51 protein-coding genes (2 of these 51 running past the window's edge) are annotated in these 56945 nt (G+C 66.6%); 30 read left to right on the plus strand and 21 right to left on the minus strand.

Annotation, left to right across the window (positions count from 1 at the left end; genetic code table 11):
- The 3 genes from AC2FAN_RS17050 to AC2FAN_RS17060 all read left to right on the plus strand — a co-directional run.
- A protein-coding gene (locus AC2FAN_RS17050) for a leucyl aminopeptidase (protein ID WP_485175553.1) crosses the window boundary here: on the plus strand, positions 1–707 show its 3' end. It extends 787 nt beyond the left edge of the window; the window shows 707 of its 1494 coding nt (coding positions 788–1494); the start codon falls outside the window, past its left edge; the stop codon is at positions 705–707.
- A 197-nt stretch (positions 708–904) separates the two neighbouring features.
- On the plus strand, positions 905–1357 hold the full coding sequence (locus AC2FAN_RS17055) for a DNA polymerase III subunit chi (protein WP_265053574.1): 453 nt from the start codon (positions 905–907) through the stop codon (positions 1355–1357).
- A complete protein-coding gene (locus tag AC2FAN_RS17060; RefSeq protein ID WP_265053573.1) occupies positions 1354–1764 on the plus strand; it encodes a hypothetical protein in 411 nt (136 codons plus the stop codon). Before AC2FAN_RS17055 ends, AC2FAN_RS17060 begins: the two co-directional genes overlap by 4 nt.
- Before the next feature lie 280 nt (positions 1765–2044).
- Here the strand turns inward: AC2FAN_RS17060 and AC2FAN_RS17065 are convergent, their stop codons facing one another.
- The 3 genes from AC2FAN_RS17065 to AC2FAN_RS17075 form a co-directional block, all read right to left on the minus strand.
- Entirely contained in the window at positions 2045–5143 is a 3099-nt protein-coding gene (locus tag AC2FAN_RS17065) for an efflux RND transporter permease subunit (RefSeq protein ID WP_485175555.1), read from the minus strand.
- Positions 5140–6246 carry an efflux RND transporter periplasmic adaptor subunit gene (locus AC2FAN_RS17070; RefSeq protein WP_485175557.1) on the minus strand — a complete coding sequence of 369 codons (1107 nt, stop codon included), beginning with the start codon at positions 6244–6246 and terminating at the stop codon, positions 5140–5142. The genes AC2FAN_RS17065 and AC2FAN_RS17070 overlap by 4 nt, the downstream gene beginning before the upstream one ends.
- A 329-nt stretch (positions 6247–6575) precedes the next feature.
- Complete coding sequence (locus AC2FAN_RS17075) at positions 6576–7652, minus strand: calcium:cation antiporter (RefSeq protein ID WP_485175559.1); 1077 nt, start codon at positions 7650–7652, stop codon at positions 6576–6578.
- A 411-nt stretch (positions 7653–8063) separates the two neighbouring features.
- Between AC2FAN_RS17075 and AC2FAN_RS17080 the strand changes: the two genes are divergently transcribed.
- Positions 8064–8366, plus strand: coding sequence for a YciI family protein (locus AC2FAN_RS17080; protein WP_485175561.1), 303 nt, complete (start codon positions 8064–8066; stop codon positions 8364–8366).
- Between the two features lie 448 nt (positions 8367–8814).
- Here AC2FAN_RS17080 and AC2FAN_RS17085 read toward each other — a convergent pair whose 3' ends face one another.
- Complete coding sequence (locus AC2FAN_RS17085) at positions 8815–10689, minus strand: ABC-F family ATP-binding cassette domain-containing protein (protein ID WP_485175562.1); 1875 nt, start codon at positions 10687–10689, stop codon at positions 8815–8817.
- A gap of 159 nt (positions 10690–10848) precedes the next feature.
- On the opposite strand from AC2FAN_RS17085, the gene AC2FAN_RS17090 reads away from it, so the two are divergent.
- The 9 genes from AC2FAN_RS17090 (at position 10849) to AC2FAN_RS17130 (ending at position 21227) form a co-directional block, all read left to right on the plus strand.
- Positions 10849–10971 carry a hypothetical protein gene (locus AC2FAN_RS17090; RefSeq protein WP_265053569.1) on the plus strand — a complete coding sequence of 41 codons (123 nt, stop codon included), beginning with the start codon at positions 10849–10851 and terminating at the stop codon, positions 10969–10971.
- A 108-nt stretch (positions 10972–11079) separates the two neighbouring features.
- Complete coding sequence (coaD, locus tag AC2FAN_RS17095) at positions 11080–11580, plus strand: pantetheine-phosphate adenylyltransferase (protein ID WP_485175565.1); 501 nt, start codon at positions 11080–11082, stop codon at positions 11578–11580.
- A gap of 172 nt (positions 11581–11752) precedes the next feature.
- Positions 11753–13084 (plus strand): proline--tRNA ligase, encoded by a 1332-nt coding sequence (gene proS, locus AC2FAN_RS17100; RefSeq protein ID WP_485175567.1) that lies wholly within the window; start codon positions 11753–11755, stop codon positions 13082–13084.
- A gap of 43 nt (positions 13085–13127) precedes the next feature.
- Positions 13128–14417, plus strand: a complete 1290-nt coding sequence (locus AC2FAN_RS17105; protein ID WP_265053566.1) for a lipoprotein-releasing ABC transporter permease subunit — start codon at positions 13128–13130, stop codon at positions 14415–14417.
- Positions 14417–15106, plus strand: coding sequence for an ABC transporter ATP-binding protein (locus AC2FAN_RS17110; RefSeq protein ID WP_265053565.1), 690 nt, complete (start codon positions 14417–14419; stop codon positions 15104–15106). Before AC2FAN_RS17105 ends, AC2FAN_RS17110 begins: the two co-directional genes overlap by 1 nt.
- 679 nt (positions 15107–15785) lie before the next feature.
- A complete protein-coding gene (gene dnaE, locus AC2FAN_RS17115) occupies positions 15786–19259 on the plus strand; it encodes a DNA polymerase III subunit alpha (protein WP_485175570.1) in 3474 nt (1157 codons plus the stop codon).
- Between the two features lie 83 nt (positions 19260–19342).
- Positions 19343–20071, plus strand: coding sequence for a bifunctional nicotinamidase/pyrazinamidase (gene pncA, locus AC2FAN_RS17120; protein WP_265053563.1), 729 nt, complete (start codon positions 19343–19345; stop codon positions 20069–20071).
- A gap of 11 nt (positions 20072–20082) precedes the next feature.
- On the plus strand, positions 20083–20778 hold the full coding sequence (locus AC2FAN_RS17125; RefSeq protein ID WP_485175572.1) for a helix-turn-helix transcriptional regulator: 696 nt from the start codon (positions 20083–20085) through the stop codon (positions 20776–20778).
- 71 nt (positions 20779–20849) lie between these two features.
- Complete coding sequence (locus tag AC2FAN_RS17130; RefSeq protein ID WP_485175574.1) at positions 20850–21227, plus strand: VOC family protein; 378 nt, start codon at positions 20850–20852, stop codon at positions 21225–21227.
- A 22-nt stretch (positions 21228–21249) separates the two neighbouring features.
- Here AC2FAN_RS17130 and AC2FAN_RS17135 read toward each other — a convergent pair whose 3' ends face one another.
- The gene (locus tag AC2FAN_RS17135; protein ID WP_485175576.1) at positions 21250–22425 is read right to left on the minus strand and encodes a GGDEF domain-containing protein; all 1176 of its coding nucleotides are present in this window, start codon (positions 22423–22425) and stop codon (positions 21250–21252) included.
- Positions 22426–22651: 226 nt separating this feature from the next.
- Between AC2FAN_RS17135 and AC2FAN_RS17140 the strand changes: the two genes are divergently transcribed.
- The 4 genes from AC2FAN_RS17140 (at position 22652) to pyrH (ending at position 26236) form a co-directional block, all read left to right on the plus strand.
- Positions 22652–22999, plus strand: a complete 348-nt coding sequence (locus AC2FAN_RS17140) for a pore-forming ESAT-6 family protein (RefSeq protein ID WP_485175578.1) — start codon at positions 22652–22654, stop codon at positions 22997–22999.
- Positions 23000–23293: 294 nt separating this feature from the next.
- Entirely contained in the window at positions 23294–24301 is a 1008-nt protein-coding gene (locus AC2FAN_RS17145) for a 30S ribosomal protein S2 (RefSeq protein ID WP_485175580.1), read from the plus strand.
- 194 nt (positions 24302–24495) lie between these two features.
- Positions 24496–25419, plus strand: coding sequence for a translation elongation factor Ts (tsf, locus tag AC2FAN_RS17150; RefSeq protein ID WP_265053557.1), 924 nt, complete (start codon positions 24496–24498; stop codon positions 25417–25419).
- 109 nt (positions 25420–25528) lie between these two features.
- The gene (gene pyrH, locus AC2FAN_RS17155; RefSeq protein WP_476805019.1) at positions 25529–26236 is read left to right on the plus strand and encodes a UMP kinase; all 708 of its coding nucleotides are present in this window, start codon (positions 25529–25531) and stop codon (positions 26234–26236) included.
- A 9-nt stretch (positions 26237–26245) separates the two neighbouring features.
- Here the strand turns inward: pyrH and AC2FAN_RS17160 are convergent, their stop codons facing one another.
- Positions 26246–26659: a VOC family protein gene (locus tag AC2FAN_RS17160; RefSeq protein ID WP_265053555.1), complete on the minus strand. Its 414-nt coding sequence runs from the start codon at positions 26657–26659 to the stop codon at positions 26246–26248.
- A 249-nt stretch (positions 26660–26908) separates the two neighbouring features.
- Between AC2FAN_RS17160 and frr the strand changes: the two genes are divergently transcribed.
- The 11 genes from frr (at position 26909) to lpxB (ending at position 38826) form a co-directional block, all read left to right on the plus strand.
- Positions 26909–27472, plus strand: coding sequence for a ribosome recycling factor (gene frr, locus AC2FAN_RS17165; protein WP_265053554.1), 564 nt, complete (start codon positions 26909–26911; stop codon positions 27470–27472).
- A 60-nt stretch (positions 27473–27532) separates the two neighbouring features.
- Positions 27533–28291 carry an isoprenyl transferase gene (locus AC2FAN_RS17170; protein WP_485175583.1) on the plus strand — a complete coding sequence of 253 codons (759 nt, stop codon included), beginning with the start codon at positions 27533–27535 and terminating at the stop codon, positions 28289–28291.
- Positions 28288–29118, plus strand: a complete 831-nt coding sequence (locus tag AC2FAN_RS17175; RefSeq protein WP_485175585.1) for a phosphatidate cytidylyltransferase — start codon at positions 28288–28290, stop codon at positions 29116–29118. Before AC2FAN_RS17170 ends, AC2FAN_RS17175 begins: the two co-directional genes overlap by 4 nt.
- Before the next feature lie 4 nt (positions 29119–29122).
- A complete protein-coding gene (gene dxr, locus AC2FAN_RS17180; RefSeq protein WP_485175587.1) occupies positions 29123–30304 on the plus strand; it encodes a 1-deoxy-D-xylulose-5-phosphate reductoisomerase in 1182 nt (393 codons plus the stop codon).
- 22 nt (positions 30305–30326) lie between these two features.
- On the plus strand, positions 30327–31475 hold the full coding sequence (gene rseP / locus AC2FAN_RS17185; protein WP_265053550.1) for an RIP metalloprotease RseP: 1149 nt from the start codon (positions 30327–30329) through the stop codon (positions 31473–31475).
- A gap of 218 nt (positions 31476–31693) precedes the next feature.
- A complete protein-coding gene (gene bamA / locus AC2FAN_RS17190; protein ID WP_442864982.1) occupies positions 31694–34192 on the plus strand; it encodes an outer membrane protein assembly factor BamA in 2499 nt (832 codons plus the stop codon).
- Positions 34193–34228: 36 nt separating this feature from the next.
- Positions 34229–35290 carry a UDP-3-O-(3-hydroxymyristoyl)glucosamine N-acyltransferase gene (gene lpxD / locus AC2FAN_RS17195; protein ID WP_485175590.1) on the plus strand — a complete coding sequence of 354 codons (1062 nt, stop codon included), beginning with the start codon at positions 34229–34231 and terminating at the stop codon, positions 35288–35290.
- A 207-nt stretch (positions 35291–35497) separates the two neighbouring features.
- Complete coding sequence (gene fabZ, locus AC2FAN_RS17200) at positions 35498–35956, plus strand: 3-hydroxyacyl-ACP dehydratase FabZ (protein WP_265053548.1); 459 nt, start codon at positions 35498–35500, stop codon at positions 35954–35956.
- A gap of 34 nt (positions 35957–35990) precedes the next feature.
- Entirely contained in the window at positions 35991–36800 is an 810-nt protein-coding gene (gene lpxA, locus AC2FAN_RS17205; protein ID WP_265053547.1) for an acyl-ACP--UDP-N-acetylglucosamine O-acyltransferase, read from the plus strand.
- A 14-nt stretch (positions 36801–36814) separates the two neighbouring features.
- Positions 36815–37648, plus strand: a complete 834-nt coding sequence (locus tag AC2FAN_RS17210; RefSeq protein ID WP_485175592.1) for an LpxI family protein — start codon at positions 36815–36817, stop codon at positions 37646–37648.
- Complete coding sequence (gene lpxB, locus AC2FAN_RS17215) at positions 37648–38826, plus strand: lipid-A-disaccharide synthase (RefSeq protein WP_485175594.1); 1179 nt, start codon at positions 37648–37650, stop codon at positions 38824–38826. The genes AC2FAN_RS17210 and lpxB overlap by 1 nt, the downstream gene beginning before the upstream one ends.
- A 16-nt stretch (positions 38827–38842) precedes the next feature.
- Here the strand turns inward: lpxB and AC2FAN_RS17220 are convergent, their stop codons facing one another.
- The 3 genes from AC2FAN_RS17220 to gltX all read right to left on the minus strand — a co-directional run bounded on the left by AC2FAN_RS17220 (position 38843) and on the right by gltX (position 43050).
- Complete coding sequence (locus AC2FAN_RS17220; protein ID WP_485175596.1) at positions 38843–39832, minus strand: Bug family tripartite tricarboxylate transporter substrate binding protein; 990 nt, start codon at positions 39830–39832, stop codon at positions 38843–38845.
- Between the two features lie 139 nt (positions 39833–39971).
- Positions 39972–41261 (minus strand): citrate synthase, encoded by a 1290-nt coding sequence (gene gltA, locus AC2FAN_RS17225; RefSeq protein ID WP_265053543.1) that lies wholly within the window; start codon positions 41259–41261, stop codon positions 39972–39974.
- 370 nt (positions 41262–41631) lie between these two features.
- The gene (gltX, locus tag AC2FAN_RS17230) at positions 41632–43050 is read right to left on the minus strand and encodes a glutamate--tRNA ligase (RefSeq protein ID WP_485175598.1); all 1419 of its coding nucleotides are present in this window, start codon (positions 43048–43050) and stop codon (positions 41632–41634) included.
- A 208-nt stretch (positions 43051–43258) separates the two neighbouring features.
- Here gltX and AC2FAN_RS17235 point away from each other — a divergent pair, with 208 nt between their 5' ends.
- Positions 43259–45475, plus strand: coding sequence for a ComEC/Rec2 family competence protein (locus AC2FAN_RS17235; protein WP_485175600.1), 2217 nt, complete (start codon positions 43259–43261; stop codon positions 45473–45475).
- Here AC2FAN_RS17235 and lexA read toward each other — a convergent pair.
- The 9 genes from lexA to AC2FAN_RS17280 form a co-directional block, all read right to left on the minus strand.
- Entirely contained in the window at positions 45469–46185 is a 717-nt protein-coding gene (lexA, locus tag AC2FAN_RS17240) for a transcriptional repressor LexA (RefSeq protein WP_265053540.1), read from the minus strand. The two genes, AC2FAN_RS17235 and lexA, sit on opposite strands and share 7 nt — an antisense overlap.
- Before the next feature lie 81 nt (positions 46186–46266).
- On the minus strand, positions 46267–47478 hold the full coding sequence (locus AC2FAN_RS17245; protein ID WP_485175603.1) for a molybdopterin molybdotransferase MoeA: 1212 nt from the start codon (positions 47476–47478) through the stop codon (positions 46267–46269).
- 57 nt (positions 47479–47535) lie between these two features.
- Complete coding sequence (gene moaC, locus AC2FAN_RS17250; RefSeq protein ID WP_485175605.1) at positions 47536–48018, minus strand: cyclic pyranopterin monophosphate synthase MoaC; 483 nt, start codon at positions 48016–48018, stop codon at positions 47536–47538.
- Complete coding sequence (gene trpC, locus AC2FAN_RS17255; protein WP_485175607.1) at positions 48015–48827, minus strand: indole-3-glycerol phosphate synthase TrpC; 813 nt, start codon at positions 48825–48827, stop codon at positions 48015–48017. The genes moaC and trpC overlap by 4 nt, the downstream gene beginning before the upstream one ends.
- A 7-nt stretch (positions 48828–48834) precedes the next feature.
- Positions 48835–49848 (minus strand): anthranilate phosphoribosyltransferase, encoded by a 1014-nt coding sequence (gene trpD / locus AC2FAN_RS17260; protein WP_442864981.1) that lies wholly within the window; start codon positions 49846–49848, stop codon positions 48835–48837.
- Between the two features lie 15 nt (positions 49849–49863).
- On the minus strand, positions 49864–50481 hold the full coding sequence (locus AC2FAN_RS17265; RefSeq protein ID WP_485175609.1) for an anthranilate synthase component II: 618 nt from the start codon (positions 50479–50481) through the stop codon (positions 49864–49866).
- A gap of 77 nt (positions 50482–50558) precedes the next feature.
- On the minus strand, positions 50559–51593 hold the full coding sequence (locus tag AC2FAN_RS17270) for an aldo/keto reductase (protein ID WP_485175611.1): 1035 nt from the start codon (positions 51591–51593) through the stop codon (positions 50559–50561).
- 109 nt (positions 51594–51702) lie between these two features.
- A complete protein-coding gene (locus AC2FAN_RS17275) occupies positions 51703–53214 on the minus strand; it encodes a helicase HerA domain-containing protein (protein ID WP_485175613.1) in 1512 nt (503 codons plus the stop codon).
- 112 nt (positions 53215–53326) lie between these two features.
- On the minus strand, positions 53327–53608 hold the full coding sequence (locus tag AC2FAN_RS17280; RefSeq protein WP_485175615.1) for a YARHG domain-containing protein: 282 nt from the start codon (positions 53606–53608) through the stop codon (positions 53327–53329).
- A 131-nt stretch (positions 53609–53739) separates the two neighbouring features.
- On the opposite strand from AC2FAN_RS17280, the gene AC2FAN_RS17285 reads away from it, so the two are divergent.
- Positions 53740–54417, plus strand: coding sequence for a ceramidase domain-containing protein (locus AC2FAN_RS17285; RefSeq protein ID WP_485175617.1), 678 nt, complete (start codon positions 53740–53742; stop codon positions 54415–54417).
- On the opposite strand, the gene AC2FAN_RS17290 is transcribed toward AC2FAN_RS17285, so the two are convergent.
- The 3 genes in view from AC2FAN_RS17290 to AC2FAN_RS17300 are tightly spaced (at most 45 nt apart) and all read right to left on the minus strand, a layout consistent with a single transcriptional unit that may run on beyond the window.
- Positions 54389–54688 carry a hypothetical protein gene (locus AC2FAN_RS17290; RefSeq protein ID WP_485175619.1) on the minus strand — a complete coding sequence of 100 codons (300 nt, stop codon included), beginning with the start codon at positions 54686–54688 and terminating at the stop codon, positions 54389–54391. The two genes, AC2FAN_RS17285 and AC2FAN_RS17290, sit on opposite strands and share 29 nt — an antisense overlap.
- A gap of 45 nt (positions 54689–54733) precedes the next feature.
- A complete protein-coding gene (locus AC2FAN_RS17295; RefSeq protein WP_485175621.1) occupies positions 54734–55765 on the minus strand; it encodes an AMP-binding protein in 1032 nt (343 codons plus the stop codon).
- Positions 55766–55775: 10 nt separating this feature from the next.
- Positions 55776–56945, minus strand: the 3' portion of a protein-coding gene (locus AC2FAN_RS17300; protein WP_485175623.1) for an extracellular solute-binding protein. It continues 633 nt past the right edge of the window; the window shows 1170 of its 1803 coding nt (coding positions 634–1803); its start codon lies beyond the right edge, outside the window; it ends in the stop codon at positions 55776–55778.

The following is a 56945-nucleotide window of genomic DNA, read 5'->3' on the forward strand; positions in this document are numbered from 1 at the left end:
AGGGCGTGACCTTCGACACCGGCGGCATCTCGCTGAAGCCCGGTGCCGGCATGGAGGATATGAAGGGCGACATGGCCGGCGCGGCCTGCGTCGTCGGCCTCATGCATGCGCTCGCCGCCCGAAAGGCCAAGGTCAACGCGATCGGCGTGATCGGCCTCGTCGAGAACATGCCTGATGGTAACGCCCAGCGCCCGGGCGACATCGTCACCTCGCTCTCGGGCCAGACCATCGAGATTATCAATACCGACGCCGAGGGCCGGCTCGTCCTCGCCGACGTGCTCTGGTACACGCAGGAGCGCTTCAAGCCCCGCTTCATGATCAACCTCGCGACGCTGACGGGCGCGATCCTCGTTGCGCTGGCGCAGGAGAATGCCGGCCTGTTCACCAACAGCGACGAGCTTTCCGAGCGTCTGACGGCGGCCGGAATCGCCACCGGCGAGACGGTCTGGCGCATGCCGCTCGGCAAGGCCTACGACAAGATGATCGATTCGAAGTTCGCCGACATGAAGAACTCGGCCGGGCGCTATGCTGGCTCGATCACCGCGGCGCAGTTCCTGCAGCGTCATGTCAACGATACGCCCTGGGCGCATCTCGACATCGCCGGCACAGGGATGGCCGCGAAGGACAGCGAGATCAACCGGTCCTGGGGTCCGGGCTGGGGCGTGCGCCTGCTCGACCGGCTCGTGGCCGACCACTACGAAGGCTGACGTGGTTGCCTCGTCGTTCTCAGATCGAACCGCTGCCGTCATCCCGGACGGAGCGAAGCGGAGATCCGGGATCCATCGACGGGCTCCGGAGTCCTACGATGGATCCCGGGGCAAGCCCGGGATGACGGCGAGGGTTTCACATAAGGGCAGAGCATTCCACGGAGGACCGTCTCTGGCTTTGATGGAGAACGGTTTCGATGGCTGAGATCCTGTTCTTCCATCTGCAGTCCCGCCCGCTTGAGCAGGTCCTGCCGACGATTCTCGACCGGGCGTTGTCGCGTGGCCAGAAGGTCGTCGTCGAGGTCTCCAGCCAGGAGCGGCTGAGCGTGGTCGACGATCACCTGTGGAGCTACGCGGATGACAGCTTCCTGCCGCATGTCACGGCGATGGAGGCGGATGCGGCGCAGAATCCGGTGGTCGTCACCACGCAGCCGCATAACCCCAACGCCGCGCAGGTGCGGGTCTGCGCCGATGGTGTTCGCATTCCCGACGCAATGCAGGAATACGAGCGCGTCGTTCTGATATTCGACGGAGACGATCCCGAGGCGCTCACCGCTGCCCGCGAGGATTGGAAGAAGGCCAAAGCCTCGGGCCATGCCGCCAGCTACTGGCAGCAGGACGACGCCGGCCGCTGGGAGAAGAAAGCGTGAGACTGCCTGTTCTGTTTGTCTGCGCCGCGACGCTCGCGGGCTGCTCGGTCGATATGGGCGGTTTCGCCTTCCAGTCTGAAACCAAGGGTGGCGTCACCACCACGACGACCAGCAGCGCCAGCGCCGGCATCTCGACGCAGGAGCCCGTTCTGACTCCGGAAGGCGAATGCAGCGTTGGCGCTTCGCTCGACCCCTCGACGCGCCCGTTGCCGAAGGAGATCGCGCCCGGCATCACCGAATGCGAGCTGGTCAAGCTCAAGGGCACGCGCCCGACCGACGTGCTGGTCGGCGAGAGCGGCAAGGGCCAGCGCGAGGTCCAGGTGCTCTATTCCGAGCCCGGCGGGCGCGAGATCTACATGTTCACCGACAACCGCCTGAGCCGGATCGTCAAGCCGGGGCAGGGGTGAGGCGAAGGGGCGATGGGTGCTCCGTTGGAATTGGCGATGTCTTTCGACCCAAGTGAGACTTTCAAGCCTGTACCACCTGGGGGCCGAAGTTGATCTAAAGCCGGCATTCAGAAGGTCCGCTTGCCGGCGGCGGCGCGACAAGGCCGGTCCGGAACCTTGACCGTGTGAAGACGCCCCAGGCAGACACGATACCTGCTCGGCGAGGAGACCGGATCGTGCGTTCGCGTCAGGCGTGGACCGCGCCTTCCTTTGTCAAGCCGGTGCTGCGTCGTACCTGCCGTCATTTGGCAGTCGCGCCCTCCAGGGCAGGTGCCGCCTCGGGCGGCGGCTCGGACGCCTCTATCACGACCGGCGAGCTTATCCGGAACCATGCGACGTACAGCGCCGGCAGGAATATCAGCGTCAGCCCTGTCGCGACCGCAAGCCCGCCCATGATAGCGTAGGCCATCGGGCCCCAAAACACCGTTGGGGCAATAGGAATCATGCCCAGGATCGCCGCCGCCGCTGTCAGCAGGATGGGACGGAAGCGGTGCACCGTCGCCTCTACGACGGCATCCCACGGATGCAGCCCATGGGCTCTCTCCGTCTCGATCTGGTCGATCAGGATCACCGAGTTGCGCGCGATCATGCCGACAAGCGCGAGGACACCCAGGATGGCGACGAACCCTAGCGGCTTGTTCACCAGCAGAAGCGCCAGAACGACCCCGATCAGACCCAGGGGCGCCACGCTCAGCACCAGAAACAGGCGCTGGAAGCTTTGGAGCTGCACCATGAGCAGAATGAGCATCAGCCCAAACATGAGGGGAACGACCGCGATCACCGACGCCTGCGACTTGGCGCTCTCCTCCGCCGTGCCGCCGACGGCCACGTTGTAGCCGCCGGGCAGGCTCGCAATCAGCTTGCCCATCCTGGGGGCCAGCTCCTTGACGATCGATGCCGACTGGGCGCCGGGAGCGACATCCGCCTGCACGACGAGGCTCGGCACCCGATCCCGCCGCCAGACGAGCGGAAATTCCAGACCGTAATCCACGGATGCGAGCTGGGTGATCGGCACCGTCCGGCCGTTCGGCAGCGGAAGCTGAAGATCGCGCAGGGCCGCCAGCGAGGTGCGCTGCTCGCTGCCGGCGCGGACGACGACGTCGATGAGGTAGATGCCGTCCCGCACCTGGGTTACCGACGCGCCGGTCACGACGCCGTTGAGGGCCTGAGCCGCATCCTGGGAGTTTAGGCCCAGCAGCCGGGCCTCGTCCTGGTTGACACGGATCTGAAAGGTTCGTGCCGGCTCGATCCACTCGAAGTTGATCTTCTGGACATACGAATCCGAGCCCATCACGTCGGCGACCTTGAATGCGGTCTCACGGACGGTGTTCACGTCGGGTCCGGTGACGCGATACTGCAACGGCCAACCCACAGGCGGCCCCAGCTCAAGCGGATACACCCGGGCGACGACGCTCGGGAACTCAGTCTCCAGCACCGTCTCCAGGCGGGCCCTGACCCGCTCCCGGGCCTCAAGGCTCTTCGTGACGATCACCGCCTGCGAGAAGAAGTCATTCGGGAGCTGGACATTCAGCGGTAGATAGAACCGGACGGCGCCACGACCCACATAGGTGCTCCAGTGATCGATCTCGCCGTCACCCTTCAGGATACCGTCGAGCCGGCTGGCCACGGTCTCGCTCGCTTGGATCGAGGCATTCTGGGGAAGCTTGAGATCGACGAGCAGTTCGGGCCGGTCCGAGGCTGGGAAGAACTGCTGCGGGACGAAGCGCATTCCGTAGAGCGCGAGCCCAAAGAGGACAAGCGTCGCCAGGATGGTGGCCCAGCGCGCCCGCATGGCGACGATGAGTAAGCGTCGGAACGCGCGCATCAGTCGCCCCGGCTCGGCATGAGCATGCTTCGCTTGCTTTGGCAGGAGCCAGACCCCGAGCAGAGGTGAGAAGAGCACGGCGACGAACCATGACGCGACGAGCGCGATGCCGACCACGGCGAAGATCGAGAAGGTGTATTCCCCAGCGGAGCTGCGGGCGAAGCCGATGGGGACGAAGCCCGCCACGGTGACCAGGGTGCCGGTTAGCATGGGAAACGCGACCGACGTGTAGGCAAAGGTGGCGGCGTCCTCCTTGCTGGCGCCCTGTTCGAGCCGCGTGATCATCGTCTCGACCGTGATCATGGCGTCGTCCACCAGGAGGCCGAGAGAGATGATGAGCGCGCCGAGTGAGATACGCTGCAGGTCGATGCCGGCATACGCCATCGTCATGAACACCATGGCGAGAACCAGCGGGATCGACAGTGCGACGACTGCGCCCGCCCGCAGACCGAGGCTGAGGAAGCTGATCACCAGAACGATGGCGACGGCCTCCCATAGTGTCTTCATGAACTCCTTGATCGAGTGCTCGACCGTCACCGGCTGGTCAGCCACGAGCACGGGCTCGATCCCAATGGGCAGGTCCGCCCGGATCGCTGCCATGGCATTTGCGATGTTCCGGCCGAGCGCCAGCACGTCGCCGCCGTCCCGCATAGAAATTGCAATCCCGATGGCAGGCTGTCCGTTGGCCCTGAACATCGGTTGAGGCGGATCGCCGTAGGCGCGCCTAACCGTGGCAATGTCGCTCAGGCGGATGATGCGTCCGTTGGCAACGAAATTTACCGCCAGCAGGTCCTGCTCGGAGCGGAACTCTCCCGATACCCGGATCAGGAGCTTCTCGTTGGCGGTCTCGACCACCCCCGCGGGGGCGACGGCATTCTGCTTCTGAAGGGTCGCCACGAGGGCGGCATTGTCGAGCCCGAGGCCGGCGAGTTGTTCGGTCGAGAACTCGATATAGATTTTCTCGTCCTGCGCCCCGACGACGTCGATCTTGGACACGTCGGGCACCTGGAGAAGCCGCGAGCGGGTATCCTCGACGTAGTCGCGCAGCTCGCGGTGGGTGAACCCACTGGCAGTGAAGCCGTAGACGATCCCATAGGTGTCGCCGAACTCGTCGTTGAAGCCCGGGCCGGTCACTCCCTGGGGCAAGCTGTTCCGGATGTCGCCGATCTTCTTGCGGACCTGGTACCAGATGTCAGGGACGTTCCGGGCCGCAACCTCGCCCTTCAGGTTGACGAAGATCGTCGTCTGGCCGGGCGTCGTGTAACTGCTGATGTAGTCGAGATGCGGGGTCTCCTGGAGCTTCCGTTCGAGGCGCTCAGTGACCTGCTGGAGCGTGTTGTTGAGGGTCGCGCCGGGCCATCCAGCGCTGACAATCATGGTCTTGACGGAGAATACCGGATCCTCGGCCCGCCCCAGGGCAAAGTAGGAGGCGCTCCCCGCAGTCATGACGATGAGCATCAGGAAAACGATGAAGGAACGATGGTGAATTGCCCACTCGGACAGATTGAGCCTCATGACGTAGCTCCGAGCAGGCGGACCTTTTGCCCTGGTCGCAGGGCCTGGACGCCAGCGGTGACGACCACGTCGCCGGCTTCGATGCCCTGGGAGATAGTCACACTGGCCGGGTCGTAGCGGATCACGTCGACATTGCGCAGTGACACGGTTTGCGCGGCGGGATCGACCACCCAGACGGCCGGACGTCCATTCGCTTCAGTCAGCGCCGTCGCCGGGACCTCAATCACCTCGCCGGAGGTCTCGGAGACCCGCCCGACCACGGTCGAGCCAAGCCGCATGGCGGCGGGCGGGTCCGTCAGACCGACCTTCACCTGGTAGGTACGGGTAACCGGGTCGGCTTGCGGTGCGATCTCCCGCACCCTGCCGATGGCCTTCACGGTGGCGTCGTCCGCCAACGCGATGGTGATGGTCGCCTGACGCGGCCTCATGCGGACGAGTTGGGCCGGCACGTCGAACACGGCGTCCCGCCCGCCCTGACGAGCGACCTGGACGATCATCTGCCCGGCCCGCACCACCTCGCCAGGCTCCGCCCCTTTGGCGGTCACGGTACCAGGTGCGTCAGCCTGGAGTTCGGTGTAGCCGAGCTGGTCCTGGGCGTTGCGCAACTGCGCCTGTGAGGAATCCACCTGCGCCTCGGTGGTCTGCAACGACTGCTGGGCGTCATCAAACTGGGCGCGGGTCGTGTAACCCTTCTGGAGCAAGCTTTGTTGCCTCCCGAAGGTGTTCCTCGCCTGGGTAAGCTGACCCTGCGCGGCCGACAGGCTGGCCTGAGCCGAGCGGAGCGCATTCTGCGGCTTCTGTGGGTCAAGCCGCGCCACGACCTGACCGGGCTTGACCCGATCGCCGACATTGACCGGCCGCTCCAGCATGCGACCGTCGATACGGAAGGCGAGGCTGACCTCGTTCTGGGCCCGAATCTGTCCGGTCAGCGACACGGACTGCTCATCGGCGCGGCGCTCAACCGTGATGGTTTTGACGGGCCGGATCTCCGGTGCCGGGGCTTTGGCCTGCTGGCACGCACCCAGGAGCCCGAGGAGGATCAGTGCGGGCCAAGGGGGTGTGCACCCCGGAGTACCTGAGACGGCGCTGACAGATATGCGCATGGCATCCTCCCGAGAGCGCAATCGGCAGCCTCACGATCGCGTCCCGATCAGGATGCGACCGTCGACATGCCATGCCCCTTGTCACCAGCGAGAGGCAGCGCCGCAAAGGTCAGCCAGGAAGTGGAGATACAAAATACGCCTCTTGGCGGGGGCCGCAAGCCGCGCTCGCGGTCGTGGGGCTGCCCTCGCAAAACATGTCCTGCTAAACCCGATGCGAAGGTCATTAATGCACGCCCGGAACCTGGCCAGTCCCGGCCGAGATAGTGCACCGAGGTCGATGTCAAAGCTGGGTCCGGAAGCGGCTGTCTCGGATACGCTATGCGCCGCGCCTACGGCACCACCGCAAAGAACAAGAAAACGCCGAATAGGACCAGATGCACGACTCCCTGAAGCACCGTGGTCCGGCCGGTCCCCAAGGTGATCACGCTGATAAGCAGCGTCAGCGCCAGCAGGACTTGATCTTTTGCATCCAGGCCGAGTGCGAGCGGTTGCCGAAGCATGATCGAAACAGCGGCAACGGCCGGTATGGTCAAGCCGATTGTCGCGAGCGCGGAACCCAGGGCCAGGTTCAAACTGGTCTGCATTCGATTGCCCGAGGCCGCGCTGACAGCCGCCAGACCTTCAGGCAGTAGCACCAGCGCAGCGATGATAATTCCCACGACGGCTTTCGGCACCCCAAGGCGCGTTACTCCAAGTTCCACCATGGGCGTCAGAAATTTGGCAAGCCCGACGACGGCGACCAGGGAAACGAAAAGGAGGCCGGCGCTCAGGACAGCGATTCTGTTGGTGGGAGGAGGCGCATGCACTTCCTCGTCATCGGTTTGGAGCGGGAGGAAATAATCGCGGTGCCGTACGGTCTGGACGAAAACGAAGGAGCTATAGAGCACCAGAGACACAAGCCCAGCGAAGACGAGTTGCGATATGCTGTATTGCGGACCGAGTTCGCTGGCCGCAAAATTTGGAAGGATCAGGGTGAGGCCGGTCAGCGCGGCTAACACCGCCAAGGCCGCGCTTGCTCCCTGGAGTTGAAATCCCTGTTCATGGTAGCGGGCGCCGCCCAAGAGTAGACAGGCGCCCACGATGCCATTGCACACAATCATGACAGCGGCGAATACCGCGTCGCGTGCCAATCCCGTGTTTTCGGCTGGAGCTGAAATCGTGATCGAGATGATCAGTGCCGTCTCAATCACCGCGACCGCCACGGCGAGAACGAGCGTTCCAAACGGCTCGCCGACGCGGTGCGCCACCACCTCCGCGTGGTGAACGGCTGCGAACACCGTGCCCAGCAGGGCTATTCCCGCAGCCGCGGTAACGCCCCTGCCGCCGACGGAAAACGCCAACAGGAGGATCACCCAGCCCAGTACAGGCCACGTCCAAGTCCACCAAGGCGTCCGGGCTTCGACCATGCCGATGCCCTCCGAGCTTGAAGCACCAAGCGGCTAGATTGCACCAATGTAGCGCTAAATCTCTGCGGCGTATCCGCCGATCAGAAGCGGCAATGAGCTGGCCGAACGTGATCCGTCGGCAATAGGCCTTCTTCGGCTACTGGACACTGCCTGCTCAAATGTCTCACTTGGGGCCGAACCGGGCCTGACCTGTTTACACGTTGGAGTTCGGCTTTTGGGTGGCGACCCGACTTCTGCTCTTGGCGCGCTATCCGGACCGATGCGGCGACACATGCGAAGGTCAACAATCCACCCCGTTGCGGACATTCCCGCAAGGAGAGCCGCCAAGCAGCCTGCCCGCTTGTTTCTGCGGAAACCGTCACGCATCATCGCGTCATGACCAAATACCTCATTTCCTTTCCGAGCGAGGCCATGGTGCTCACGGACGAGCAGCTGGCCGCCGCCGCTGTCGACTCTCGTGCGGTGATCGAGGAGGCCAAGGCGGCGGGCGTCTATGTCTTCGGCGGAGGGATCGCCGAACAGGTCGGCCCTGTGCTTGTCTCCAAGGATGGGTCGGCATCCGACGGGACCTATCCGGGCAGCCGCCTCAATGGCGGGTTCACGGTGCTGGAACTGCCGACGCGCGAAGAGGCGGTGAAGTGGGCGGCGAAGCTCGCGCAGGCCTGCCGTTGTTCGCAGGAGCTCCGCGAATTCATGTACGATCCGGCCTGCTAGAACGACGCAACGCGCTCCGGTCGCAGACGCCATTCGCCGGCAATCGCCCGAATCGCATCCTCGAGCCGGGGCACGGATAAGCTGGGAGAAGCGGCCGGAAGCCCTCCGCCGCCATCGGAGATCGTCGCCCATGGTCAGATGCGCTACCTTTGCTGCGCTGTTTGCAGCTGCCGCGCTGGGCAACGCCCATGACGCCCTCGCGGCCGGTTCGTGTCGTCCGACGCGAGACGGCAAGGACCGGATGGAAATCTCCGGCGGCTGCCAGAGCGGCTATGTCGTCCGCGGTTCCTGCTGCGAATCTGTCCGGCCCATCTCACAGCCCACTGGCGCCAATGCCTGTCCGGCCGGCACCATGCTGAGGCTTGGCGCTTGCGTCCCGCGCCAGTAGGGCCGCCGGCCGCGGCAGTGCCACATCCCGTACATCGGGCTGTCCGGCAGACCTGATGCCTCAGGCGCTCTCCAGCTCCTCGCCGAGCATCAGCCACTCCTCCTCGGCAGCCGTCAGGGCCTCCGCCAGCTCCGCCCGCTGGCGCGAAAGCTGAAGAGCCTTGTCGGGCTCGCGGGAGAAGGCGCCGTTGGCGAGCGCGGCGTCGACCTTCTCGATCAGCCCGGTCAGCTTGGCGATGCGCGCCTCGGCCAGGTTGAGTTTCTGGCGCAGCGGCCCCTGGGCGGCCCGTTTCGTCGCGGCTTCCTTGCGCTCGTCGACCTTGGGCTTGGCCGCGCCTGACTCGGGCGCGGGCTTGCCGCGCCGCTCGGCCTTGGCGCTGTCGAGCACGAAGGAGCGGTAGTCCTCCATGTCGCCGTCGAAGTTCTTCACCGTGCCGCCCGCCACCAGCCAGAGCCGGTCGGCGCAGGATTCGATCAGGAAACGGTCGTGGCTGACGAGGATGACCGCGCCGGGATAGTCGTTGATCGCGTTGACCAGCGCCGTGCGGCTGTCGATGTCGAGATGGTTGGTCGGCTCGTCGAGGATCAGGAGATGCGGGCCGTGGAAGGTGGCGAGCCCGAGCATCAGCCGCGCCTTCTCGCCGCCGGAGAGCAGCTTGACCGGCGTATCGGCCTTGGAGGCGGGGAAGCCGATCTGGGCCGCCTTGGAGCGCACCCGGGCTTCCGGTGCATCCGGCATCAGGTCGCGCACATGCCCGACCGGCGTATCCTCGGGTCGCAGTTCATCGAGCTGGTGCTGGGCGAAATAGGCCGTCTCCAGCTTGCTCGACTTCTTCATCTCGCCGGAGAGCGGATCGAGCCTGCCGCCGATCAGCTTGCAGAAGGTCGACTTGCCGTTGCCGTTGGAGCCGAGCAGCGCGATCCGGTCGTCTGGCGCCAGCGAGAGGTTGAGCCGGGAGAGCACCTTGCGCTCGCCATAGCCGGCGGCGGCATCCTCCAGCACGATCATCGGCGGCGAGAGCGACTTCTCCGGCCCGGGGAAGACGAAGGGCTGGACATCGCGGTCGATGATCGCCGCGATCGTCTCCATCTTCTCCAGCCGCTTGACGCGTGATTGCGCCTGGCGCGCCTTGGTGGCCTTGGCCTTGAAGCGGTCGACGAAGGCCTGCAGGTGCTTGCGCTCGGCGTCCTGCTTCTCCTTCGCACGGACGAGCTGCATCTGCTTTTCGGCGCGCTGTTTCTCGAAGGAGGAGTAGCCGCCGCGATAGAGCGTCAGCTTGCCTTGGTCGAGATGCAGGATGTGGTCGACGCTGGTGTCGAGCAGCTCGCGGTCGTGGCTGACCACCAGCACGGTGTGCGGGTAGCGCTCGAGATAATCGTAGAGCCAGAGCGTGCCTTCGAGGTCGAGATAGTTGGTCGGCTCGTCGAGCAGCAGCAGGTCGGGCTCGGAGAACAGCACCGCCGCCAGCGCGACGCGCATGCGCCAGCCGCCCGAGAAGTCCGAGCAGGGGCGCTGCTGCGCCTCCTCGTTGAAGCCGAGGCCGTGCAGCACCATCGCGGCACGGGCCGGTGCGGAATGCGCGCCGATATCGGCGAGCCGCGTCTCGATTTCGGCGATGCGGTGCGGATCGGTCGCGGTCTCGCTCTCCTTCATCAGCGTCATGCGCTCGGTATCGGCGGCGAGCACGACCTCGATCAGCGATTCCGGCCCGCCCGGCGCTTCCTGCGCCACGCCGCCGATGCGGCGGCCCTTCGGCAGGCTGACCGAGCCGCCCTCGGTGCCGAGCTCGCCTGTGATGATGCGGAACAGCGTCGTCTTGCCGGTGCCGTTGCGACCGACGAGCCCGACGCGCGCTCCGTCGGGGATCGCGGCGCTGGCATGGTCGAGCAGCAGGCGCTCGCCGAGGCGGTAGGTGATGTCGTTGATCGTCAGCATGGCCGGGTCGTTTAGGCGCGAGACGCACCAAAAGGCAATGCAAAGCCGGAACAACCGGCCCGGCGTCACTGTTTGGTCACGATCTCGCCTTGGGACGGCCCGCACCGGCCATCACCCAAAGGAAACCGGATATGTCGCGATTCGCTGAAGGTCGTTTCCATGTATGTCCGCCTGTCCTATGCCCATCCTCGCCGTGTATCTTTCATGGCTTCCCTGCTGGTCTTCTCTTCGATCATCATCGGCAGTGCTGCTGCCCTCGCCACGATCGTGCCGTTCTCCTGACGTTGCATCTCTTGCCTTGGGGCAGGCCCCCGACGGGCGCCGCAGCGTAGGGCCGCAAGGCCTTGATGCCGCTTGTCGTCTGCCGGGTCAGCAGCTAACGCTGGCGTCATGGCACGCACCGCTTTCTACACCGGCTCGTTCGACCCCGTGACCAATGGCCACGCCGACGTGATCGCAGCCGCCGCCAGCCTCTGCGACAGGCTCGTCCTGGCTATCGGCGTCCATCCCGGCAAGACGCCGCTTCTTTCCGTCGAGCAGCGCGCCGCGTTGCTGCGCGCGGTCGCGACGCCGCTTCTGGCTGCGAAAGGCTCTTCGCTGGAGGTCGTGACCTTCGACGATCTTGCCGTCGACGCGGCGCGCCGGGCAGGTGCTTCGATCATCATCCGCGGCCTGCGCGACGGCAGCGATCTCGACTACGAGATGCAGATGGCGGGCATGAACGGCACGATGGCGCCGGACGTCCAGACCGTCTTCCTGCCGGCCTCGCCGGGCGTGCGCTACATCACCGCGACGCTGGTGCGCCAGATCGCCGCGATGGGCGGGGATGTCTCGCCTTTCGTGCCGGCACCCGTGCTGAAGGCGCTCAAGGCGCGCTTCGCGAAGAGTTGAGGCGAAGGGCCATCCCCGGCCTTCGCGAGGCCAGGGACGAAAGGCACAACTTCGCCATCTTCCGCCGCTTTCTGCTGATTTTGGTTTGCATTTTGCCGAGAGCGATGGTGTCTCTCAGGTGAAGCGACTCGTCGTGCGATCTCCCGCGCGGCGCCCTCCGACAGGTTTCCCGATGCGCCTTTCCCGCTACTTCCTGCCCCTCCTGCGCGACACGCCGAAGGAGGCGGAGATCGTCTCGCACCGGCTGATGCTGCGTGCCGGCATGATCCGCCAGGAATCGGCCGGCATCTATGCCTGGCTGCCGCTGGGCCTGCGCGTGCTCGACAAGATCTGCAAGGTCGTGCGCGAGGAGCAGAACCGATCCGGCGCCATCGAGATCCTGATGCCGACCATCCAGTCGGCCGATCTCTGGCGCGAGAGCGGGCGCTACGATGCCTATGGCAAGGAGATGCTGCGCATCAAGGACCGGCACGACCGCGACATGCTCTACGGCCCGACCAATGAGGAGATGGTCACCGAGATCGTCCGGGCCTACGTCAAATCCTACAAGGACCTGCCGCTCAACCTCTATCACATCCAGTGGAAGTTCCGCGACGAGGTGCGTCCGCGCTTCGGCGTGATGCGCGGCCGCGAGTTCCTGATGAAGGACGCCTATTCGTTCGACCTCGACAAGGACACGGCGCGCCACGCCTATAACCGCATGTTCACGGCCTATCTCCGCACCTTCGCGCGGCTCGGACTCAAGGCGATCCCGATGAAGGCCGATACCGGCCCGATCGGCGGCGATCTCAGCCACGAGTTCATCGTGCTGGCCTCGACCGGCGAGAGCGAGGTCTTCTGCCACAGCGACTATCTGACCTTCGAGACGCCGGCTGCCGATACCGATTTTGACAGCGTCGCCGGCCTCCAGGGCGTCGTCGACAAGTGGACGAGCCTCTACGCCGCGACGGAAGAGATGCACGACAAGGCCGCTTTCGAGGCGGTTCCGGACGACAAGCGCGTCTCGGCGCGCGGCATCGAGGTCGGCCATATCTTCTATTTCGGCACCAAGTATTCCGAGCCGATGGGCGCGGCGGTGGCCGGGCCGGACGGCCAGCCGGTACTGCTGCATGGCGGCTCCTACGGCATCGGCCCGAGCCGCCTGGTCGCCGCGCTGATCGAGGCCGGGCATGACGATGCAGGCATCGTCTGGCCCGACGAGATCGCGCCCTTCGATATCGCGGTCATCAACCTCAAGGCCGGCGACGCCGCGACCGATGGCGCGGCCGAGCGCATCTACAAGGACCTGCTCGCCAAGGGCTACGACGCCGTGCTCGACGACACGGATGACCGGCCCGGCGCCAAGTTCGCCACCGCCGACCTGATCGGCGTGCCCTGGCAGATCATCGTCGGCCCGAAGGGGCTGGCTGAGGGCAAGGTCGAGATCAAGCGCCGCGCCGGCGGCGAGCGCGAGCTCGTCTCGCTGGAAGCCGCGCTCGACCGCTTCAAGGGCAGGGCGGCGTGACGGAACGCACCGCCCCATCTCTTCCAATGGCCAGAGCCAGCGCATGAGTGCCGTTGCAGACAACGCTGCCGTTCCGACCGGCACGAAACCCTTCGCCAGCTTCGAATGGCTGCTCGCCGGCCGCTATCTGCGCACCCGGCGGCGCGAGGGCTTCGTCTCTGTCATCGCCGGCTTCTCCTTCCTCGGCATCCTGCTCGGCGTCGCGACGCTGATCATCGTGATGTCGGTGATGAACGGCTTCCGGAAGGAGCTGCTGGAGAAGATCGTCGGCGTGAACGGCCATATCTTCGCGACGCCGATCGACCGCCCGCTCGACGACTATGACAGCGTCGCGGCGCGGCTGAGCAAGATCCCGGGCGTCAAGCTCGCCATTCCGCTGGTCGAGGGGCAGGCGCTGGCCTCCTCGCAGACCGGCAACAACGGCGTGCTCGTCCGCGGCGTCCGCGAAGCCGATATCAAGGCGATCCCCTTTATCGGCGGCAACATCAAATCCGGCACGCTCGACGGCTTCGACACCACGCCGGGCGTCGCCATCGGCCGGCGCCTCGCCAATGCGCTGGGCATCCAGGCCGGCGACAACATGACCCTGGTCTCGCCGCAGGGCGCCTCGACGCCCTTCGGCACGGCGCCGCGCATCAAGGCCTATCCGGTCAAGGCGATCTTCGAGATCGGCATGACCGAGTTCGACGGCACGTTCGTCTATATGCCGCTCGCCGAGGCCCAGGCCTATTTCAACCGCGACGGCGACGTGAACGTCATCGAGATCTTCGTCGACAACCCCGATCGCACGCAGACCGTGCGCGACGCGATCGAGGCCGATGCGCCGCGTCCGCTCGTGCTCTCGGACTGGCGCCAGCGCAATCGCAGCTTCTTCAATGCGCTGGAAGTCGAGCGCAACGTGATGTTCATCATCCTGACCCTGATCGTGCTGGTCGCGGCGCTGAACATCGTCTCCGGCCTGATCATGCTGGTGAAGGACAAGACGGCCGACATCGCGATCATGCGTACCATGGGCTGCACGCGCGGAACCGTGCTGCGCGTCTTCCTGATCACCGGGGCCGCGATCGGCGTCATCGGCACGCTGGCGGGGCTCGCCCTCGGCGTCGTCTTCGCCAACAATATCAAGTCGATCATGGCGGCGCTGAACTGGATCACCGGCGCCAATCTCTGGGACCCGACCGTGCGCTTCCTCAGCGACATCCCTTCCGTCATCGACTGGCGGGAGGTCACGAGCGTGGTGCTGATGGCGCTGACGCTCTCATTGCTGGCGACGCTCTACCCGGCCTGGAAGGCGGCACGGCTCGACCCCGTCGAAGCGCTGAGGATGGGCTGATGGCACAGGAGATGCCCGCGCTCTTCCTGTCGCAGGTCGAACGCTTCTATCCGCAGACCGATGCGCCGCTCGAAGTGCTGCGCAAGGCCGATTTCGCGCTCTGGCCGGGAGAGGTCGTCGCCCTCGTCGCGCCGAGCGGCACCGGCAAGTCGACGCTGCTGCATGTCGCCGGCCTGCTGGAGAAGCCCGATGCCGGCGAAGTCTTCGTCGGCGGGCTTGCCACGACCAAGCTCGACGATTCCGGGCGCACCCGCCTGCGCCGTACCGAGATCGGCTTCGTCTACCAGTTCCACCACCTCCTGCCCGAGTTCACGGCACTGGAGAACGTTGTCCTGCCGCAGCGCATCCGCGGGTTGTCGCGCCCGGTCGCGGAGGAGAGGGCCTCCGAGCTCCTGACCTTCCTCGGTCTCGGCGAGCGGCTGGATCATCTGCCGGGCGAGCTCTCGGGCGGCGAGCAACAGCGCGTCGCCATCGGCCGCGCCGTCGCCAACGGGCCGCGCCTGCTGCTGGCCGACGAGCCGACGGGCAATCTCGACCCGCAGACGGCGCAGCTCGTCTTCGGCACGCTGATGGCGTTGGCGCGGGCATCGGGGCTCGCTGCGCTGATCGCGACGCACAACCTCGAACTGGCCCGCCAGATGGACCGGCAAGTGACGATCCGCGACGGGCTCGTCGTCGGGCTTGGCTGATCCCGGCGGCCTTTGAGGCCGACCTGTTCCAGGCGCGGCGTATTGCTAGAGCTGGCGGAGCGATCAGGAGAGCTCGCACGATGGTTGGACTGCTTCGCCTCGAAAGCACGACAGGTTTGTCTGCATCTTCGCGCACCGACGGGCTTCTGCTGGACATCGCTCCGGGCTGGCAGGCGCGCACTCCATAGCTGCGGCCACTGGAGCATGCTGATTTTTCGCGGACCAGCTGGTCATCCCGGGCTTGACCCGGGATCCATGCCAGAGCCTGCCCGAACGAGGTTCAGGCATGGATCCCGGATCTCCGCTTCGCGGCGTCCGGGATGACCGCGTCTCTATGAAGGTAGCATTCCGTTAACTGTTTCTGACATGCAGCCGGCGCAATTTCCGTATCGGCATTGACGAGAACAAAACATGAACTAATCTGAACCTACCAAGAACGACGGAGGTTCTCATGACTGCAGCGCGTAAGTTCGCCGCCGGCCTGGCCGAAATCGCCTCGCTCGGCGTCTTCCTCGGCATGATCTGGCTCTGGGCTGCGATCTTCTCCGGCCCGCATGTCTGATCGCGGCAGGAGCCATCCACAGCACCGCGAAGGAATCCTCGACGCCGGCCGCGCCGAGGTTTCATAAGGGGAAGGGCGGATCGGCGAGTCGCGCGGCGGCGACGATAGGAGAACGGCATGGGGCGGGAATCTGGCGAGGCGCGCGTCCTCTCGGACATCGGCTTCGTTCATCTCCATGTCCATTCGAGCTATTCGCTGCTCGAAGGCGCGATGACCGTCGCGACGCTGGCCAAGATGGCGGCCGCCGACGGGCAGCCGGCACTCGCTCTGACCGATACGGACAACCTGTTCGGCGGGCTCGAGTTTTCCGAGAAGCTGGCGGGCTCGGGCCTGCAGCCGATCGCCGGCGTGCAGCTCTCGATCGATTTCGCCGATGAAAGCGAAGGCGGGCGCAGGCCCGTGCAGCAGCAGCGTCTGCCGCATATCGTCCTGCTCGCCATGGACGAGGCCGGCTACGGCAACCTGATGAAACTCGTCAGCGAGGCCGCCCTGGCGAGCGGCGGAGCCGGCCAGCCTATCACCACGATCGAGCGGCTCTCGGCCTACAACACCGGGCTGATCGCCCTGACCGGCGGCCATGGCGGACCGGTCGACACCGCCTTGCGCAATGGCCAGCTTCCTGTGGCCTCCGCCCGCCTCGCGACCCTGGCCGACATCTATGGCGACCGGCTTTATGTCGAGATCCAGCGCAATGGCCGGGACGGCGAGGAGGCGGTCGAGGCGCATCTCCTGCGGCTGGCCTACGATTCCGACCTGCCGGTTGTCGCGACCAACGAACCCTTCTTCGCCAAGCCGGCCGATTTCGACGCCCATGACGCGCTGCTGGCGGTAGCGGAAGGGCGGCTTGTCTCGGATGGCGAACGTCGCCGCGTCACGCCCGAGCATTATTTCGCTTCGCGCGCCGAGATGAAGAAGCGCTTCGCCGACCTGCCCGAGGCACTGGCAAGCACAGTCGAAATCGCGATGCGCTGCCATTGGCGCGTCTCGACGCGCAAGCCGATCCTGCCGCGCTTCGGGGAGGAGGGGCGCGACGAGGCCGAGGAGCTGCAGAACCAGGCCCGGACCGGCCTCGCGGCGCGTCTCGCCAAGCACGGCCCGGCCGAGGGCTTCACCGTCGAGGATTACGAGAAGCGGCTCGATTTCGAGCTCTCGATCATCACCCGGATGAAGTTCCCGGGCTACTTCCTGATCGTCTCGGACTTCATCAAATGGGCGAAGAACCAGGACATCCCGGTCGGCCCGGGGCGCGGTTCGGGTGCCGGCTCGCTCGTCGCCTATGCACTGACGATCACCGACGTCGATCCGCTGCGCTTCGGCCTGCTTTTCGAGCGCTTCCTCAATCCCGATCGCGTCTCGATGCCGGACTTCGACATCGACTTCTGCCAGAACCGGCGTGAAGAGGTGATCGACTACGTCAAGCGCCATTATGGCCAGGAGCGCGTCGCGCAGATCATCACCTTCGGCACGCTGCTGGCGCGCGGCGTGCTGCGCGACGTCGGCCGCGTGCTGGAGATGCCCTACGGCCAGGTCGACAAGCTGACCAAGCTCGTGCCGCAGAATCCGGCCAAGCCGATTTCACTGAAGGACGCGATCGAGGGTGAGCCGAAGCTGCAGCAGGCCGCCGAGGAGGAGCCGATCGTCGCGCGCCTGCTCGAAATTGGCCAGAAGCTGGAAGGGCTTCACCGCCATGCTTCGACTCACGCCGCAGGCGTGGTGATCGGCGACCGCCCTCTCGAACAGCTCGTCGCACTCTCGGTCGATCCGCGCACCGGCATGCGCGTCACCCAGTTCAACATGAAATGGGTCGAGCAGGCGGGGCTGGTGAAGTTCGACTTCCTCGGCCTGAAGACGCTGACCACGCTGACCACGGCAGTGAAGCTCATCGGCCAGCGCGATATCCAGATCGACCTCGCGCAATTGCCCTTCGACGATCCGCCGACCTACGCCATGCTGGCGCGCGGCGAGACGGTCGGCGTGTTCCAGGTGGAATCGGTCGGCATGCGCAAGGCGCTGGTCGAGATGAAGGCGGACCGGATCGAGGATCTGATCGCGCTCGTCGCACTCTATCGGCCGGGCCCGATGGACAACATCCCGACCTATTGCCGCCGAAAGCTCGGGCTGGAGGATCCGACGTATCTCCATCCGCAGATGGAGCCCTTCCTGGCGGAGACGCATGGCATCATCGTCTATCAGGAACAGGTGATGCAGGTGGCGCAGGCGCTGTCGGGCTATTCGCTCGGCGAGGCGGACCTGCTGCGCCGCGCCATGGGCAAGAAGATCAAGGCGGAGATGGACGCCCAGCGCGACCGCTTTGTGAAGGGCGCCATCGACGGCGGTATCAAGAAGGATACGGCCTCCGAAATCTTCGATCTGCTGGCGAAGTTCGCCGATTACGGCTTCAACAAGAGCCACGCCGCCGCCTATGCCGTCGTCGCCTTCCAGACCGCCTATCTCAAGGCGAATTACCCGGTCGAGTTCCTCGCCGCGTCGATGACGCTCGACATGGGCAACACCGACAAGCTCTCGGAATTCCGCCGCGATGCCGAGCGTCTCGGCATCAAGGTAGAGCGGCCGGCGATCAATCATTCCGGCGTCGAGTTCGACGTCGCCGAGGGCAAGATCTTCTACGCGCTGGGCGCGATCAAGGGCGTCGGCCGCGCGGCGGTGGAAACACTGGTTTCGGCCCGGCAGTCGGCCGGCCCGTTCCGAGATCTGGCCGATCTCGCCCGCCGCATCGACACCAGGCTGGTCAATCGCCGCACGCTCGAAGCCCTGATCGCGGCCGGCGCGCTCGATGAGCTCGAAGGCGAACGCGCGCGCGCCATCGCGGCGATCGACGGCATGCTGGCCCTCTCCAACCGCACCCGCGACGAGGCGACAGCCGGCCAGTTCGATCTGCTGGGCGGCGGCCTGATCCAGGAAGCCTTCCGCATCCCGGCGGTCGAGCCCTGGGCGCCGGCGGAGAAGCTCAAGCGCGAGCATGAGGCCGTCGGCTTCTTCCTCTCCGGCCATCCGCTCGACGATTACGAGCATGTTCTGAAGCGCCTGCGCGTACAGCGTTACGCCGATTTCGCCCAGACTGTCCGCGCCAACGGCACGGGCGTCGGCAAGGTCGCGGTCTCCGTCATCGACAAGTCGGAACGGCGGATCAAGTCCGGCTCCAAGATGGGCATCGTCAACCTGTCCGATCCGAGCGGCCAGTTCGAGGCCGTGCTGTTCTCGGAAGGCCTGCAGCGCCATCGCGACCTGCTCGAGCCGGGCAGGGCGCTGGTGCTGCGCCTGTCGGCCGTGCTCGACGGCGAAGAGGTGCGTCCGCGCATCGAGGATGTCGAGGTTCTCGACGATCTCGCCTCCCGCCAGAAGCAGGACCTGCTGATCTATCTGCGCGACGAGAAGGCGGTGCCTTCGATTGCCGAGCGCATTCGCCCGCGCGAGGCCATGCGCGCCGAGGGCAAGGTCTCGATCGTGATGATTCTGGATGACGGGGCGCAGGAGGTCGAGATCGAGTTGCCGGGCAAGTTCCCGGTCAACCAGCAGATCGCCAACGCGGTGCGGGCGGCGCCGGGCGTCGTCAGTGTCGAGATGCGGTAGGCGTCAGGCTTTGCGGCGGGCATGGATGTTGCCTTGCAGGATGCGCGTTGCTGAAGCACGGTAGAGCCGGTGGGAGGCGGGCCATGGCAGGGCGGTTCGAGATCGACAGGCGCGGATTGATCGCAGGAGCGACGATCCTCGCTGCAACGGCTGCTTCGCAGGCCGGCAAGGCACAGGAGAAGCCCGTGATCGACGAGCGCACCGTCCTCATCGTCGTCGATGTCCAGAATGATTTCTGCCCGGGCGGCAGCCTCGCCGTCACGAAGGGCGACGAGGTCGTGCCGGTCATCAACGCGCTGGGCAAGCGCTTCTCCAACATCTTGCTGACGCAGGACTGGCACACCTCTGGCCACGCATCCTTCGCTTCGAGCCATCCTGGCAAGAAGCCCTTCGAGACCGTCCAGATGCCGTATGGCCCGCAGGTGCTCTGGCCGGATCATTGCGTGCAGGGCACGAAGGGCGCTGAGTTCCGGGCCGATCTCGATCTGCCGCAGGCACAGACCATCATCCGCAAGGGATACCGTCGCGATATCGACAGCTATTCCGGTTTCGTCGAGGCCGACCGCAGGACCCCGACGGGGCTGACCGGCTATCTCCGCGAGCGCGGCATCCTGCGGGCGGTCGTCGTCGGCCTGGCGACAGATTTCTGCGTCAGTTGGACGGCGCAGGATGCGGCGAAGGCCGGCTTCGAAACCTTCGTCGTGGAGGAGGCCTGCCGCGCCATCGATCTCGACGGCTCGCTTGCGAGGGCCTGGGCCGAGATGGCCGAGAACGACGTGTCGCGGATCAAGGTAAGCGATCTGCCTGGCTGAGGCGCAAGCTCTTGTCGCGTTCGCAGCGCCTGCTCGACCTCGTCCAGGTGCTGCGCCGGCATCGCCGCCCGATCTCGGGGCGCAAGCTTGCGGCCGAGACCGGCGTCAGTATCCGCACACTCTATCGTGACATCGTCACCTTGCAGGGGCAGGGCGCGCCGATCGAAGGCGAGCCGGGGCTCGGCTATGTGCTGAAGCCGGGATTCATGCTGCCTCCGCTAATGTTCAGCGAGGAGGAGATCGAGGCGCTGGTGCTGGGCTCGCGATGGGTGGCGGACCGTGCCGATGGCGCCCTGGCGCTGGCGGCGCGCGACGCCATGGCCAAGATCGTCGCCGTCCTGCCGCCAGACCTGATCGATCGTGTCGAGGACACTGCGCTGATCCTCGGCCCGGGGCAGAGGGCCGTCGATTCTCCCGAGATCGATCTTGCGGCCATCCGCCGGGCCATTCGGGCCGGGCGCAAGGCCGCGATCGGCTATGGCGACGGTGAGGGCCGCGCCAGCGCGCGCGTGGTCTGGCCGCTGGCGCTGTCCTTCTTCGACCATGTCCGCGTGCTCGTCGCCTGGTGCGAGCTGAGGCAGGATTTCCGCCATTTCCGAACCGACAGGCTCACGCGGTTCGAGATGCTGGATACCCGCTATCCGCAGCGGCGGCAGGTTCTGCTCAAGGCATGGCGCGAGAAGCAAGGGATCGCGGCGCCGGCGTGATCAACGCTGCCGGAAACTGGCAGTATCTGATTCTATTCTCCCGCCATCTCGAAGCCCTTGGGAGGCCCTTCATGTTCGATGCGCATTTCATCCTGCTCCATGTCGACAGCCCCGCCGCGAGCGCGCGCTTCTATGCGGATCTGCTCGGCAGCGAGCCGCTTGAGCAGTCGCCGACCTTCGCGATGTTCGCGCTCCCGTCCGGTGTGAGGCTCGGCCTGTGGTCTCGCCACACCGTCGAGCCGGCCGCGAATGCGATCGGCGGCGCGGCCGAGATCGCCATGATGGTACCGAACTCGCAGGCCGTCGACGCAGCCTGCGCCGATTGGCGCAAGCGCGGCATCGCCATTCTGCAGGAACCGACCGACCTGGATTTCGGCCGCACCTTCACGGCGCGCGATCCGGACGGACATAGGCTGCGCGTGTTTCATCCTCTTCCCGAAGAGGGCTGAGGGCGACGCTGCTGCCGGCGGTTCAGGCCTCGATCGGCCTGAGCTGCGCCTGGACGCGGTCGCGGCCGAGCCGCTTGGCGCGATAAAGAGCCTCGTCCGCTTCCGCGAGCAACTGGTCGAGGCTGCGCCCACGCAGATCGTTCTCGGCAACGCCGATGCTGAGCGTGGGCGGCCCCGGCAGGTTGCCGAATTCGGCGAGCGCATCCTTGAACACGCCGCGAATCCGCTCCGCCACCCGGACGGCCTCGCGCACGCCGACATTGGGGAGAATGATCGCGAACTCGTCGCCGCCTTGCCGGGCGAGAAGGTCGCCGCTGCGCAGCTGCCCCCGCACGGCGTTGGCGAAGACGCGCAGGATCTCGTCGCCGGCTGCGTGGCCATGCGTGTCGTTGAGGACCTTGAAGTGGTCGATGTCGACGAGGAGAACGGATACCCGCACCTCACCGTGCTGTAGCCCCCGGATTTGCTGATCCACCCATTGCTCGACGCCCGACCGGTTCATCGCACCGGTCAACGGATCGCGCCTTGCGAGAGTCGCCAGCATCCGGTTGGAGCGTTCGGCGGCGAGCAGCAGCAGCGCCTGGCCGCGCAGGATGATGAAGGTCACGCCAACAGCCGCGAGCCAGGCATTCGTCCCCGCATCCTTCGGAAACAGCGTGGTGCCGACCTGGTCGAAGGCGGCCAGCACGATCCGCCCGGTGTAGATCACGACCGTCGGGGCAAAGAGGGCGGCGAGCAGCCAGGCCGAGCGCAGCTTTTCCTCTCGTCCCAGGCGGACGGCTTCCCGCACGATGGCGGCATCGCAGAAGGCCATCACGATCGCGACGATCATGACCCGTACCGCGTATCCCTGCTCGCCCGGCGAAAGCGAGAGCAGGATCCAGACTGCGAGCAGGACGATCCCGAAGCCGAACCAGTTCAGTTCGCGCCCGCCGAAATGGCGGATGCCGAAGAGCAGCAGCAGACAGCCGGCCAGCATCGCCGTGTTGGCGAACTCGATCGAGAGCAGGTCCGGAATCGTGTCGCGGAAGGCGGCGCCGAGCAGGCCGACCCCGATGCAAAGGCTGCTGGTGCCCCACCAGACCGGGCTGCGGGTGAAGCGGCCGGTCGCGAAGGTCATGAGCTGCATCACGCCGATGATGAAGCAGGTCAGCGCACCGGTGACGAAGATGGTCCTGAGGTCGAGGGTCAGGCCCATGCCGGTTCGCCCCGGCCGTGCGTCCTGAATTCCTGTGATTCACTCTCCGACAGGCAGACGCAACGCGGTTGGGGGAGAGCCTGTCGCGCCCCATAGCCGCTGCCGATGTCCTGTCCGGTCTGCATTGTCTCAGGTTGAGGTAGGCGGCCGCAGCAGCTAGTCAGGACGGGGTGGGAGGCGAGCATGGTGGCATGCTTGGGAACATAATAGCCTAAGGATATCCAGTATGATCTTTTATAAGTCGTTGATCGCCGCTTCGGCCGTCGCTGTTTTGGCGTCCGCCGCCCCGTCCCTGGCACAGACGCAGGCCGACCAGCTCAAGGTCGCCTATCAGGCAGCCCGCAATCAGCTCGGCATTCTCGGCTATTGCGCCGATAAGGGGCATATCGATGCCTCCGCCGTGGATGTGCAGAAAAAGATGATGGGCCTCATCCCGACCCCGGCCGACGTCAGCGGCGGCGATGCCGCGGAAGCTGCCGGTCGCAAGGGCACGATTTCGGCCATGGGCATGGAACAGAACATCGAGGTGATCGCCAAGGCGCAGAACGGGACGCCGGCTGCCTACTGCAAGTAGATCGGCGATCTCGTGAAGCAGATGGGCGCCAAGCTGCCGCAGTAAAAGGCGGCCTGCTGCCTGGCTCCCGCAGGGGGCCGAGACGACGACCCGCGCGGCGCTTCGCGCGGGTTTTTCGCGGGTCCGCCCGGCTTTTCTGCGCCGTGCCGGCTTGCAATGCGGCGCCATCCCCTGTAAGGCGCACCCCATCCCACATGGAGCGTACCGCCTCATTTCCGAGGCGTTCCGGTGACGCGGCAGCTCATGCCTTGTTCATTCGCGCTCCAGAGGCTCAACCGGAAGGACTAGAACACCATGGCTCTGCCCGATTTCTCCATGCGCCAGCTCCTCGAGGCCGGTGCCCATTTCGGCCACCAGTCCCATCGCTGGAACCCGAAGATGTCGCCCTACATCTTCGGCGTGCGCAACAACATCCACATCCTCGACCTGTCGCAGTCGGTGCCGATGCTGCACCGCGCCCTGCAGGCCGTGTCGGACACCGTCGCCAAGGGCGGCCGCGTTCTCTTCGTCGGCACCAAGCGCCAGGCGCAGGACGCCATCGCCGACGCCGCCAAGCGTTCGGCCCAGTACTATGTCAACTCCCGCTGGCTCGGCGGCATGCTGACCAACTGGAAGACCATCTCGGCCTCGATCCAGCGCCTGCGCAAGGTCGACGAGCTGCTGAACGGCGGCGGCTCCGGGCTGACCAAGAAGGAGCGCCTGATGCTGTCGCGTGAGCGCGACAAGCTCGAGAAGGCGCTCGGCGGCATCAAGGACATGGGCGGCACGCCGGACATGATCTTCGTGATCGACACCAACAAGGAAGCGCTCGCGATCAAGGAGGCCCAGCGCCTCGGCATCCCGGTCGCCGCCATCGTCGACTCGAACTCGGATCCGGACGGCATCACCTTCCCGGTCCCGGCCAATGACGACGCCGGCCGCGCCATCCAGTTCTACTGCGACCTGATCGCTCGTTCGGCGATCGACGGCATCGGCCGTGCCTCGGGCGACCAGGGCATCGATGTCGGCGCTGCCGAGGCCCCGGTGGTCGAAGAGGTTATCGAGCCGGTCGCCGCTGCCGCCGAAGGCCAGGTCTTCGAGACGCTGACCGCTCCGCGCGGCGCGCCGGACGATCTGACCAAGCTCTCGGGCATGGGCCCCGACGCGGTGCAGAAGCTGAATGACGGTGGCATCTACCACTTCTGGCAGATCGCCGCGATGTCGCCGGCCGACGTGACCAAGATCGACCACGACCTGAAGCTCGGCGGCAAGCTCGAGCGCGAGGGCTGGGTTGCCCAGGCTCGCGAATTCGCGGACGCGTAATGAGGCCCTACGATTGCGATGCGTCATCGGCGCGTCGCAATCAGCCTCTCGATTTGACGCCGGCCCTAAGAAGTTAAGAGGACGCGCCGACGACCGGAAACGGAGCGTCGGCGTTTCCCCATAAGGCGTCCGGATATTCCGATCCGCGGCCGGCCCCTCGGGCATGCGCCGCACCGACAGCAAGGACAAGACAGATGGCAGCGATCACCGCCGCGCTCGTGAAGGAACTCCGCGACAAGACCGGCGCGGGCATGATGGATTGCAAGACCGCGCTTTCCGCCAACGACGGCAACCTCGAGGCCGCCATCGACTGGCTGCGCGCCAAGGGCCTGGCCAAGGCCGCCAAGAAGGCCGGCCGCGTTGCCGCCGAGGGCCTCGTCGCCGTCTCCGTGCAGGGCCATGAGGGCGTCGTCGTCGAGGTGAACTCCGAGACCGACTTCGTCGCGCGCAACCCCGAGTTCCAGGCGCTCGCCAAGAGCATCGCCGATGTCGCGCTCGAGCGTGGCGGCGATGTCGAGGCGCTGCTCGGCCATCACTATCCGGGCGGCGGCACTGTCCAGGACGCCATCGCCAACGCCATCGCCACCATTGGCGAGAACATGACGCTGCGCCGCACGGCCTCGCTCAAGGTCTCCTCGGGCGTGATCGGCTCCTATGTCCATGGCGCGATCGCCGACGGTCTCGGCAAGATCGGCGTCATCGTCGCGCTCGAGACGACCGGCAAGGGCGACGAGCTCGCCGCGCTCGGCCGCCAGCTCGCCATGCATGTCGCGGCGACGAACCCCGTCGCGCTCGACCTCGCCTCGGTTGCTCCGGAGGTTCTGGAGCGCGAGAAGGCGATCCTGGCCGAGAAGAACGCCGGCAAGCCCGCCCATGTGCTCGAGAAGATCACCGAGAGCGGCCTGAAGAGCTACGCCAAGGAATACTGCCTGCTGGAGCAGGCCTATATCCATGACGGCTCGAAGTCGGTCTCGCAGGTCCTCAAGGAGATCGAGGGCAAGGTCGGTGCCCCGGTCAAGCTCACCGGCTTCGCCCGCTTCGCTCTCGGCGAGGGGATCGAGAAGGAAGAGCAGGATTTCGCGGCCGAGGTCGCTGCCGCCGGCGGCACCACGGGCTGACAAGTCCGCTTGTGAATGACAGAAAGGCCGCGCATCGCGCGGCCTTTTTTGTAGGAAGACAGGCCCGTTTCGATTCGAGGCGGACCGCAGCACGGACGGAGAGACATCGATGAGACCCCAACGCGTTCTCGTGAAGCTCTCCGGCGAAGCCCTTGCGGGACCTCAGGGTTCCGGCCTCGACGGCGGCACGCTGACGGCGCTCGCCACCGACATCGCCCATGCCTCGCGCGAGGGTGTCGAGATCGGCATCGTCGTCGGTGGCGGCAATTTCTTCCGCGGTGTGCAGGGGCTCAACAAGGGCCTCGACCGGACGACGGCCGATTCGATCGGCATGCTCGGCACGGTGATGAACGCGCTCGCGCTGGAGCATTCCATCGAGGCGGCCGGCGCACCGGCCCGCGCCATGTCGGCGGTGCCGATGCCCTCGCTTTGCGAGAGCTATGCCCGCAAGCGGGCGCTCGACCATCTCAGCAACGGCAAGGTCGTGATCCTCGGCGGCGGTACCGGCAATCCCTATTTCACCACAGATACCGGTGCGGCCCTGCGCGCGGCCGAGCTCGGCTGCAGCCATCTGCTCAAGGCGACGCAGGTCGACGGCGTCTACAGCGCCGATCCGAAGAAGGATCTGAGCGCGACCCGCTACGACACGCTGACCCATGAGGACGCGATCCGGCGCGACCTCAAGGTGATGGACACCGCCGCTTTCGCGCTGGCGCGCGACGCCGGCCTCACCATCGTCGTCTTCTCGATCGCCGAAGCCGGCGCGCTCGCCGCCGTCCTGCGCGGCGAGGGCAGGGCGACCTATGTGACGCCCTGAGGCGCCGCCTCAGTAGGTCTTCCAGATACCGGGCGTCATCAATTCGAGAAGATGCCCGTCCGGATCGCGGAAATAGAGGCTCTTGCCGCCGCGATCCCACTCCATGCGCCCCTCGACGGTGATGCCGAGCGCCTCCAGCTTCGCCTCCCAGGCGTCGAATTCCTCGGCAGCGATGGCGAAGGCGATGTGCAGCGGCCCCTGGCCGTCATGCGGCGGGATGCTGCCATTGGCGGCGCTCTGGGTGTGCAGGGACGCGCCGCGCTGGAACAGCAGCAGGATGCTCGCGCCGCCGACATCATAGGCGAAGAGCGTCCCGGTCTTGAGCACGGGATCGAGGCCGAGCTTGCCTTCGTAGAAATCGCGGGCGCGTTCGAGGTCGTCGACATAGAGCGCGGTCTCGATGATGCGGTTCAGGCGGGGCACGTCATTTCTCCGTGGTTCTCTGTCCGGCTGCGCTGGTTTGCAGCCGTGCAAGCCTCTAGACTGACGTAGGTATCCGGATGCGGTGGACCAGTGTGCCCTGCCGCTTTCGCCGATCAACGGCTCGCATCGGCTGCTTTCCCCTTGCCCAATCCGGGGGAACATGCTGTTCGAGCATGTAATTCTTGACCCTGCGCGGCCCCGCCGCCATGGTCGCGCCGATTTTGGATTATCTGCAAGGTCCTGATTGAAATGGCCCAGACGACGTTCGACCTCGCTGACCTGAAGCGCCGCATGGCCGGCGCGGTGCAGTCCTTCAAGGGTGATCTCGCCTCGCTGCGTTCCGGTCGCGCCTCCGCCAACATGCTCGACCCGATCCATGTCGAAGCCTATGGCGCCCGCACGCCGCTCAGCCAGCTCGCCACGGTCTCCGTGCCCGAGCCACGGCTGCTCAGCGTTCAGGTCTGGGACCGCTCGATGGTCCAGGCCGTCGACAAGGCCGTCCGCGAATCCGATCTGGGTCTCAATCCCCAGACCGAAGGCCAGGTGCTGCGCATCCGCATCCCCGAGCTGAACGAGCAGCGCCGCAAGGAGATGGTCAAGGTCGCGCATAAATATGCCGAGGAGGCCAAGGTCTCTGTGCGCCATGTCCGCCGCGACGGGATCGACGTCGTCAAGAAGCTCGAGAAGGACGGCGACATGACCAAGGACGACGCCGCCCGCAATTCCGATCTGGTCCAGAAGGCGACCGACCAGCACATCGCCGAGATCGACCAGGCGCTCGCGACGAAGGAAAAGGAAATCCTGCACGTCTGATCCATTGCGCGGGATCGTCCCGCGCAATCCTTCCGGCCTAGCCGAGCGAGGCTCGTACACATGTCATCCGGCCAGCGCGAGGCAGATGTGCCCAACCCGTCGCATGTCGCCATCATCATGGACGGCAACGGGCGCTGGGCGCAGATGCGCGGCCTGCCGCGGCAGGAGGGCCATCGCCGCGGCCTCGAGGCGCTGCGGCGCACGGTCCGCAATGCGAGCGATCTCGGCCTTTCCGTCCTGACCCTCTACAGCTTCTCGACCGAGAACTGGCGCCGCCCCTATGCGGAAGTCACCTTCCTGATGGGGCTGCTCAAGCATTTCGTCGAGAAGGACCTGGCCGAGCTTTCCGCCGCCAATGTCCGGGTCCGGATCATCGGCAACCGCGAGGACCTCGCCGCCGATCTGCGCCGCCTGGTCGAGCATGCCGAGACCAGCACCCGCGCCAATACCGGGCTCGTGCTGGTGATCGCCTTCAACTACGGCTCGCGCGACGAGATCGTGCGGGCGGCTCGCCGGCTCGCCGCCGATGCCGTGGCTGGACGTATCGATCCGGCCACGATCGACGAGGCCCTGATCACGCGCAGCCTCGACACGCATGATCTGCCCGATCCGGAGCTGGTCATCCGTACGTCCGGCGAAACGCGCATCTCCAATTTCCTGCTCTGGCAGGCTGCCTATGCCGAATTCGTCTTCGCGCCGGTGATGTGGCCTGATTTCGACCGCGCCGCCTTCGAGGATGCGCTGGCGCAATACCGGCAGCGCGAGCGCCGCTTCGGCGGCGTGACCGCTCCCGCCGACCGCAGCGTGGGCGTCGCGTGAATGAGCCTGAGCCAACTGCGCCGCGACCGGGCCCGGGCGAACTGAAGCTCCGGGTCGTCTCGGCGCTCGTCCTGGCCGCGCTGGTCCTGCTCGCGACGATCTGGGGCGGCTGGCCGTTCCGGCTGGTCTGGATCCTCGTTGCCGGCCTCGTCGCCTATGAATGGCTCGCCATCGTCAGCCGCTCCAACGCCGTCCCGGCCGGCATCGGCGTGGTCGTCGCCGGCCTTGCGCTCGCCTTCTCTCCGGCGAGCCCCGCCGCGCTCGCCGGCGCGGCGGCAGCGGCGGCGCTGCTCGGCGCTGTGGCAACGCCCTTCGTGCGCTCGCGCCTCGCGCTGGAGCTCTGCGGCGTCGCCTATGCGCTCGCCTTCGCGCTCGTCACGCCCGCCTTGCGCGACTTGCCAGCTATCGGCCTGGGACTGATCCTCTGGAGCTTCGCGGTGGTCTGGCTCACGGACATCGCCGCTTATTTCACCGGCCGCAGACTCGGCGGTCCGAAGCTGATGCCGAGCGTCAGCCCCAAGAAGACCTGGTCCGGCGCGATCGGCGGCACTGTGGCTGGAGTGATCGGCGGCTATCTGGTCTGGCGGTTCGTGCCTGCACTCCACGGGCTGACCACGGTTGGACCGGTCATCGCCGCATCGCTTGCCGGCTCGATCGTCAGCCAGGCCGGCGATCTGTTCGAATCCGCCCTGAAGCGCCGCTTCGACACCAAGGATTCGAGCAAGCTCATTCCCGGGCATGGCGGCTTCCTCGACCGTCTCGACGGCTACTGGGCCATTCTCGTTCTGTCCGGGCTTGTCCTTTTCGCGATCCATCTCGACATCTGATCCGATGCCGCTTCGCATTGTCACTCTTCTGGGAGCGACCGGCTCCGTCGGACGCTCGGTCCGCGACATCGTCTCCGAGAATCCGGAACGGCTGGCCATCCGGACTGTCGTCGGCGGCCGGGACGCATTGGCACTGGCACGGGTCGCGATCGAAACGGGGGCGTCCTTCGCTGCTCTGGCGGATGAGGCCGGCGGCCCGGCTTTGCGGGAGGCGCTGGCTGGTACCGGCATCGGCTGCGGGGCAGGGCGCTCGGCTGTGTTGGAGGCGGTGGCCTGCCCCGCCGATATCGTCGTCAGCGCGATCTCCGGGGCAGCGGGGCTGGAGGCGACCTTTGCCGCGCTTTCTCCGGGGCGAACGATCGCGCTCGCCAACAAGGAAAGCCTGGTCTGCGCCGGCGCGGCCGTCATGGCCCGGGCCGCCGAAGTCGGAGCGCGCCTGCTGCCGCTCGATTCCGAGCACAACGCGCTGTTCCAGGTCCTGGGCGCCGAGCCGCTCTCGGCGATCCGCAGCATGACCCTGACGGCTTCCGGTGGTCCGTTCCGGACCTGGAGCGCGGAGCGCATTGCCGCAGCCGTCCCGGAGCAGGCGCTGAAGCACCCGAACTATGCGATGGGCGCCAAGATCAGCGTCGATTCCGCCAGCATGATGAACAAGGGGCTCGAGTTGATCGAGGCCCGTTTCCTCTTCGGGCTGCAGGCCGATCAGCTCGGCGTCCTCGTCCATCCACAGCAGATCGTCCACGGGCTGGTCACCTTCCGCGACGGCTCGGTCAGCGCCGGCATGGCGGTGCCGGACATGCGGGTGGCGGCGGCTCATTGCCTCGGCATCGATGGCCGGCTCGATGCGCCGCCAGCTCGTTTTCTCGATCTGGCCGCGTCGGCGCCGCTGAGCTTCGAGCATCCCGACCTCGAGCGCTTCCCCGCACTCGGCCTGGCCATGGCGGCACTGCGCGAGGGCGGCGCGATGCCCGCCATCCTCAACGCCGCCAATGAAGTGGCCGTGGCGGCTTTCCTCGCCGGCCGCCTTCGCTTTGCGGGAATTCCTGCGCTCGTGGAGGCGGTGTGTACTGCTGCTCCCGACGGAGGACAGGCGCCGCAAGACATCGCATCTGCTCTCGCCGTTGACCACGATTCCAGACGACGGGCCGCCTCGCTCTTGTCGCAAGCGCCGTTCACTGTCACCTAAGGACGAGGATCGGGAGAGTTCGATGGAATTTGCGGCGTCACTCTGGAATGCCGGGTATTTTGCGCTCAGCTATCTGCTGCCGTTCCTGTTCGTTCTCACCCTCGTCGTCTTCGTTCACGAACTCGGCCATTTTCTCGTCGGTCGCTGGTGCGGCGTCGACGTCCAGACCTTCTCGATCGGCTTCGGCCGGGAGCTGTTCGGATTCAATGACCGGCACGGGACTCGCTGGCGCTTCGCGCTGATCCCGCTCGGCGGCTACGTCAAATTTTCGGGCGATGCGGATGCCGCCAGTTCTCCCGACGATACCGCCGTTCGGCGGATGAGCCCGGAAGAGCGGTCCCGCTCCCTGCCGGCCCAATCGATCGGCGAACGCGCGGCCATCGTCGCTGCCGGCCCGATCGCTAATTTCCTGCTGGCGATCCTGATCTTCGCCGGTACGGCCTTCTTCTTCGGCAAGCAAATGCTGATTCCGCGCGTCGACAGCGTGGTGGCCGGCAGCGTGGCGGAGAGCGCCGGGCTCAAGGCCGGGGACATCGTCGTCGCGATCGACGGAAGGAAGGTCGACAGCTTTACCGAAATGCAGCGTCTCATTTCCACCCGGCCCGAAGAGCGCCTGACCGTCACGGTCGATCGCAGCGGCAGCATGGTGGACCTGCCGGTTACACCGGCTCTGTCCGAACTCAAGACGCCGCTCGGAATACAGCGGATCGGCGTGATCGGGGTCAGGGCCTCGCCGAAAGCGGAGGATTGGACGACGCAACGATTCGGCGTGGTCGATTCCCTGCGGTCGGGCGTTTCCGAAACCTGGTTCGTGGTGACCCGGACCTATGACTACATCGCGAAGCTGCTGAACGGACGCGAATCCACCGACCAGCTCTCGGGGCCGATCCGGATCGCGCAGGTTTCAGGCCTTGTCGCCTCGAGCGGCGGGTTTCTCGGGCTGATCAATCTCGCCGCCATCCTGTCGGTCTCGATCGGATTGATGAATCTCCTGCCCGTTCCGATGCTCGATGGCGGCCACCTGATGTTCTATCTTTACGAGGCACTGCGCGGCCGGCCGTTGAGCCCGCGCGCTCAGGAGATCGGCTTCCGGGTCGGCCTCGCGCTGGTGCTCATGCTGATGTTGTTCGTGACCTGGAACGACATCGTCCATGTGCGCGGAATGCTCTGAAAAATAAGGGGTACTGCTGCGCTTTGCGGCGGAATCGCGGCAGGCTGCGTGGCCTGCCGGCAACGAGATCGTTAAAAATCCTTTGTTAACGATGATCGCGGTTTGCACCCTGCTGGAAACTTTGTAGAAGCGATTGAACCGCAATGTCCCCGTGCTGCCGTCGCCTGATGGCGGTCCCCGTTTGGGGTGGTGACCAGAGATATGGAATAGGCGACCCGATGACGTCGACCCTAAAGAGCCGGACGACCAAGCTGCGGCTCTCTCGATCGATCGGACTTTCGGCTTTGATGCTGGCCGTGAGTGGTGGCGTGGCGTTCGCGCAGGCTGTGGTGGTCCACGGCAATCGGCGCGTGGATGCGGAGACGATCCGCTCCTACACCGTCGGGCGGGAGAACCCCCAGGAGATTCGCGAGAGCCTTCTTGCGACCGGCCTGTTCAGCAATGTCCAGGTCAGCCGCCGCGGTTCGCAGACCGTCGTGACGGTTCAGGAACAGAACGGCACGGTCAACCGCGTTGCCTTCGAAGGCAACCGTCGTCTGAAGAGCGACCAGCTCTCGCCGCTGGTCCAGTCGCGCGCCGGCGGCCCGCTCAGCCAGTCGCTGATCGATTCCGACGTGGAGCGTCTGCGCGAGGCTTATCGCCGGGCCGGTTATGGTCTGTCGTCGGTGAGCGGGCGCATCGCGCCGCTGCCGAATGGCCGCCAGGATATCGTCTTCACGATCAACGAGAGCGGCAAGACCGGCATCAAGTCGATCAATTTCAGCGGCAACCAGGCCTATTCGTCGAGCCGGCTGCGTGGCCTGATGAGCTCGACCGAATCGAATTTCCTGAGCTGGATCAAGACCTCCGACGTTTATGATCCCGAGCGGATCAGCTCCGATCTCGACCTGGTCCGGCGCTTCTATCTGAAGAACGGCTATGCCGACTTCCAGGTTGCCGGCAATTCGGCCCGCTTCGACGAGGCTGCCGGCGGCTGGGTCGTCGATATCCAGGTCGAGGAAGGCCCGCAGTACAAGGTCGGCAATGTCGGCGTCGACTCCGCTCTGCGCGATATCGATTCCGCTGCACTCCAGCGCTATGTCGCGACGTCCGCTGGCGATACCTACAACGCCGAGGCGGTCGAGAAGTCGCTGGTCGCGCTGACGACCGAGGTCGCCCGTCGCGGTCATGCCTTCGCTCAGGTCCGCCCGCGCGGTGACCGCGATGCTTCCGGCCAGACGATCGGCATCACCTACGTCGTGGACGAGGGGCCGCGGGTCTATGTCGAGCGCATCAACGTGCGCGGCAACACTCGTACCCGCGACTATGTGGTTCGCCGCGAACTCGATATGGGCGAGGGCGACGCCTACAACAAGGTGATGATCGACCGCGCCGAGCGCCGTCTCAACAACCTCGGCTTCTTCAACAAGGTCCGCATCACCAACGAGCCCGGCTCGGCCCCGGATCGTGTCGTGGTCAACATCGATGTCGAGGACAAGGCGACCGGCTCTTTCTCCATCGCCGGCGGCTATTCGACCTCGGACGGCGCCATCGGCGAAGTCTCGCTGTCGGAGTCGAACTTCCTCGGCCGCGGCCAGTTCGTTCGAATCGCGGGCACGCTCGGCCAGCGCGCGCAGGGCATCGATTTCTCGTTCACGGAGCCCTATTTCCTGGGCTACCGCGTGGCGGCCGGTATCGACCTGTTCTCGAAGTTCAACGACAACTACAACACCGGCCGTTTCGAGAGCCGCGTGACCGGTGGTCAGGTGCGCTTCACCTTCCCGATCACGGAAGAGTTCTCGATCACGCCGCGCTACTCGATCTACACGACCGAGATCGAGATTCCGAACACGACCGACCGGCCTTACAACGACTGTAGCTTCCCGATCCCCGGCATCACGCCGACCGGCGGCGCCAACACGATCTATAACTGCGTGACCAACGGCGAAGCGACGGTGGCGGTCAAGGAAGCGCAGGGCACGACCCTGACCTCGCTGGTCGGCCTGAACTTCAACTACAACTCGCTCGACAGCGTGCAGAGCCCGCGCAATGGCTTCATCGCCGAGCTGAAGCCGGAATTCGCAGGCGTCGGGGGCGATTCCAAGTTCCTGCGCATCGCGGCGGACGCGCGCTACTACCGCGAGATCTTCGACGATGTCGTCGGCTTCCTGCGTGTCCAGGGCGGTCACGTCCAGGCGACCAGCGGAAACCTGCGCATGGTCGATCACTACTTCCTCGGACCGACACTGGTCCGCGGCTTCGCGCCTTCCGGAATCGGCCCGCGCGACGTGCTGAACGATCCGACCGCGAACGCCGTGGGTGGCACGAGCTACTTCGGCGGCTCGGTCGAGGTGCAGTTCCCGATCTGGGGCCTGCCCCGCGATCTGGGTCTGCGTGGAGCGCTCTTCGCCGACGCCGGCACGCTGTTCAACTACGACGGCGGCAGCTCTTCCGCTTTTGCGGGCTGCCCGGCGGGCTCGGAGGCGCGGCAGTTCAATGTTGTGACCGGCGGTGCCCAGACCAACATCGCCTGCGTGCGCGACAAGAACATCCTGCGCTCCTCGGTTGGCGTGAGCTTGCTCTGGCAGTCGCCGCTGGGTCCGATCCGCTTCGACTATGCCTATGCCCTGACCAAGGACGATGGTCAGTGGGGTCTCAACCCCGCCACGGGCATCGCTGGCAAGTACGGCGGCGACCGCCTCCAGGCGTTCCGCTTCTCGGGCGGCACCCGCTTCTGACGAGGCGGGGTCTCGTACCCCGCTCCGGACCTGATCATGGCAGAGCCCATCTTCTTTCCGCTTGCGACCTCGCTCGACTTCAGCGAGGTCGCAAGCATTTCCGGCGCTTCGCTTCCCGCGGGTGTCGATGCTGCACGTCGCGTGGAAGGGGCTGCAGCCCTCGAAACGGCCGGCCCGTCCGATCTCGCCTATATGGACAACCCCAAATACGCAGAGGCGCTGGCGGCGACGAAGGCGGGGCTGTGTCTGGTTTCGTCGCGCTTTGCCGATCGCGTCCCTGCCGGCACGGTCGCGTTGGTATGCCCCGCGCCGTATCACGCCTTCGCCAAGATACTGGCGCGGTTCTTCCCTGCGGCGTTGCGGCCCGAATCCGTTTTTGCCTCGCAGGGCGTGGCTCCGGGCGCCGTCGTCCACGCCACCGCCGTGCTTGAGCCCGGCGTGACGGTCGATCCGGGTGCCGTCATCGGCCCCGGTGCCGAGATCGGGGCAGGAACCGTCGTTGCCTCTCATGCGGTGATCGGCCCGCAGGTCCGGATCGGTCGCAATTGCTCGATCGGTGCGGGCAGCACGATCCAGTCCGCACTGATCGGCAACCGCGTGATCATCCATCCCGGCGCCCGCATCGGGCAGGATGGCTTCGGCTTCGCCATGAGCCCGAAAGGGCACATGAAGGTGCCGCAGATCGGCAGGGTCATCATCCAGGACGATGTCGAGATCGGCGCCAACACCACCATCGATCGCGGCGCCAGCCGCGATACGGTGATCGGCGAAGGCACGAAGATCGATAACCTCGTCCAGATCGGGCATAATTGCGTGATCGGCCGCCATTGCGTGATCTGCGCCCAGACGGGCCTCGCCGGCTCGTCGACATTGGAGGACTTCGTCGTCCTCGGCGGCCAGGTCGGCCTCGCCGGCCATATGACGGTCGGCGCGGGTGCCCAGATCGCCGCGCAGAGCGGCGTAGCCGGGGATGTCCCGCGCGGCTCCCGCTATGGCGGCTCTCCGGCACAGCCGGCTTTGGCGTGGGCGCGCGAAATCGCCCTGCTCAAGCTTCTGGTCGCCAAGCGTGGCCGGAAACCCGACACACCTCAGGACTGACTAGCTCCCGACCGGATTTGGGCGGGAGGCCTGCGCTCCTTCTCGTGAAGATGCAGAGAGATTTATGTTGCCGAAGCCCCCCTGTTTCCGGCAAACGGGGCGGAAGGCTTTGGAATTGTTGCCGATTGCGGAAGCGGTTTTCGCAATCGTCCTGTTCAAGAGAATGCGAAGCGTCGCCCCGGGACGGCGCGCGGGAGAAGACAGACAATGAGCGAGGCGACGACGGCACTGGGTGTGATCGACATCCAGAAGATCATGGCCAGCATTCCCCACCGCTATCCCTTTCTGCTAGTCGACCGGGTCGTCGAGATCGATGGGGACCAGTCCGGCGTTGGCATCAAAAACGTCACCGTCAACGAGCCGCAGTTCACCGGCCACTTCCCGGAGCGGCCCGTCTTCCCGGGCGTGCTCATGATCGAGGCCATGGCGCAGACAGCCGGCGTGCTGGTCGTCAACGCACGCGCTGCGGGGGAGCAGGAGGTCAAGACGGTCCTGTTCACGACGATCGACAAGGCCAAGTTCCGTAAGCCTGTCATCCCCGGCGACACGCTGCGCTTCCACATGACCAAGCTGGCCCGCAAGCGCAATATCTGGTTCTACCGCGGCGAGGCGCGGGTGGAAGGCGTGCTCGTGGCCGAGGCCGAAATCTCGGCCATGGTCGTTTGAGGCAGCGGCGTTGCGAGATCAGGATCAGCTCCCGATGAGCCCTTCCATTCATCCCATGTCGGTTGTCGACCCCAAAGCGCAACTCGGCGCGGGGGTCCGGATCGGACCATTCTGCACCGTTGGTCCCGATGTCGTACTTGGTGAGGGCGTCGAGCTCCTCAGCCACGTGGTCGTCGCCGGCCGCACCACGGTCGGAGCGCGCACGCGGATCTATCCCTTCGCCTCGATCGGGCATCCTCCCCAGGACGTGAAATATCGCGGCGAGCCGTCGACGCTGACGATCGGCGAGGAATGCCAGATCCGCGAGGGGGTCACCATGAACCCCGGCACCGAGGGCGGGGGCATGGTCACGAGCGTCGGCGACCGCTGCTTCTTCCTGGCCAACTCGCATGTCGGTCATGACAGCCGTCTCGGCAGCAGCGTCATCTTCTCGAACAACGTGATGTGCGCCGGTCATGTCACGATCGGCAATTTCGTCATCGTCGGTGGCGGCGCTGGCCTGCAGCAATTCATCCGTATCGGCGATCACGCCTTCATCGGCGGCGGAGCCGGGGTGTTGAGCGACGTCATTCCCTTCGGCACGATCCGTGACAACCCCGCCCATCTCGTCGGGCTGAATCTCATCGGCCTCAAGCGTCGCGGCTTCACGCGCGAGCAGATCCACGAGCTGCGCCGCGCCTACCGCCTGCTCTTCGCCGATGAAGGAACCTTGACCGAGCGTGTCGAGGACGTCGCGGCCGAGTTCGCCTCGCATCCGCTGGTCCATGAGATCCTGGATTTCATCAGGGAAGGCGGCGACAAGGCGCTGTGCATGCCGCATGACGTCTCCGCCGTGGAGAGGTGAGCTCCGGGAGAACCGTGCACGGCCCGCTCGTGATGATCGCGGGCGCAGGCCAGTATCCGGTCCGATTGGCCCAGATTCTCGCCGGGCATGGTGAGCGGCCCTTCATTGCGGCGCTGGAAGGCGCGGCCGACCCCGCGGCTTTCGGCGATGCCGATGTGCGGAGCTACCGTCTCGGCCAGCTCGGCAGCCTGCTGAGCGAGTTGCGCCGGCGCAGCATTGGCGACATCGTCATGCTGGGAAGCCTGCCGCGGCCCAGCTTCGGGGCGCTGCGGCCGGAAGCCTCGACCTTGAAATATCTGCCTCACTTCGCGCGCGCGTTCCAGGGCGGCGACGACCATCTGCTGCGTGGTGTCGTCCGCTTCTTCGAGGAGCAAGGCTTCCGCGTCCACGGCCCGGCGGACATTGCGCCGGAACTGACCGCGCCCCGGGGGCCGCTCGGCCGCAGGCAGGCGACGGCAGAGCAGCAGGCCATGCTCGGGCATGGCTTCTCGCTGCTGGCGGCGCTGTCGCCGTTCGATGTCGGCCAGACGGCGATCCTTGCCGACCATCGGGTCATCGCGATCGAAGCGGCCGAGGGCACGGACGCGATGATCAGGCGCGTCGCGGATCTCGTCGCGCGCGGGCGCCTCAAGATCGGCAAGGGCGACGGCGTTCTCGTGAAGGCTCCGAAGACCGGGCAGGATCTTCGCGTCGATATGCCGGCCATCGGCCCGGACACCTTGCGCCACATCGCCGAAGCCGGTTTGTCCGGCATCGGGCTGAGGGCGGGCGAGGTGCTGGTCGGTGACCGCGAAGCGCTTGGGCGACAGGCGGATCAGCTCGGGCTCTTCATCGAAGGCGTGGCCTGATGCGCCCCTTCAAGCTCGCCATCATCGCGGGCGAAGCCTCCGGCGATGCGCTCGCCCTGCGCTTCCTTGCGGCCCTGCGCGAGCGATTGGGCGATCGCCCCATCGAATTGCGCGGGGTCGGCGATCACGGCCTGCCGCAAGCGGGGCTGGTGCCGTTCTTTCCGCAGGCCGATATCGCGGTGATGGGCTTCGGCCCGGTGATCGCACGCCTGCCGCTTCTGCTGCGGCGGATCGAGGACGCCGCCCGCGGTATCGCCGATTTCCAGCCCGATCTGCTGCTGACGATCGACAGCCCCGATTTCTGCCTGCGTGTGGCGAAGAAGGTTCGCGCTCGCGCGCCTCATATCCCGATCGTGCACTGGGTTTGCCCGAGCGTCTGGGCCTGGCGCTCCGGCCGGGCGCGCCGCATGGCTCCGCATATCGACCGCATCCTGGCGCTGCTGCCGTTCGAGCCCGCTGCCCTTGCAAGGCTTCACGGTCCCGAGACGATCTATGTCGGCCATCCGCTGATGGAGCGCCTCGCCGAATTCAGGCCGAACCCAGCCGAGCAGGGCATGCGCGATGATTCCGCGCAGCCGCAGGTGCTGGTCCTGCCCGGCAGCCGGCGCTCCGAGATCCACCATCTGATGCCGGTTTTCGGTGAGGCGGTCGCGCGGGTGGCGGCAGCGGTTCCCGACGCGCGCTTCGTTCTGCCGGCTGTTGCCCGCCTGCAGCCGATGATCGCGGAGGCGGTGGCGCACTGGCCGGTCGCACCGGAGATCATCAGCGGCGAGGCGGGGAAGCTCGCGGCTTTTCGGGGAGCCCGCGCAGCCCTGGCCGCTTCCGGCACCGTGACGCTTGAACTGGCGCTGTCCGGCGTTCCGACGGTTGCGGCCTATCGCGGGGCAGGCTGGGAGGCGGTGCTGGCCCGGCGGCTTATCAAGGTGCCGAGCGTGATCCTGCCCAACCTGATCGTCGGCCGGAGCGTCGTCCCCGAATTCATTCAGGATGACGCGACGGCGGACTCCTTGAGCCGAAAGCTACTCATAGCGCTAGCTGAAGGCACTGAACGACAGGCGCAGCTCGATAGCTTCGCCGAGGTCGAGACAATCATGCGCTCGGCCGGGCCGAGCCCTGCCGCCAACGCCGTCGAAGCGGCGCTGGCATTGGTCGCCTCGCAGGCTGGCCGCGAAGCTTGAATTTATAAGGGCGGGCCTACTCGACGACCGCGCCGGAGGCCTTGGCGATCGGCGCCCATTTGGCCAGCTCGACCTTGACGTGCTCGCCGAGTTGCTCCGGTGTCGAGCCGACGATGTCGGCACTGACGTCGTTGAGCCTCTTCTTCACGTTCTCGTCCTTGAGCGCCTGGTTGGCGACCTGGTTGAGCTTGTCGACGATCGGCCGGGGCATGTTCGCCGGGCCGAACAGCGCGTTCCAGGTATAGGTCTCGTAACCGGCGAGGCCGCCCTCGGCGATGGTCGGAAGATCGGGGAAGGACGAGACGCGCTCCTTGGTCGTGACGCCGATCGCCCGCAGCTGGCCGTTGCGGATGAAGCCCGCGGAGGAGGGCAGGTTGTCGAACATGATCGGCACTGCGCCGGAAACGACGTCGTTCAGCGCCGGCCCGGCGCCGCGATAGGGCACATGGTTCATCTGGACGCCGCCGAGCGATTTGAAGAGCTCCCCGGAGAGATGCAGCGGCGTGCCGACGCCGGACGAGGCATAGGAGTACTTGCCCGGATTGTCCTTCAGCACCTGCAGCACCTCCTTGACCGTCTTGGCCGGGAAGTCGGGGTGCACCACCATCACGTTGGGAACGATCGCGAGCAGCGAGATGGGGGTGAAGTCCTTCACGGCGTCGAAGGTGACCGTCTTCAGGATCGCGGGATTGAGGGCGTGAGTCGAGATCGTACCGAGCAGCAGTGTGTAGCCGTCCGGCGCCGCGCGCGCGACGGCGGTGGACCCGATGTTGCCGCCGGCACCGGCCCGGTTCTCGATCACGATATTCTGGCCGATGAGCTCGCCCATCTTCTGGCCGACGAGACGAGCGACGATATCGGTCGAGCCGCCGGCGGCGAAGGGCACGATGAGCGTGATCGGCCGGGTGGGGAACGCGGCCTGCGCCCCGGCCTGCGTGCCGGCGAGCCCGGCGGCTCCTGCCGCGATGAGGAAGGAGCGGCGGTCGAGAAAGCGGTTGTCGGTCATGAACGGATCTCCGTTGGAAGACCCGACTTTAGCTGCCCGTGCCGGCGGATCACCCGCGCGGCTGTCATCAATCATCTGAAACAATAAGGGCGCGGTGGAGACCACCGCGCCCTTGTCGTCATCGTTCGCGGCGCTGGGTTCAGCGGCGGCCGATCGGCGAATAGTCGCGCTGCGGTGAGCCGGTATAGAGCTGACGCGGACGGCCGATCTTCTGGGACGGGTCCTCGATCATCTCCTTCCACTGCGCGATCCAGCCGACGGTGCGAGCCACGGCGAAGAGCACGGTGAACATCGAGGTCGGGAAGCCCATCGCCTTCAACGTGATGCCCGAATAGAAGTCGATGTTCGGGTAGAGCTTCTTCTCGATGAAGTACTCGTCGCTGAGCGCGATGCGCTCCAGCTCGATCGCGACGTCGAGCAGCGGATCGTCCTTGATGCCGAGCTCGTTCAGCACCTCATGCGTGGTCTTCTGCATGATCTTGGCGCGCGGATCGTAGTTCTTGTAGACCCGGTGGCCGAAGCCCATCAGACGGAACGGATCGTTCTTGTCCTTCGCCTTGGCGATATACTTCGGGATGTTGTCGACCGAGCCGATCTCCTCGAGCATCTTGAGTGCCGCCTCGTTGGCGCCGCCATGGGCGGGCCCCCACAGGCAGGCCGTGCCGGCCGCGATGCAGGCGAAGGGGTTGGCGCCCGACGAGCCCGCGAGACGCACGGTCGAGGTCGAGGCGTTCTGCTCGTGGTCGGCGTGCAGGATGAAGATGCGGTCGAGCGCGCGCGACAGCACCGGATTGACCTTGTACTCCTCGGCAGGCACCGCGAAGCACATGCGCAGGAAGTTCGAGGTGTAGTCCAGCGAGTTCAGCGGATACACGAAGGGCTGGCCGACCGTGTACTTGTAGGCCATCGCGGCGAGCGTCGGCACCTTCGCGATCATCCGCATCGAGGCGATCATGCGCTGCTGCGGGTCCGAAATGTCGGTCGAGTCGTGGTAGAAGGCCGACATGGCGCCGATCGAGCCGACCATGACGGCCATCGGATGCGCATCGCGGCGGAAGCCCTGGAAGAAGCGGGCCATCTGCTCGTGCACCATGGTGTGGCGCGTGATGCGATAGTCGAAATCCGCCTTCTGGGCGGCGGTCGGCAGCTCGCCGTAGAGCAGCAGATAGCAGGTCTCGAGGAAATCTCCGTGCTCGGCAAGCTGGTCGATCGGATAGCCGCGATAAAGCAGGATGCCGGCATCGCCGTCGATATAGGTGATCTGCGACTCGCAGCTCGCCGTCGAGGTGAAGCCGGGGTCGTAGGTGAACATGCCCGTTTGGGCGTAGAGCTTGGCGATGTCGATGACGGAGGGACCGACCGATCCCGTCTTGATCGCCATGTCGACGGTCTTGTCGCCGACCTGGAGCTGGCTCGTGTTTCCGCTCATCGATACCGATCCTTTCAAGGCTCGCTGCTGTTCAGCCCCTGTTTCGCCTGCTGGCCGGAGCTTTCGCGCCGGGCTTCCCCCATCCGAAGGCCGCGATATGACGGGAACATGTCGTCGGAGGAGTTAGAAGGCGATCCATGTAGCTGATATACAAGCAATATTCGTGCCCCGCCACGGTGCTGCAGCGCAACGCACTTGCGCGTCACTAGACCATTTGCCCAGCGCATTCAACCGAGCCAAAAGGCGGTTCGAACCGCGCCTCGCTCATATCTCCGCGAGCAAGGCGCCGGTGCTCTTCCATCCCCTTGCAATCGTTGCAGCGGGGCCGCAAGCACGGCGATCCATCGGCCCGGCTGTGCTCCTGAGCGGCTCACGCCTGGTCTGCGAGCCGCGCCAATGTCTCCTCGCGGCCGAGCACAGCCATCACGTCGAACAGCCCCGGCGACATCGCCCGTCCCGTCAGCGCGGCGCGCAGCGGCTGTGCCGCCTGGCCGAGCTTCAGGCCGTTCTCCTCGGCATAGGCCCTCACGGCGGCTTCGAGGGGCGCGGGTGCCCAGTCGGCTACGGCAGCGAGTTTCTCGGCGATCTGCGAGAGACGCTGGCGCGCTGCGTCGTCGAGAAGCCCGGCGGCCTTCTCGTCGAGCTTCAGCGGGCGCTGGGCATAGAGATAGAACGCGCTGTCGAGCAGCTCCACCAGCGTCTTGGCGCGCTCCTTGAGCCCCGGCATGGCGGCAAGGAACTTCGCCTCGAGCTCGGGCGACAGCGTCGGCGCGACCCCGCGTGCCGGCCCGATCTCCTGCAGGATGACGTTGAGCGCATCGAGCAGTTCCTGGTCGCTCGACTGGCGCATGTAGAGCCCGTTGAGGTTCTCGAGCTTGGCGTAGTCGAAGCGCGCGGGCGAGCGGCCGATCGAGGAGAGATTGAAGGCGTCGATCATCTCCTGCGTCGAGAAGACCTCCTGGTCGCCATGGCTCCAGCCCAGCCGCACGAGATAGTTGCGCAGTGCTGCCGGCAGATAGCCCATAGAGCGATAAGCATCGATGCCGAGCGCACCATGGCGCTTCGAGAGCTTTGCGCCGTCCGGCCCATGAATCAGCGGGATATGCGACATGCTCGGCACGTCCCAGCCAAGCGCATCGTAGATCTGGGTCTGGCGGGCGGCGTTGGTCAGATGGTCGTCGCCGCGGATGACGTGGGTCACGCCCATGTCGTGGTCGTCGACGACGACGGCGAGCATATAGGTTGGGTTGCCGTCCGAGCGCAGCAGCACGAGATCGTCGAGATTCTCGTTCTGCCAGACGACGCGGCCCTGCACCTCGTCATTGACCACCGTCTCGCCGGTCTGCGGTGCCTTCAGGCGGATCACCGGCTTGACGCCGGCCGGCGCCGTCGCCGGGTCGCGGTCGCGCCAGCGCCCGTCATAGCGCAGCGGCTTGCCCTCGGCGCGGGCCTTCTCGCGCATCTCGTCGAGCTCGGCCGGGGTGGCGTAGCAATGATAGGCCTTGCCGGCGGCGAGCATCTGCTCGGCGACCTCGCGATGGCGCGCCGCGCGCTGGAACTGGTAGACGGTCTGGCCGTCCCAATCGAGGCCGAGCCATTCCAGCCCGTCGAGGATCGCCGTGATGGCGGCGTCGGTCGAACGTTCCCGGTCCGTGTCCTCGATGCGCAGCAGCATCTTGCCGCCGTGCCGGCGGGCGTAGAGCCAGTTGAACAGCGCCGTGCGGCCCCCGCCGATATGCAGGAAACCGGTGGGCGAGGGCGCAAAGCGCGTGACGACGGCGTTGCTCATGGGAGGCGACTCCGGCCGGGCGGGGAAAACCGCCCGGGGTAAACGTGGGAAATGGCGCAGGTCATGACATGACAACCGGCGCGCGCCCTGTAACATGGCTTGGCCGGAAAGGTTAAGCGGTCAAATCGCAATGCCGATGGGGATGGGGCAGGCGATGCAGCCGGGGCCGTCAGGGCAGGGGGAACGGCGCGGCGCCCGCGTTGGCGCCGTGCCTCTGCGTTTGCGGCCATCCTGGCTGGCGCCGGTGCGCTTCGATGCCTGGTTGCAGGGCTGGCAGGCGCAGTTCGGCCGTGCCCTCGCGCTGGAGGCCGAGCGCCGCCGCCCGTTCCTGTGGCTGCCCGTGGCGATGGGCGCCGGCATCGTGTTTTATTTCGCGGCAGATCGTGAGCCGGCTTTGTGGGCGCCGTTGCTTGGCCTCGTCCTGAGCATCGGACTTGCCTTTGCCCTGCGCTTCCATCGCCTCCCATCAATGGCTTGCCTCGCCACAGCCGCGGCTTTTGCCGGCTTCGCGGCGGGGGTCTGGCGTACTGCCGACATATCAGCACCGATGCTGGAGCGGCCGCGGATCGGCAAGCTGACAGGCTATGTCGAAACGGTGGAGGCAAGGGACAACGGCGCCCGCATCGTCGTGCTGGTGACCGACCTCGCAGGCGTGCCGGAGGGTGAGCGCCCGAAACGGGTGCGCGTCAACATCCGCGCCGGCTCCGTCGCGCCCGGGGACCATATCGTCGCGACCGCCCGGCTGCTGCCTCCGCCGGGGCCGGCGCGGGCGGGCGGCTATGATTTCGGCCGCGACGCCTTCTTCAAGGGAATCGGAGCTGTCGGCAGCATATCCGGCAAGCTCGCTTTGGCGCCGCCGCCCTATCCGATGCCGACGCGTCTGGCGATCGATGTGGCGATCGACAAGGCCCGCAACGCCCTGACCCGGCGCATCGCCGAGGCCGGCGGCGGGCAGGGCGGCGCGGTGGCGGCCGCGCTCGTCACGGGCAAGCGCGGGCTGATCACCGAGGCGACCAACAACGACCTGCGCGCCGCCGGCATCTACCATATCGTCTCGATCTCGGGGCTCCACATGGTGCTCGCTGCCGGCACGATCTTCTGGCTGGTGCGAGCCCTGCTGGCGATCTCGCAGACGATCGCATTGCGTTGGCCGGTCAAGAAGCTCGCCGCCGTAGCCGCCATGCTCGGTGCAACCGCCTACTGCATCTTCTCGGGCAGTGACGTCGCGACCGAACGCTCGCTGATCATGACGCTGGTGATGCTGGGCGCCATCCTGGTCGACCGCGCGGCGTTGAGCATGCGCAACCTCGCGCTCGCTGCGATGATCGTGCTGCTGCGCGAGCCCGAGGCGCTGCTCGGGCCGAGCTTCCAGATGTCCTTCGGCGCGGTCGCGGCACTGATCGCCTTCGCCGAACGTTGGGAGCGGCGGGACCGTGCCCGGCCTCCGCCAGTTCTGCCTTGGCCTGTCGGCCCGCTCTGGACCGCAGCGCTCGGCATCGTCGTCACCACCCTGCTCGCCACGGCGGCGACCGCGCCCTTCGGCGCCTATCACTTCCAGACCTTCAATCCCTTCGGCCTGCTCGGCAACGCCATGGCGCTGCCCTTCGTCTCGCTCTTCGTCATGCCGGCGGCGGTCTTCGGCGTTTTGGCCTATCCCTTCGGGCTGGATTGGCCGGCCTGGGCGCTGATGGGGCTCGCCTCGGATGTCGTGCTGAAGGTGGCGCACTGGGTCGCGGCCATCGACCATTCAACGGTGATGATCGCGGCCTTCGGTCCCGCCGTGCTCGTCTGCTTCGTTCTGGCGTTGCTCTGGCTGACGCTCTGGACAACGGCCTGGCGCTGGCTCGCGGCCATCCCGCTGATGTTCGGCGTCGCCGTCGCCGGCAAGCCCGAGCGTCCGGAGATCCTGATCGAACGCGACGGCTCCGGCCTCGCGCTGCGCGGCGCCGATGGCCGGCTGGCCATCGCCGGAAAGCCCAGCCGCTTTGTCTTGCAACAATGGCTCGCGTCCGATGGTGACAGCCGCTCGCCGGATGATCCGACGCTGCGGGCCGGCATCGTTTGCGACACCCTGGGCTGCATCGGCCGCACGGCCGATCAGCGCACCGTGTCTTACACGCGCGATCGGCTCGCAATCATCGAGGACTGCCTCCGCGCCGACCTCGTCGTCACCGCGATTCCCTGGAGCGGCGCCTGCAAGGCGAGGTTGATCAGCCGTGGCGCGCTGAGCCGCGACGGGGCGACCTCGCTCTATCGAACAGCGACAGGCTGGAGCAGCCATGTCTCGGAGCAGGGCGCCGCAGACCGTCCCTGGAGCCGCCGCCGCGAGCAGCCGCAGCCCGCGCCGCGGGCCAACAATCAGCCGCCCACCAACCCGGCATCGGTGTCCGTCGACAGCGACGCCGACATCGAACGGCTTCAGTAGCGCCGCATCAGATTGACGAGACGGCCCTGGATCTTGACCCGGTCCGGTCCGAGCACGCGGGTCTCGTAGGCCGGGTTCGCCGCTTCGAGCGCGATCGAGGAGCCGCGCTTGCGCAGCCGCTTGAGGGTAGCCTCTTCGTCGTCGATCAGCGCCACGACGATATCGCCGGTATTGGCCGTGTCCTGCCTGCGGATGACGACCGTGTCGCCGTCGAGAATGCCGGCCTCGACCATCGAATCGCCACGCACTTCGAGCGCGTAATGCTCGCCGGAGCCGAGCATGTCGGGCGGCAGTGAGACGGTGTGGCTGCGGCTCTGGATCGCCGAGATGGGCGTGCCGGCGGCGATGCGCCCCATGACCGGAATCGCGATGGAGGAACGGCTGTCCTCATCGGCTCCGGAACCCGGGCGTGGCTTGCCGAGGCTGGGCTGCGATCCGAGACCGCCCTGGACGATGGCCGGGCTGAAGCGGGGGCGCTGCTGCGGAGCGCCGAGACCATCGGGCATCTTGATGACTTCGAGCGCGCGCGCCCGGTTGGGCAGGCGGCGGATGAAGCCGCGCTCCTCCAACGCCATGATCAACCGGTGGATGCCGGATTTCGAGCGCAGATCGAGCGCGTCCTTCATCTCGTCGAAGGAGGGCGGCACCCCGCTCTCGCGCAAGCGTTCCTGGATGAAGCGCAGGAGTTCGTGTTGCTTGCGTGTCAGCATGGTTGCCGCCAGCCCCTCAAAGCGCAGATTCGAAACAAAGCACGAACACCATACGCGTTCTGCTTGTGTTCCGCAAGCGGCCTACCGCAGCGGCAGGATCCGGCAGGGATCGCCCGTTTTGGCCGCGTCGGCGAAGGCGGGGCGGATCGTCAGCGCCTGGGCTCGCGCCAGCGTGCCGAGCATCGAGGAATCCTGCCGGCCGAAAGGCGTCGCCACCCATCCCTCCGGGGTCAACGCCAGCTCGGAACGCAGATAATCCTCGCGTTCGTCATTCCCCGGCATGTCGCGTCCCAGGACGGCCGGGATGCTCCGGTCCCGATCCGCATCGGCCATGCCGAGCAAAGCCTCGATCAGCGGCAGCACGAAAAGGTGGCCGCAGACGATCGAGGAGACCGGATTGCCGGGCAGGCCGACCACGACCATGCGGCCGAGCCGGCCGGTCATCATCGGCTTGCCGGGCCGCATCGCGATCTTCCAGAAGCCGAGCTCCATGCCCGCCCGCGTCAGAGCCTCCTGCACGAGGTCATGGGCGCCGACGGAGGCGCCGCCGAGCGTGATCAGCACATCGGCATCGGCGGCCTCGGCCTGTCCGATCTTGGCGGCGAGATCGGCATGATCGTCGCGGGCGATACCGAGATCGAGGGGAGCGCCACCGGCTTTCTCGACCAGCGCGGCGAGTGAAAACGAGTTCGAGGCGACGATCTGGTCGCGCCCGACGGGCTCGCCGGGAGCGACCAATTCGTCGCCGGTGGCGAGGATCGCGACGCGGGGCTTGCGCCGCACCGGCAGAGCCGGATGCCCCATCGCCGCCGCGAGCCCGAGCGCGGCGCTGTCGAGCACGCGCCCGGCCGCCAACAGGACATCGCCTTCGTGGAAATCGAGCCCGGCGGCGCGCAGGAACTTGCCCTTGGTCGGCGGCACGCGCACCCGGATCGCGGGGCTGTCGACGCCGTCGGCATCTTCCTGGATCAGGATGGTGTCGGCGCCGGCCGGCATCGGTGCGCCGGTGAAGATCCGCACTGCCTGGCCCGGCCCGACGCCGCCCTCGAAAGCCCGGCCGGCGGCGGATTCGCCGATCACGGCGAGGCTGACGCCTTCCGCCATGTCGTCACCGCGAACCGCGTAGCCGTCCATGGCCGAGTTGGCGAAGGGCGGCTGGGTGCGCAGCGCCTTCACGTCGGCGCCGAGCACGCGCCAGCCGCATTGGGCGAGCGGCAGGGTCTCGGTTCCGGTCGGCCCCGGAATGCTGTCGAGCAACGCCTTGCGCGCGACGGGGACCGGGGTGAGCGCCATTAGAGCATAATGCCGAAAAGTGGGAACCGGTTTTCGGGCGACATCATGCTCACTCCTCTAACCAGCCTTCGCGTCGTAGTCGCCGGACTGGCCGCCGGATTTGTGCACGAGCCGGATATTCTCGATCCGCATCGCCCGGTCGACCGCCTTGACCATGTCGTAAACGGTGAGGCAGGCGACCGAGACGGCGGTCAGCGCCTCCATCTCGACGCCGGTCTGGCCGGTCATCTTGACCTCGGCGCGCACGCGCACACCCGGAAGCGCCTCGTCGAGATCGAGATCGACCGCGATCTTGCTCAGCAGCAGCGGATGGCAGAGCGGGATCAGCTCATGCGTGCGCTTGGCCGCCATGATGCCGGCGAGCCGCGCCGTGCCGAGCACGTCGCCCTTCTTGGCGTTGCCATCGCGCACGATCGCCACCGTCTCCGGTGCCATCACGACGCTGCCCTCGGCTATTGCCGTGCGGGCCGTCTCGGCCTTGCCGCCGACATCGACCATATGCGCTTGGCCCTGGGCGTTGAGATGGCTGAGCCGACTCACGCCGCGTTCTCTTGCGCCTGCCCGGTCAGCAGTGCCCGCGTTGCCGCCGTGACATCGGCCTGCCGCATCAGGCTTTCGCCGACGAGGAAGCTGCTGATGCCGATCGTGTTGAGCCGGGCGACGTCGGCATGGGTGAAGATGCCGCTCTCGCTGATGACGATACGGTCGGCGGGCACGCGCGGCGCCAGCCGCTCGGTCACGGCGAGATCGACGTTGAAGCTGCGCAGGTCGCGGTTGTTGATGCCGAGCAGCCGGCTTTCCAGCTTGAGCGCACGATCGAGTTCGGCGTCGTCGTGGACTTCGACGAGCACGTCCATACTCAGCTCACGCGCGGTCTCGTTCAAGGCCCTGGCGGTGGCGTCGTCGACGCCGGCCATGATGATCAGGATGCAGTCGGCACCCCAGGCCCGCGCCTCATAGACCTGATAGGTGTCGTAGAGGAAATCCTTGCGCAGTGCCGGCAGGCCAGAGGCCTCGCGCGCCTGCGTCAGGAATTCCGGCCGGCCCTGGAAGGAGGGTGCGTCGGTCAGCACGGAGAGGCAGGCCGCGCCGCCGGCCGCATAGGCGCGGGCGAGCGAAGGCGGGTCGAAATCGGCGCGGATAAGCCCCTTGGACGGGCTGGCCTTCTTGATCTCGGCGATGAGGGCAGGGGTGCCGCCCGCGACCTTCACTGCCAGCGCATCGGCAAAGCTGCGTGGCTTGCCGGCTGCGTGGGCGCGCCGCTCGATCTCGGCGAGCGGCACGGCGGCCTTCGCCGCCGCGATTTCCTGGCGCTTATAGGCTTCGATCCTGGCGAGGATGTCGGTCATGCCGCCCTCACGCGTTCGAGATTTTGACGAGGGCGGCGAGCGTCGCCCTGGCCTTGCCGGAATCGAGCGCGGCGGTCGCCTGGGCGAAGCCGTCCTTCAGATCCGTGGCCTTGCCTGCGACGAGCAGCGCGGCAGCGGCGTTGAAGGCGGCGATATCGCGGAAGCCGGTCTTTTCGCCAGCGAGCACGGCGTTCAGCGCTGCGGCGTTCTGCTCCGGCGTGCCGCCGCGCAGCTCTTCCGGCTTGGCCGGCGCGAGACCGACATCCGCGGGATTGATCAGGAAGCTCTCGATCTTGCCGTTCTCGAGCGAGACGACGCGGGTCGGGCCGGTGGTGGTGATCTCGTCGAGCCCATCCGAGCCATGCACGGCCCAGACGCGGGTCGAGCCGAACGAGGCCAGCACCTTGACCATCGGCTCCAGCCAGGTCTCCGAGAAGGCGCCGATCAGCTGGCGCTTCGCCCCGGCCGGGTTGGAGAGCGGGCCGAGCAGGTTGAAGATCGTGCGCGTGCCGAGCTCGGTGCGCACCGGCGCGACATGGCGCATCGAGGCATGGTGCGTTGGCGCGAACATGAAGCCGACGCCGGCTTCGCGGATGCATCGTTCGGTGCCGGCCGGATCGAGCCCGACCTTGACGCCGAGCGCGGTCAGCACATCCGCCGCGCCGGAGCGCGAGGATGCCGCGCGGTTGCCGTGCTTGGCGACGGGCACGCCGCAGGCGGCGGTGATGATCGAGGCCAGGGTCGAGACGTTGTAGGAGCCGGAGGAATCGCCGCCGGTGCCGACGATGTCGATCGCCTCGGGCGGCGCCTTCACCGGCAGCATCTTGCCGCGCATCGCACCGACCGCGCCGGCGATCTCGTCAATGGTCTCGCCGCGCACACGCAGCGCCATCAGGAAGGCGGCCGACTGCGCGTTGGTGACCTCGCCGGAGAGGATGGTGTCGAAGGCGTCGCGCGCTTCCTCGCGCGAGAGCGTCGCGCCGGTCGCGACCTTGGCGATGAAGGGTTTGAAATCGTCCATGGAAACTCTGCGGAATCAGGCTGTTGGGATCAGGGCGGCGGCGTCATGTTCGCTGCGCCATCGCTGAGCGAGGTCGAGGAAATTCCGCAGGATCGTCGCGCCATGCTCGGAGGCGATGCTCTCCGGATGGAACTGGACGCCATGCACCGGCAGCTCGCGATGAGAGAGCGCCATGATCAGGCCGTCATCGGTCTCGGCCTCGATGTCGAACACGGCGGGGCAGCTGGCGCGATCCACCACGAGAGAGTGATAGCGCGTCGCCTGCAGCGGCCCGTTGATGCCTCGGAACAGGCCGCGCGCCTTGTGCCGGATCGGAGAGACCTTGCCATGCATCGGCAGGGGCGCCCGCACGACCTCACCACCGAAGGCCTGGCCCATCGCCTGCAGGCCGAGGCAGACGCCGAAGATCGGCTTCACGCCCGCGCCTTCGCGGACGAGGTCGAGGCAGATGCCGGCCTCGTTCGGCGTGCAGGGGCCGGGCGAGAGCACGATCGCGTCATGCTCGCCACCCAGCGCATCCTCGACCGACAGCGCATCGTTGCGCCAGACATCGACCTGCGCCCCCAGCCCGCCGATGAGGTGGACCAGGTTCCAGGTGAAGCTGTCGTAGTTGTCGATCAGCAGAACGCGCATGGCATGACCTGTTAATTCGGCTTGAGGTCATGCACGCTCGGGGGCCGGGTGGTCAAGTTTCGCGCGGGGTGCGCGAGTTACACCACCGGCGGATTCAGCTGCGCGAAACCGGCCTGCCGCCGATAGGGGAAATACGGGTAGGGCGCGGTCCGCACGCTTGCAGCATCGAGGCGCGCGACCTGCTCGGCAGTCAGGTTCCAGCCGACCGCTCCGAGATTGTCGCGCAATTGCTGCTCGTTGCGGGCGCCGATGATGACGGAGGAGACAGTCGGGCGCTGCAGCAGCCAGTTGATCGCGACCTGCGGCACGCTCTTGCCAGTCTCCTCGGCGATGGCATCGAGCACATCGACGATGGCGTAGAGTTGTTCGTCCTCGACCGGCGGGCCGAACTCAGCGGTCTCATGCAGGCGGCTGCCGGCAGGCACCGGCTGGCCGCGCCGGATCTTGCCGGTTAGGCGGCCCCAGCCGAGCGGGCTCCAGACCAGCGCCCCGACGCCCTGGTCGCGGCCGAGCGGCATCAGCTCCCATTCGTAGTCGCGCCCGACCAACGAGTAATAGACCTGATGCGCGACATAGCGCGTCCAGCCGTGGCGTTCGGCTGCGGCGAGGGACTTCATCAGTTCCCAGCCGGCGAAGTTGGAGACGCCGACATGGCGCAGCTTTCCGGCGCGGACGAGCGTGTCGAGCGTCGAGAGCACCTCCTCGACCGGCGTGCCGGCGTCGAAGGCATGCAATTGCAGCAGGTCGATATAATCGGTGCCGAGCCGCCGCAGTGCGTCCTCGGTCGCCTTGATCAAGCGGCTGCGCGAGGAGCCGGCATCATTGGGGCCGTCGCCCATCGGCAGGGTCGTCTTGGTCGAGATCAGCAGCTTGTCGCGGCGTCCCTTGATCGCTTCGCCGAGCACCTCCTCGGAAGCGCCGTTCGAATAGACATCGGCGGTGTCGAACAGGTTCAGCCCGGCTTCGAGGCAGATATCGACCAGGCGGCGCGCCTCCCGGGCATCGGTCGTGCCCCATGCGCTGAAGAGCGGCCCGGTTCCGCCGAAGGTGCCCGCGCCGAAGCTCAGGGCAGGGACCATCAGTCCCGAATGACCCAAACGCCGATATTCCATGATCCAGATCTCCTGTGGAGGCCGGAACGTGGGGTTACCAAGCCGGCGCGATTAGCCCGCTCACCGGAACAGCATTGGTGAGTTCAAGTCATCGAGCCCGCGAGGGCCGCTAGCCTCGCGCGCTGCGCGGCATGCCCGCGGTACGCGGCTGCGCCAGCCCCGGCGCGGTCTCGACGCCGAGCGTCGGGAGCGCCAGTGTCCGTAGCCCGCGAAAATCGACATGGCAAACGATGAGGCCGCGCTCCTCGATATAGCCGAGAAGCCGCCGCGCCCGGCTGGGCGAATGGCTGCCATAGACCCGCGCCAGCTCGGCATCGCTCGGGCAGGGCGCGCCCTCGATCGCGGTTCGCGCGATGAACAGGAAGAGCCCCTGCAGATCCTCCGGCAAGCTGCCCGAGGCTTCGACCGCCGTCCGCCAGCCATCGCTGGTCGCGATGCTGTCGCTGACGCCGGCCCGCGCGACGGCGAGCCTGCGGCGGAACTCCTCCAGGCTCAGATGCGTGCGGCCGAGCCGGCGCATCCGGCAGCGCACGGTGAAATCCTGATAGAGCACCGCGACCTGTCGCGAGCGCGCCTCCGGATCGGCCATCAGCTCGCGCAGGATCTCGACCATGATCGCCTCGCGCTCGCCCGGTTCCAGCTCGATCTCGGGCTCGGGCTCGGCCTGCGGGGCAGGGCGGTAGTTCTCGATCTGCCTCAGCACGTCGCTGGCGGCCGGGCGTGGCCGGGGCGCGGGTCGGACCGGGCGCGCCATCGGCGGCGGCTCGTCCTCGCCCGGCGTGAAGATCAGCTTGCCGGCGTCTTCGGGGGCCTGTTCCGGCAGGGGCATCAGCCCCGGCGCGCCACCTCGGTCGACCGAACTGACGGTGCCGATCCTGAGCGGCAACGGCCGCTTGGACAAGGCGGGGCCGAGCGCGACGAACTGCCCGCGCTCGAGGTCGCGGAACATCTCGGCCTGGCGCCGGTCCATGCCGAGCAGATCGGCGGCGCGGGCCATGTCGATATCGAGGAAGGTGCGGCCCATCAGGAAGTTGGAGGCCTCGGCCGCGACATTCTTGGCGAGCTTGGCGAGGCGCTGGGTCGCGATCACCCCGGCAAGGCCGCGCTTGCGGCCGCGGCACATCAGATTGGTCATGGCACCCAGCGAGAGCCGGCGGGCCTCGTCTGAAGCCTCGCCCGCCATCACCGGCGCGAAGAGCTGGGCTTCGTCGACGACGATCAGCATCGGGAACCAGAGCGAGCGGTCGACGTCGAAGAGCCCGCCGAGGAAGGCGGCCGTGGCGCGCAACTGCTCGTCGGCTTCGAGGTTCTCGAGATTGAGCACCACCGAGACGCGGTGCTGGCGCACGCGCAGCGCGACGCGCTGCAATTCGGCCTCGCCGCATTCGGCATCGACCACGACATGGCCGAACTGGTCGGCGAGCGAGACGAAATCGCCCTCCGGATCGATGATCGCCTGCTGGACGAGCGGCGCGCTCTGCTCCAGCAGGCGGCGCAGCAGATGCGACTTGCCCGAGCCGGAATTGCCCTGCACGAGCAGCCGCGTCGCCAGCAATTCGGCGAGATCGATGAGACCGGGCTCGCCGGTCCGTGTCGTTCCCATCTCGATCGCTGTCGTCATGCGGGTCGTGAATCGCCTTGATTGGTCGCGCGCAGAGGCACGGCCGGCGCTTCTAGCACGGGCTCGCCCTCGCGGGGCGCAGGGCTGCGATGCATTCCACAGGCAATCGCCGTCAGCGCGGGCAGCGCAGCGCCCGCTCCTGCCTGACGATGTCGGCAACGGCGCGCCGGTCGTTGGCGGAGAGCGGCACGTCCTGGATATCGTCATACTGGCAGCCGGCATTGCCGAAGGCCGCGATCGCGCGCTGCGTGCGGAAGCAGTAGCCCTGCGCCTTGTAGATCTCGTTGCGGGCCGTCCAGAGGCCGGCGCAGGTTGCCGGGTCGGCCGAAGCAGGGCTCGCAGCTCCCACGGCGAGCAGGAGCGCTCCGGAGAGCGAAAGGCGAAGGCTGCGCATGATGGTCGTTCCTGATGGTCAGGGAGCGAACTTCGCGGAGCGCAGCCGCCGAGACAAGCCTCGGCCGCGACACGATAACGTCGCAACACGCAGGCTTTGCTGGTCGTGTCGGGTTGGAAATGGGCGATAGGATGCGGTTCGGCTATTGCGAAAGACTGGACGGCAGCTTCTGGGCCGAGCCTTTCAACGCAGCGACCAATGCGGCGTTTCTTGCCGCGGCGCTGGTGGCTTTCTGGCTTTGGCGCCGGCAGGGCGTCCGTGACCGGAGCGTGCTCGCGCTGATCCTCATGGTCTTCGCGATCGGGGTCGGCTCCTTCCTGTTCCACACGAAGCCGAATCGCTGGACGGTGGCGGCCGATGTCCTGCCGATCCAGCTCTTCGCCTTCGGCTATTTCGCCTTTGCGCTTCGGCGATTCTTTGGCGCGTCGAAGCGGGTGACGGCCGCGGGGACGCTCGCCTTCTTCGGCCTGGCCCTCGCGCTGTCCTGGGCGGGGCGGGCGCTCCTGCCGCCGACGATGGCAGGCTCGGCGGGTTATGCGGCGTTGCTGCTCGGGCTTGGCGGTATGGCGCTCGCCCTATTGGGCAGGCCGGCCTTGCATCGCCAAAACCTACTGGCGCTGGCCGGCGCGGCGTTCGCCGTTTCGCTGACGATGCGCAGCATCGACGGGCCGCTTTGCGGAGCCCTGTCGCTCGGCACCCATTGGCTCTGGCACCTGCTCAACGCGGTGGTGCTCTACACGCTGCTGCGCGCCGCGGTGCTCCCGGCGGGCAGGGCGAGAGTCACTGCTTCGTCATTTCCAGACAGGTGATGAGCTGGACGTAGCTCGGCGGTCCGCCGAGGCTCGCACCTTCGGTACAGGTCGTACGGGCCTGCACGGGGAATTCCGACCAGCGCATCTCGAGGGCGCCGCGGGCCTTTTCCTCATCGTCGCGGCAGGCGGCGACAGGGCGGCCGATCCCTGTGGAGGACTTGCCCGCGGCTTCGCAGGAGGCGGCGATATCGAAACGTGGCACCCCGTCGGCAACGAGAGTGACCGGGTTGGCCGAGAGGAAGAGCAGAACAACGCCGAAGGCAAGCATGGTGGACACTCCGCGGAATGCGCCCCGACACCGTTCCCGCGCCGATCAACCGATGGGCGACTGGCGCCGGGTCACGGTGATATCGGATGCAGTATGCACCGCGATATCGACGATGGCGAGATCGGGGCGATCAATTGCCGGATAGGCCGGTTTGCCAGTCATCCTTTGCACGAAGACGAGACTGGCCAAAGCCGGATGCCCCGCCAGCCGCGAATGCGCCAGTGCCGGCTCCATCTCGCCCGGCAGGACGAGATGGACGCTGCGCCCGCCCTCGACGCAGGCCTGCAAATCTCCGAGGTTGAACAGGCCGAGCGGCAATAGCTCGACACCCGTCAGCATCGCCATGCCCGGCCCGCTAGCGAGCGAGGCGAGGTCGCCGCCGACCAGGGTGGTGACGATCCGCGACGAGGTCATCGGCTTGAGGGCACGCGAGATCTCGAGCGCCTTGCCCAGCAACTCCCGTTCGGAGATTCGCTGCGGTCCTTCAAACGAGACGGCATCGGCGACCTGCAGCCAGGGCCGCTCCACAAGGCCGGGGAGGGGGTGCAGGCTCGCATTGGCCATCAGCGCGTCGAGCGGGGCGACGCCATCCGGCACATCGGGGCCGAAGCCGCCGACGAACCGGGTGCCGAAGGCGCGCATCGCGAGGTTGCGCAGCATCAGCAGCGGCCGCAACGGTCCGACCCTGCTGACGCCGAGCGCCATGACGGCGCCCGAAGCCTCGATAAGGCGCAACATCTCGAGCTCATTGCCGTGCAGCGGCAGCATCAGCGGCGAAAGGCCGGCACGCAGGCAGGCGAGCATGGAGACGATCGCCTCCGGCCCGAGCGGCGCCAGGATCGCCACGCTTGCCCCCGGCTGTCCCTTGTTGACGGTCAGGAGCCGCGCCAGCCGGTCGATGCGCTGATCGAGCTGGAGAAAATTGATCGAGGCCGGGCTGACGTCGCTCCAGCCGCGTCGCCCCGGCGGGTCGCGCAAGGCCGCCTCATAGCCGCGTCCGCGGATCAGCGCCTTGAGCAGCGTGTCGATATCGAGCCCGTCGAGCAGGGCGGAAGCTTCGTCCTGTTCAGCCCGCATCGACGGCCCTTCAGTTCGCCGGCGCCGGCGCGGCCGGGAGGCGCGCCAGCATTTCGTTGGAAAGGAAATAGCCCGGTTGGCGCCCCGCCATTACGACGTTGCGCGCCAAAGCGAGCCAGGTGTCGGGCAGGTAATAGAGCGGCACGACGTAGAAGCCGGACAGCAGCAGCCGGTCGAGGGTGCGCACCGCCGCGACGAAATCCTCGCGCTCGCGGGCGCCGAGCAGGGCCTGGAGCACGGCGTCGATGGCAGAAGATTTCACCCCGGCATAGTTGAGCGAACCCTTGCGCTCGGCATTCGCGGCACCCCAGCGGCCGATCTGCTCGTTGCCGGGCGAGGCCGAGGCAGGCCAGGTCCATTGGATCATGTCGAAGTCGAAGGCCGAGAGACGCCGCCAGTACTGCACGTCGTCGATCAGGCGGACGCTGGCCGCGATGCCGAGACGCCCGATCGACTGCGCGTAGTTCAGCGCCAGTCGTTCCTGCGGGCGGCTGGTCACGGTGATCTCGAAGGCGAAGGGCTCGCCCTTGCCGTTGCGCAGCACGCCGTCCTGCAGCGCGTAGCCGGCGGCCTTGAGCAGGTCGAGCGCCTTGCGCGCCTGCTCGCGGTCGCGGCCGGAGCCGTCGGTCTCGGACGGTTTCCAGGCCCCGGCTAGGATGTCGTCGCGCACGGCACCGGGAAAGGCTGCGAGCAGCCCCTTCTCCCGCGTGTCGGCGGGCACGCCGAGGGCGGAGAGTTCCGAATCGGAGAAGAAGCTGCCGGCGCGCCGATAGACGCCGTGGAACAGGTTGCGGTTCACCCATTCGAAGTCGAACAACAGCCCGAGTGCCTCACGCACGCGGATGTCGGAGAACACCGGCCGGCGCGTGTTGAAGACCAGCCCGGTCATGCCCTTTGGCGTGTCGAAATGCAGCGTCTGCCTGACGATGCGGCCGTCATGCACCGCCGGCACGTCGTAGCCCGTCATCCAGCGGGTGGGATCGCCTTCCAGGCGGACATCGTAGAGCCCGGCCTTGAACGCCTCGAACAACGCATTCGAGTCCCGGTAGAAATCGTAGCGAATCTCGTCCGCGTTGAAGAGACCCTGCGTCAGCGGGTGATCCTCGGCCCAGAAATCCTTACGCCGCTTCAGAGTCAGCGCTTCGCCCGGCCTGACCTCGCCGACCGCATAGGGACCGGA

This window comes from Allobosea sp. RIT-PG3_2, from assembly GCF_057321085.1.

What these genes read in the sequence shown, in the direction of transcription:
- lpxA (WP_265053547.1), top strand. Translation starts at nt 35,991, where the DNA reads ATGAGCCCTTCCATTCATCCCATGTCGGTTGTCGACCCCAAAGCGCAA.
- AC2FAN_RS17220 (WP_485175596.1), bottom strand. Translation starts at nt 39,832, where the DNA reads ATGACCGACAACCGCTTTCTCGACCGCCGCTCCTTCCTCATCGCGGCA.
- bamA (WP_442864982.1), top strand. Translation starts at nt 31,694, where the DNA reads ATGACGTCGACCCTAAAGAGCCGGACGACCAAGCTGCGGCTCTCTCGA.
- AC2FAN_RS17145 (WP_485175580.1), top strand. Translation starts at nt 23,294, where the DNA reads ATGGCTCTGCCCGATTTCTCCATGCGCCAGCTCCTCGAGGCCGGTGCC.
- AC2FAN_RS17130 (WP_485175574.1), top strand. Translation starts at nt 20,850, where the DNA reads ATGTTCGATGCGCATTTCATCCTGCTCCATGTCGACAGCCCCGCCGCG.
- tsf (WP_265053557.1), top strand. Translation starts at nt 24,496, where the DNA reads ATGGCAGCGATCACCGCCGCGCTCGTGAAGGAACTCCGCGACAAGACC.
- trpD (WP_442864981.1), bottom strand. Translation starts at nt 49,848, where the DNA reads ATGGACGATTTCAAACCCTTCATCGCCAAGGTCGCGACCGGCGCGACG.
- AC2FAN_RS17285 (WP_485175617.1), top strand. Translation starts at nt 53,740, where the DNA reads ATGCGGTTCGGCTATTGCGAAAGACTGGACGGCAGCTTCTGGGCCGAG.
- AC2FAN_RS17105 (WP_265053566.1), top strand. Translation starts at nt 13,128, where the DNA reads ATGAGTGCCGTTGCAGACAACGCTGCCGTTCCGACCGGCACGAAACCC.
- AC2FAN_RS17275 (WP_485175613.1), bottom strand. Translation starts at nt 53,214, where the DNA reads ATGACGACAGCGATCGAGATGGGAACGACACGGACCGGCGAGCCCGGT.
- dxr (WP_485175587.1), top strand. Translation starts at nt 29,123, where the DNA reads ATGCCGCTTCGCATTGTCACTCTTCTGGGAGCGACCGGCTCCGTCGGA.
- AC2FAN_RS17110 (WP_265053565.1), top strand. Translation starts at nt 14,417, where the DNA reads ATGGCACAGGAGATGCCCGCGCTCTTCCTGTCGCAGGTCGAACGCTTC.
- dnaE (WP_485175570.1), top strand. Translation starts at nt 15,786, where the DNA reads ATGGGGCGGGAATCTGGCGAGGCGCGCGTCCTCTCGGACATCGGCTTC.
- AC2FAN_RS17085 (WP_485175562.1), bottom strand. Translation starts at nt 10,689, where the DNA reads ATGCTGACGATCAACGACATCACCTACCGCCTCGGCGAGCGCCTGCTG.
- gltA (WP_265053543.1), bottom strand. Translation starts at nt 41,261, where the DNA reads ATGAGCGGAAACACGAGCCAGCTCCAGGTCGGCGACAAGACCGTCGAC.
- pncA (WP_265053563.1), top strand. Translation starts at nt 19,343, where the DNA reads ATGGCAGGGCGGTTCGAGATCGACAGGCGCGGATTGATCGCAGGAGCG.
- AC2FAN_RS17245 (WP_485175603.1), bottom strand. Translation starts at nt 47,478, where the DNA reads ATGGCGCTCACCCCGGTCCCCGTCGCGCGCAAGGCGTTGCTCGACAGC.
- AC2FAN_RS17170 (WP_485175583.1), top strand. Translation starts at nt 27,533, where the DNA reads ATGTCATCCGGCCAGCGCGAGGCAGATGTGCCCAACCCGTCGCATGTC.
- AC2FAN_RS17290 (WP_485175619.1), bottom strand. Translation starts at nt 54,688, where the DNA reads ATGCTTGCCTTCGGCGTTGTTCTGCTCTTCCTCTCGGCCAACCCGGTC.
- coaD (WP_485175565.1), top strand. Translation starts at nt 11,080, where the DNA reads ATGGCACGCACCGCTTTCTACACCGGCTCGTTCGACCCCGTGACCAAT.
- AC2FAN_RS17090 (WP_265053569.1), top strand. Translation starts at nt 10,849, where the DNA reads ATGTATGTCCGCCTGTCCTATGCCCATCCTCGCCGTGTATCTTTCATG.
- AC2FAN_RS17080 (WP_485175561.1), top strand. Translation starts at nt 8,064, where the DNA reads ATGGTGCTCACGGACGAGCAGCTGGCCGCCGCCGCTGTCGACTCTCGT.
- AC2FAN_RS17065 (WP_485175555.1), bottom strand. Translation starts at nt 5,143, where the DNA reads ATGAGGCTCAATCTGTCCGAGTGGGCAATTCACCATCGTTCCTTCATC.
- fabZ (WP_265053548.1), top strand. Translation starts at nt 35,498, where the DNA reads ATGAGCGAGGCGACGACGGCACTGGGTGTGATCGACATCCAGAAGATC.
- lpxB (WP_485175594.1), top strand. Translation starts at nt 37,648, where the DNA reads ATGCGCCCCTTCAAGCTCGCCATCATCGCGGGCGAAGCCTCCGGCGAT.
- AC2FAN_RS17135 (WP_485175576.1), bottom strand. Translation starts at nt 22,425, where the DNA reads ATGGGCCTGACCCTCGACCTCAGGACCATCTTCGTCACCGGTGCGCTG.
- AC2FAN_RS17265 (WP_485175609.1), bottom strand. Translation starts at nt 50,481, where the DNA reads ATGCGCGTTCTGCTGATCGACAACTACGACAGCTTCACCTGGAACCTG.
- lpxD (WP_485175590.1), top strand. Translation starts at nt 34,229, where the DNA reads ATGGCAGAGCCCATCTTCTTTCCGCTTGCGACCTCGCTCGACTTCAGC.
- AC2FAN_RS17055 (WP_265053574.1), top strand. Translation starts at nt 905, where the DNA reads ATGGCTGAGATCCTGTTCTTCCATCTGCAGTCCCGCCCGCTTGAGCAG.
- gltX (WP_485175598.1), bottom strand. Translation starts at nt 43,050, where the DNA reads ATGAGCAACGCCGTCGTCACGCGCTTTGCGCCCTCGCCCACCGGTTTC.
- proS (WP_485175567.1), top strand. Translation starts at nt 11,753, where the DNA reads ATGCGCCTTTCCCGCTACTTCCTGCCCCTCCTGCGCGACACGCCGAAG.
- AC2FAN_RS17140 (WP_485175578.1), top strand. Translation starts at nt 22,652, where the DNA reads ATGATCTTTTATAAGTCGTTGATCGCCGCTTCGGCCGTCGCTGTTTTG.
- AC2FAN_RS17295 (WP_485175621.1), bottom strand. Translation starts at nt 55,765, where the DNA reads ATGCGGGCTGAACAGGACGAAGCTTCCGCCCTGCTCGACGGGCTCGAT.
- lexA (WP_265053540.1), bottom strand. Translation starts at nt 46,185, where the DNA reads ATGCTGACACGCAAGCAACACGAACTCCTGCGCTTCATCCAGGAACGC.
- pyrH (WP_476805019.1), top strand. Translation starts at nt 25,529, where the DNA reads ATGAGACCCCAACGCGTTCTCGTGAAGCTCTCCGGCGAAGCCCTTGCG.
- AC2FAN_RS17280 (WP_485175615.1), bottom strand. Translation starts at nt 53,608, where the DNA reads ATGCGCAGCCTTCGCCTTTCGCTCTCCGGAGCGCTCCTGCTCGCCGTG.
- AC2FAN_RS17270 (WP_485175611.1), bottom strand. Translation starts at nt 51,593, where the DNA reads ATGGAATATCGGCGTTTGGGTCATTCGGGACTGATGGTCCCTGCCCTG.
- rseP (WP_265053550.1), top strand. Translation starts at nt 30,327, where the DNA reads ATGGAATTTGCGGCGTCACTCTGGAATGCCGGGTATTTTGCGCTCAGC.
- AC2FAN_RS17075 (WP_485175559.1), bottom strand. Translation starts at nt 7,652, where the DNA reads ATGGTCGAAGCCCGGACGCCTTGGTGGACTTGGACGTGGCCTGTACTG.
- trpC (WP_485175607.1), bottom strand. Translation starts at nt 48,827, where the DNA reads ATGACCGACATCCTCGCCAGGATCGAAGCCTATAAGCGCCAGGAAATC.
- AC2FAN_RS17070 (WP_485175557.1), bottom strand. Translation starts at nt 6,246, where the DNA reads ATGCGCATATCTGTCAGCGCCGTCTCAGGTACTCCGGGGTGCACACCC.
- frr (WP_265053554.1), top strand. Translation starts at nt 26,909, where the DNA reads ATGGCCCAGACGACGTTCGACCTCGCTGACCTGAAGCGCCGCATGGCC.